60 protein-coding genes and 5 tRNA genes (2 of these 65 running past the window's edge) are annotated in these 56,814 nt (G+C 38.2%); 30 read left to right on the top strand and 35 right to left on the bottom strand.

Going from position 1 to position 56,814, the window contains the following annotated elements; all coding sequences use genetic code 11:
• The 20 genes from secE to HCU67_RS15735 all read right to left on the bottom strand — a co-directional run.
• On the bottom strand, positions 1–152 hold the 5' portion of the coding sequence (gene secE, locus HCU67_RS15830) for a preprotein translocase subunit SecE (protein WP_168553743.1). 37 nt of this gene lie to the left of the window's left edge; only the first 152 of its 189 coding nucleotides appear in the window; the start codon lies at positions 150–152; the stop codon falls past the left edge of the window.
• A gap of 15 nt (positions 153–167) precedes the next feature.
• Positions 168–243, bottom strand: a tRNA-Trp gene (locus HCU67_RS15825).
• Positions 244–306: 63 nt separating this feature from the next.
• On the bottom strand, positions 307–1,494 hold the full coding sequence (tuf, locus tag HCU67_RS15820; RefSeq protein WP_168553640.1) for an elongation factor Tu: 1,188 nt from the start codon (positions 1,492–1,494) through the stop codon (positions 307–309).
• A 50-nt stretch (positions 1,495–1,544) separates the two neighbouring features.
• Positions 1,545–1,616: transfer RNA gene (locus HCU67_RS15815), tRNA-Thr, on the bottom strand.
• Between the two features lie 70 nt (positions 1,617–1,686).
• Positions 1,687–1,759: transfer RNA gene (locus HCU67_RS15810), tRNA-Gly, on the bottom strand.
• A gap of 70 nt (positions 1,760–1,829) precedes the next feature.
• A tRNA-Tyr gene (locus HCU67_RS15805) sits at positions 1,830–1,912 on the bottom strand.
• A 24-nt stretch (positions 1,913–1,936) separates the two neighbouring features.
• A tRNA-Thr gene (locus HCU67_RS15800) sits at positions 1,937–2,010 on the bottom strand.
• Between the two features lie 101 nt (positions 2,011–2,111).
• Positions 2,112–2,414 (bottom strand): ribosome hibernation-promoting factor, HPF/YfiA family, encoded by a 303-nt coding sequence (gene hpf / locus HCU67_RS15795; protein ID WP_168553639.1) that lies wholly within the window; start codon positions 2,412–2,414, stop codon positions 2,112–2,114.
• A gap of 52 nt (positions 2,415–2,466) precedes the next feature.
• Positions 2,467–3,357 carry a tyrosine-type recombinase/integrase gene (locus HCU67_RS15790; RefSeq protein ID WP_168553638.1) on the bottom strand — a complete coding sequence of 297 codons (891 nt, stop codon included), beginning with the start codon at positions 3,355–3,357 and terminating at the stop codon, positions 2,467–2,469.
• 74 nt (positions 3,358–3,431) lie between these two features.
• Positions 3,432–3,626 carry a 30S ribosomal protein S21 gene (gene rpsU, locus HCU67_RS15785; RefSeq protein WP_168553637.1) on the bottom strand — a complete coding sequence of 65 codons (195 nt, stop codon included), beginning with the start codon at positions 3,624–3,626 and terminating at the stop codon, positions 3,432–3,434.
• Positions 3,627–3,700: 74 nt separating this feature from the next.
• Positions 3,701–4,906 carry an acyl-CoA dehydrogenase family protein gene (locus tag HCU67_RS15780; protein ID WP_168553636.1) on the bottom strand — a complete coding sequence of 402 codons (1,206 nt, stop codon included), beginning with the start codon at positions 4,904–4,906 and terminating at the stop codon, positions 3,701–3,703.
• A gap of 9 nt (positions 4,907–4,915) precedes the next feature.
• On the bottom strand, positions 4,916–5,773 hold the full coding sequence (locus HCU67_RS15775; RefSeq protein WP_168553635.1) for a ComEA family DNA-binding protein: 858 nt from the start codon (positions 5,771–5,773) through the stop codon (positions 4,916–4,918).
• Positions 5,774–5,789: 16 nt separating this feature from the next.
• Complete coding sequence (locus HCU67_RS15770; protein WP_168553634.1) at positions 5,790–7,403, bottom strand: alanine/glycine:cation symporter family protein; 1,614 nt, start codon at positions 7,401–7,403, stop codon at positions 5,790–5,792.
• Positions 7,404–7,473: 70 nt separating this feature from the next.
• Positions 7,474–8,499, bottom strand: coding sequence for a potassium channel family protein (locus HCU67_RS15765; RefSeq protein ID WP_168553633.1), 1,026 nt, complete (start codon positions 8,497–8,499; stop codon positions 7,474–7,476).
• A 2-nt stretch (positions 8,500–8,501) separates the two neighbouring features.
• The gene (locus HCU67_RS16685) at positions 8,502–8,729 is read right to left on the bottom strand and encodes a PspC domain-containing protein (RefSeq protein ID WP_168553632.1); all 228 of its coding nucleotides are present in this window, start codon (positions 8,727–8,729) and stop codon (positions 8,502–8,504) included.
• An 8-nt stretch (positions 8,730–8,737) separates the two neighbouring features.
• Positions 8,738–10,012, bottom strand: a complete 1,275-nt coding sequence (locus tag HCU67_RS15755) for a DUF2851 family protein (RefSeq protein WP_168553631.1) — start codon at positions 10,010–10,012, stop codon at positions 8,738–8,740.
• Between the two features lie 20 nt (positions 10,013–10,032).
• Positions 10,033–10,542 carry a DinB family protein gene (locus HCU67_RS15750; protein WP_168553630.1) on the bottom strand — a complete coding sequence of 170 codons (510 nt, stop codon included), beginning with the start codon at positions 10,540–10,542 and terminating at the stop codon, positions 10,033–10,035.
• The gene (locus tag HCU67_RS15745; protein WP_168553629.1) at positions 10,539–10,850 is read right to left on the bottom strand and encodes a rhodanese-like domain-containing protein; all 312 of its coding nucleotides are present in this window, start codon (positions 10,848–10,850) and stop codon (positions 10,539–10,541) included. The genes HCU67_RS15750 and HCU67_RS15745 overlap by 4 nt, the downstream gene beginning before the upstream one ends.
• Before the next feature lie 83 nt (positions 10,851–10,933).
• On the bottom strand, positions 10,934–11,542 hold the full coding sequence (locus tag HCU67_RS15740) for a thioredoxin family protein (protein WP_168553628.1): 609 nt from the start codon (positions 11,540–11,542) through the stop codon (positions 10,934–10,936).
• A gap of 1 nt (position 11,543) precedes the next feature.
• On the bottom strand, positions 11,544–12,083 hold the full coding sequence (locus tag HCU67_RS15735) for a TlpA family protein disulfide reductase (RefSeq protein WP_168553627.1): 540 nt from the start codon (positions 12,081–12,083) through the stop codon (positions 11,544–11,546).
• A 134-nt stretch (positions 12,084–12,217) separates the two neighbouring features.
• Between HCU67_RS15735 and HCU67_RS15730 the strand changes: the two genes are divergently transcribed.
• The 11 genes from HCU67_RS15730 to trpA all read left to right on the top strand — a co-directional run bounded on the left by HCU67_RS15730 (position 12,218) and on the right by trpA (position 21,122).
• On the top strand, positions 12,218–12,664 hold the full coding sequence (locus HCU67_RS15730) for a MarR family winged helix-turn-helix transcriptional regulator (protein ID WP_168553626.1): 447 nt from the start codon (positions 12,218–12,220) through the stop codon (positions 12,662–12,664).
• Between the two features lie 9 nt (positions 12,665–12,673).
• Positions 12,674–13,318 carry an NAD(P)H-dependent oxidoreductase gene (locus HCU67_RS15725; RefSeq protein WP_168553625.1) on the top strand — a complete coding sequence of 215 codons (645 nt, stop codon included), beginning with the start codon at positions 12,674–12,676 and terminating at the stop codon, positions 13,316–13,318.
• Between the two features lie 29 nt (positions 13,319–13,347).
• Entirely contained in the window at positions 13,348–13,923 is a 576-nt protein-coding gene (locus HCU67_RS15720; RefSeq protein WP_168553624.1) for a YceI family protein, read from the top strand.
• Positions 13,924–14,093: 170 nt separating this feature from the next.
• The gene (locus HCU67_RS15715) at positions 14,094–14,591 is read left to right on the top strand and encodes a hypothetical protein (RefSeq protein ID WP_168553623.1); all 498 of its coding nucleotides are present in this window, start codon (positions 14,094–14,096) and stop codon (positions 14,589–14,591) included.
• A 162-nt stretch (positions 14,592–14,753) separates the two neighbouring features.
• Positions 14,754–16,151 carry an anthranilate synthase component I family protein gene (locus HCU67_RS15710; RefSeq protein WP_168553622.1) on the top strand — a complete coding sequence of 466 codons (1,398 nt, stop codon included), beginning with the start codon at positions 14,754–14,756 and terminating at the stop codon, positions 16,149–16,151.
• Between the two features lies 1 nt (position 16,152).
• Complete coding sequence (locus HCU67_RS15705; RefSeq protein WP_168553621.1) at positions 16,153–16,716, top strand: anthranilate synthase component II; 564 nt, start codon at positions 16,153–16,155, stop codon at positions 16,714–16,716.
• Complete coding sequence (gene trpD / locus HCU67_RS15700; RefSeq protein ID WP_168553620.1) at positions 16,713–17,705, top strand: anthranilate phosphoribosyltransferase; 993 nt, start codon at positions 16,713–16,715, stop codon at positions 17,703–17,705. The genes HCU67_RS15705 and trpD overlap by 4 nt, the downstream gene beginning before the upstream one ends.
• A gap of 82 nt (positions 17,706–17,787) precedes the next feature.
• Entirely contained in the window at positions 17,788–18,573 is a 786-nt protein-coding gene (gene trpC, locus HCU67_RS15695) for an indole-3-glycerol phosphate synthase TrpC (RefSeq protein WP_168553619.1), read from the top strand.
• Positions 18,570–19,196, top strand: a complete 627-nt coding sequence (locus HCU67_RS15690; RefSeq protein ID WP_168553618.1) for a phosphoribosylanthranilate isomerase — start codon at positions 18,570–18,572, stop codon at positions 19,194–19,196. Before trpC ends, HCU67_RS15690 begins: the two co-directional genes overlap by 4 nt.
• Complete coding sequence (gene trpB / locus HCU67_RS15685) at positions 19,180–20,361, top strand: tryptophan synthase subunit beta (protein ID WP_168553617.1); 1,182 nt, start codon at positions 19,180–19,182, stop codon at positions 20,359–20,361. The genes HCU67_RS15690 and trpB overlap by 17 nt, the downstream gene beginning before the upstream one ends.
• Positions 20,358–21,122: a tryptophan synthase subunit alpha gene (gene trpA, locus HCU67_RS15680; protein WP_168553616.1), complete on the top strand. Its 765-nt coding sequence runs from the start codon at positions 20,358–20,360 to the stop codon at positions 21,120–21,122. Before trpB ends, trpA begins: the two co-directional genes overlap by 4 nt.
• On the opposite strand, the gene HCU67_RS15675 is transcribed toward trpA, so the two are convergent.
• Positions 21,119–22,432, bottom strand: a complete 1,314-nt coding sequence (locus HCU67_RS15675) for a sensor histidine kinase (RefSeq protein WP_168553615.1) — start codon at positions 22,430–22,432, stop codon at positions 21,119–21,121. The two genes, trpA and HCU67_RS15675, sit on opposite strands and share 4 nt — an antisense overlap.
• A 68-nt stretch (positions 22,433–22,500) precedes the next feature.
• Here HCU67_RS15675 and HCU67_RS15670 point away from each other — a divergent pair, with 68 nt between their 5' ends.
• From HCU67_RS15670 to HCU67_RS16550, 4 genes are all read left to right on the top strand, one after another.
• Entirely contained in the window at positions 22,501–24,003 is a 1,503-nt protein-coding gene (locus tag HCU67_RS15670; protein WP_168553614.1) for a M20/M25/M40 family metallo-hydrolase, read from the top strand.
• Positions 24,004–24,042: 39 nt separating this feature from the next.
• Positions 24,043–24,393: a hypothetical protein gene (locus HCU67_RS15665; protein ID WP_168553613.1), complete on the top strand. Its 351-nt coding sequence runs from the start codon at positions 24,043–24,045 to the stop codon at positions 24,391–24,393.
• A complete protein-coding gene (locus HCU67_RS15660) occupies positions 24,394–25,263 on the top strand; it encodes a porin family protein (protein ID WP_168553612.1) in 870 nt (289 codons plus the stop codon).
• Between the two features lie 289 nt (positions 25,264–25,552).
• Entirely contained in the window at positions 25,553–28,297 is a 2,745-nt protein-coding gene (locus tag HCU67_RS16550; RefSeq protein ID WP_210423753.1) for a hypothetical protein, read from the top strand.
• 105 nt (positions 28,298–28,402) lie between these two features.
• On the opposite strand, the gene HCU67_RS15650 is transcribed toward HCU67_RS16550, so the two are convergent.
• Both HCU67_RS15650 and HCU67_RS15645 read right to left on the bottom strand, forming a co-directional pair.
• Positions 28,403–30,949: a phosphoenolpyruvate carboxylase gene (locus tag HCU67_RS15650; protein WP_168553742.1), complete on the bottom strand. Its 2,547-nt coding sequence runs from the start codon at positions 30,947–30,949 to the stop codon at positions 28,403–28,405.
• Between the two features lie 113 nt (positions 30,950–31,062).
• Positions 31,063–31,722 (bottom strand): uracil-DNA glycosylase family protein, encoded by a 660-nt coding sequence (locus HCU67_RS15645; RefSeq protein ID WP_168553611.1) that lies wholly within the window; start codon positions 31,720–31,722, stop codon positions 31,063–31,065.
• Positions 31,723–31,840: 118 nt separating this feature from the next.
• Between HCU67_RS15645 and HCU67_RS15640 the strand changes: the two genes are divergently transcribed.
• Positions 31,841–31,969 (top strand): 30S ribosomal protein THX, encoded by a 129-nt coding sequence (locus HCU67_RS15640; protein ID WP_168553610.1) that lies wholly within the window; start codon positions 31,841–31,843, stop codon positions 31,967–31,969.
• Positions 31,970–31,996: 27 nt separating this feature from the next.
• On the opposite strand, the gene HCU67_RS15635 is transcribed toward HCU67_RS15640, so the two are convergent.
• The 5 genes from HCU67_RS15635 to HCU67_RS15615 form a co-directional block, all read right to left on the bottom strand.
• On the bottom strand, positions 31,997–32,734 hold the full coding sequence (locus tag HCU67_RS15635) for a PLDc N-terminal domain-containing protein (RefSeq protein WP_168553609.1): 738 nt from the start codon (positions 32,732–32,734) through the stop codon (positions 31,997–31,999).
• 70 nt (positions 32,735–32,804) lie between these two features.
• Positions 32,805–33,164, bottom strand: coding sequence for a hypothetical protein (locus HCU67_RS15630; RefSeq protein WP_168553608.1), 360 nt, complete (start codon positions 33,162–33,164; stop codon positions 32,805–32,807).
• Between the two features lie 45 nt (positions 33,165–33,209).
• Positions 33,210–33,971, bottom strand: coding sequence for a peroxide stress protein YaaA (gene yaaA, locus HCU67_RS15625; RefSeq protein ID WP_168553607.1), 762 nt, complete (start codon positions 33,969–33,971; stop codon positions 33,210–33,212).
• Positions 33,972–34,067: 96 nt separating this feature from the next.
• Positions 34,068–35,093 (bottom strand): RluA family pseudouridine synthase, encoded by a 1,026-nt coding sequence (locus tag HCU67_RS15620; protein WP_168553606.1) that lies wholly within the window; start codon positions 35,091–35,093, stop codon positions 34,068–34,070.
• The gene (locus tag HCU67_RS15615; RefSeq protein WP_168553605.1) at positions 35,093–35,683 is read right to left on the bottom strand and encodes a PASTA domain-containing protein; all 591 of its coding nucleotides are present in this window, start codon (positions 35,681–35,683) and stop codon (positions 35,093–35,095) included. Before HCU67_RS15615 ends, HCU67_RS15620 begins: the two co-directional genes overlap by 1 nt.
• 73 nt (positions 35,684–35,756) lie before the next feature.
• Between HCU67_RS15615 and HCU67_RS15610 the strand changes: the two genes are divergently transcribed.
• The 5 genes from HCU67_RS15610 to HCU67_RS15590 all read left to right on the top strand — a co-directional run bounded on the left by HCU67_RS15610 (position 35,757) and on the right by HCU67_RS15590 (position 41,435).
• A complete protein-coding gene (locus tag HCU67_RS15610; protein ID WP_168553604.1) occupies positions 35,757–36,731 on the top strand; it encodes a D-alanine--D-alanine ligase in 975 nt (324 codons plus the stop codon).
• Between the two features lie 33 nt (positions 36,732–36,764).
• Positions 36,765–37,229 carry a pantetheine-phosphate adenylyltransferase gene (coaD, locus tag HCU67_RS15605; protein ID WP_168553603.1) on the top strand — a complete coding sequence of 155 codons (465 nt, stop codon included), beginning with the start codon at positions 36,765–36,767 and terminating at the stop codon, positions 37,227–37,229.
• A gap of 145 nt (positions 37,230–37,374) precedes the next feature.
• Complete coding sequence (locus HCU67_RS15600; RefSeq protein ID WP_168553602.1) at positions 37,375–39,207, top strand: PAS domain-containing sensor histidine kinase; 1,833 nt, start codon at positions 37,375–37,377, stop codon at positions 39,205–39,207.
• The gene (locus tag HCU67_RS15595) at positions 39,200–39,610 is read left to right on the top strand and encodes a response regulator (RefSeq protein WP_168553601.1); all 411 of its coding nucleotides are present in this window, start codon (positions 39,200–39,202) and stop codon (positions 39,608–39,610) included. The genes HCU67_RS15600 and HCU67_RS15595 overlap by 8 nt, the downstream gene beginning before the upstream one ends.
• 46 nt (positions 39,611–39,656) lie before the next feature.
• Positions 39,657–41,435, top strand: a complete 1,779-nt coding sequence (locus HCU67_RS15590) for a M14 family metallopeptidase (protein WP_168553600.1) — start codon at positions 39,657–39,659, stop codon at positions 41,433–41,435.
• Here the strand turns inward: HCU67_RS15590 and HCU67_RS15585 are convergent.
• On the bottom strand, positions 41,409–42,029 hold the full coding sequence (locus HCU67_RS15585; protein WP_168553599.1) for an NUDIX hydrolase: 621 nt from the start codon (positions 42,027–42,029) through the stop codon (positions 41,409–41,411). The two genes, HCU67_RS15590 and HCU67_RS15585, sit on opposite strands and share 27 nt — an antisense overlap.
• Before the next feature lie 7 nt (positions 42,030–42,036).
• Between HCU67_RS15585 and pyrE the strand changes: the two genes are divergently transcribed.
• Positions 42,037–42,675 (top strand): orotate phosphoribosyltransferase, encoded by a 639-nt coding sequence (gene pyrE, locus HCU67_RS15580; protein WP_168553598.1) that lies wholly within the window; start codon positions 42,037–42,039, stop codon positions 42,673–42,675.
• 7 nt (positions 42,676–42,682) lie between these two features.
• On the top strand, positions 42,683–43,078 hold the full coding sequence (locus HCU67_RS15575; protein ID WP_168553597.1) for an SRPBCC family protein: 396 nt from the start codon (positions 42,683–42,685) through the stop codon (positions 43,076–43,078).
• On the opposite strand, the gene HCU67_RS15570 is transcribed toward HCU67_RS15575, so the two are convergent.
• Positions 43,075–43,797: a biotin--[acetyl-CoA-carboxylase] ligase gene (locus tag HCU67_RS15570; protein WP_168553596.1), complete on the bottom strand. Its 723-nt coding sequence runs from the start codon at positions 43,795–43,797 to the stop codon at positions 43,075–43,077. The genes HCU67_RS15575 and HCU67_RS15570 overlap by 4 nt on opposite strands.
• 93 nt (positions 43,798–43,890) lie before the next feature.
• Here HCU67_RS15570 and rsfS point away from each other — a divergent pair, with 93 nt between their 5' ends.
• Genes rsfS through HCU67_RS15540 form a run of 6 tightly spaced genes read left to right on the top strand, consistent with a single transcriptional unit; the run spans position 43,891 to position 48,603 of the window.
• Complete coding sequence (gene rsfS / locus HCU67_RS15565) at positions 43,891–44,265, top strand: ribosome silencing factor (RefSeq protein WP_168553595.1); 375 nt, start codon at positions 43,891–43,893, stop codon at positions 44,263–44,265.
• Positions 44,266–44,271: 6 nt separating this feature from the next.
• Positions 44,272–46,263, top strand: coding sequence for an ATP-dependent zinc metalloprotease FtsH (ftsH, locus tag HCU67_RS15560; protein ID WP_168553594.1), 1,992 nt, complete (start codon positions 44,272–44,274; stop codon positions 46,261–46,263).
• A gap of 9 nt (positions 46,264–46,272) precedes the next feature.
• Positions 46,273–46,878 (top strand): LUD domain-containing protein, encoded by a 606-nt coding sequence (locus HCU67_RS15555; protein ID WP_168553593.1) that lies wholly within the window; start codon positions 46,273–46,275, stop codon positions 46,876–46,878.
• Positions 46,879–46,881: 3 nt separating this feature from the next.
• Positions 46,882–47,688, top strand: a complete 807-nt coding sequence (locus tag HCU67_RS15550) for a phosphatidate cytidylyltransferase (RefSeq protein ID WP_168553592.1) — start codon at positions 46,882–46,884, stop codon at positions 47,686–47,688.
• The gene (locus tag HCU67_RS15545) at positions 47,678–48,328 is read left to right on the top strand and encodes a phosphatidylserine decarboxylase family protein (protein WP_168553591.1); all 651 of its coding nucleotides are present in this window, start codon (positions 47,678–47,680) and stop codon (positions 48,326–48,328) included. The genes HCU67_RS15550 and HCU67_RS15545 overlap by 11 nt, the downstream gene beginning before the upstream one ends.
• An 8-nt stretch (positions 48,329–48,336) precedes the next feature.
• Positions 48,337–48,603: an acyl-CoA-binding protein gene (locus HCU67_RS15540; protein ID WP_168553590.1), complete on the top strand. Its 267-nt coding sequence runs from the start codon at positions 48,337–48,339 to the stop codon at positions 48,601–48,603.
• On the opposite strand, the gene HCU67_RS15535 is transcribed toward HCU67_RS15540, so the two are convergent.
• The 5 genes from HCU67_RS15535 to HCU67_RS15515 all read right to left on the bottom strand — a co-directional run bounded on the left by HCU67_RS15535 (position 48,587) and on the right by HCU67_RS15515 (position 55,669).
• Positions 48,587–49,861 carry a sterol desaturase family protein gene (locus tag HCU67_RS15535; RefSeq protein WP_168553589.1) on the bottom strand — a complete coding sequence of 425 codons (1,275 nt, stop codon included), beginning with the start codon at positions 49,859–49,861 and terminating at the stop codon, positions 48,587–48,589. The two genes, HCU67_RS15540 and HCU67_RS15535, sit on opposite strands and share 17 nt — an antisense overlap.
• Positions 49,862–49,865: 4 nt before the next feature.
• On the bottom strand, positions 49,866–50,711 hold the full coding sequence (locus tag HCU67_RS15530) for a sugar phosphate nucleotidyltransferase (RefSeq protein WP_168553588.1): 846 nt from the start codon (positions 50,709–50,711) through the stop codon (positions 49,866–49,868).
• Positions 50,711–51,775, bottom strand: coding sequence for a GHMP family kinase ATP-binding protein (locus HCU67_RS15525; protein WP_168553587.1), 1,065 nt, complete (start codon positions 51,773–51,775; stop codon positions 50,711–50,713). Before HCU67_RS15525 ends, HCU67_RS15530 begins: the two co-directional genes overlap by 1 nt.
• Entirely contained in the window at positions 51,776–53,173 is a 1,398-nt protein-coding gene (locus HCU67_RS15520) for a Gfo/Idh/MocA family protein (RefSeq protein ID WP_168553586.1), read from the bottom strand.
• Between the two features lie 138 nt (positions 53,174–53,311).
• Positions 53,312–55,669 (bottom strand): spondin domain-containing protein, encoded by a 2,358-nt coding sequence (locus HCU67_RS15515; protein ID WP_168553585.1) that lies wholly within the window; start codon positions 55,667–55,669, stop codon positions 53,312–53,314.
• Between the two features lie 267 nt (positions 55,670–55,936).
• Between HCU67_RS15515 and HCU67_RS15510 the strand changes: the two genes are divergently transcribed.
• Positions 55,937–56,814, top strand: partial view of a LytR/AlgR family response regulator transcription factor gene (locus tag HCU67_RS15510; RefSeq protein ID WP_168553584.1) — the 5' portion only. Its footprint extends 232 nt past the window's final position; the window shows 878 of its 1,110 coding nt (coding positions 1–878); the start codon lies at positions 55,937–55,939; its stop codon lies off the right edge, out of view.

Below are 56,814 nucleotides of genomic sequence, written 5' to 3'. Positions count from 1 at the left end.
TCACTGAATGCGGTATCCACACCCCATGTGGCCAGCGCGAAAAGAATTGAGAATACAGCAACAACAACCATAAGATTGGAGGCTTGTTCCCTGTTCAACCAGGTAACGTTATTTTTCAATTCTTCCCAAGATTCCTTAACGTAAGTCAACATATCAATTTCCTTTTCTGGCACGGGAGGAGAGACTCGAACTCCCGACACCTGGTTTTGGAGACCAGTGCTCTACCAACTGAGCTACACCCGTATTTACACTGAAAGGTATTCCACATCGTGGAACACCCTCAGTATAAAATATTTGTAATAAATCTTAATCTAAAATTTCAGTAACCTGACCAGCACCTACAGTTCTACCACCTTCACGGATAGCGAAACGTAGACCAACGCTCAATGCGATAGGCTGAATCAAATCAACAGTAATGGTCAAGTTATCACCTGGCATTACCATTTCAACTCCGTCAGGTAAGTTAATGTTACCTGTTACATCAGTTGTACGAACGTAGAACTGAGGACGGTAGTTGTTGTGGAATGGAGTGTGACGACCACCTTCTTCTTTTTTCAAGATATAAACCTCAGCTTTGAACTTAGCGTGTGGTTTAACAGAACCTGGCTTACAAATAACCATACCTCTTTTGATGTCTGATTTCTCAATACCTCTCAAAAGAATACCTACATTATCACCAGCTTCACCTCTATCCAAAATCTTACGGAACATCTCCACACCAGTAATAGTAGAAGCTAATTTCTCAGCACCCATACCAATGATATCTACAGCATCACCAGTATTGGCAATACCTGTTTCGATACGTCCTGTTGCCACAGTACCACGACCAGTAATAGTGAAAACGTCTTCAACTGGCATCAAAAAGTCTTTGTCAACATCACGCTTTGGAAGCTCAATCCACTCATCAACAGCAGCCATCAATTCCATAACAGTGTCTACCCACTTTTGCTCACCATTCAATGCACCAAGAGCAGAACCTGCGATTACAGGACCGTTGTCACCATCGTATTCGTAGAAAGAAAGTAATTCTCTGATTTCCATCTCAACTAGTTCCAAAAGCTCTTCATCATCAACCATATCCACCTTGTTCATGAAAACAACGATACGCGGAATACCTACCTGACGACCAAGAAGGATGTGCTCTCTAGTTTGTGGCATTGGGCCATCTGTTGCAGCAACAACCAAAATGGCACCGTCCATTTGAGCAGCACCAGTCACCATGTTCTTAACGTAATCGGCGTGACCAGGACAATCAACGTGAGCATAGTGACGGTTTGCCGTCTGATACTCAACGTGAGATGTGTTGATGGTAATACCCCTTTCTTTCTCTTCAGGAGCATTGTCAATAGAGTCAAAGCTTCTTAGCTCTGACAAACCTGCGTTCGCTAATACAGTAGTAATAGCAGCAGTCAATGTAGTTTTACCATGATCTACGTGTCCAATAGTACCAATATTTAAGTGCGGTTTGGAACGATCAAAAGTTTCCTTTGCCATTTTAAAATGATTTTAATCTTAGTATTTAATATTAGTGTCTTAATCTATCGAGCCAACGACGGGAATTGAACCCGTGACCTCTTCCTTACCAAGGAAACGCTCTACCCCTGAGCTACGTCGGCGTAAAGTGTTCAATCTACATCCTTATTAAAGGAAGAGATTAGTTGCATTCACAACTTTGTCACTCTTTTGAGCGGGAGACCGGGTTCGAACCGGCGACATTCAGCTTGGAAGGCTGACGCTCTACCAACTGAGCTACTCCCGCATTATTATTAGTCAATATTTCAAAAAATTCGATGTATTACGTCGAATTACTGTTTTTTGTGAAAATTAAGTGGGGAGAGCAGGATTCGAACCTGCGAAGGTAAAAACCAACAGATTTACAGTCTGTCCTCGTTGGCCGCTTGAGTATCTCCCCTCCCTTGATTTTCAATAAATTACGAGCCGATAGAGGGACTCGAACCCACGACCTGCTGATTACAAATCAGCTGCTCTAGCCAGCTGAGCTATATCGGCATTTCTCAGCATTTTATCACAAAAAAAAGCCCGTTATTTCTAACGGACTGCAAATGTAGCGTTTTATTTGTTTATTCAAAAAAATTAGAAAAAAATTTTGATTAGACGTAAGCCCTTTGTTTTTGCTTTCTTTTGACCAGTTTTCTTTCTAATGAATTACATGCGGAATCAACCGCCTCCTCAAAAGATTTGCATTGCTTTTTTACAATAAAACTATCCTTGGGTACATGCACTTTAATTTCTACAATTTTGTTTTCTTTTTCACTAGTGTTTTCAACCTTTAAATAAACGTCAGCACTAATGACCTTGTCATAGAATAAATCTAGTTTATCCATTCTGTTTTGGATAAAATCCATCAACTTTCTGTCAGCCACAAAATTTACCGATTGCGCATTTACCTTCATAGATTCAGATTTTAGGTCCGCTTTTGGCGGATGGTTAAACATACAAGGAGATTTACTCCTTATTTCTTGGATGGGCCTTTAAATGTATTTTTTTCAGCTCAGCAATATTATTATGGGTGTAAACCTGCGTAGATGCTAAACTTGAATGCCCTAAAAGTTCTTTAACTGCGTTAAGATCAGCCCCATTGTTAAGAAGGTGGGTCGCGAATGAATGTCGAAGAACATGCGGACTCTTCTTAACCTTTGAGGAAACCTTACTAAGATACTTATTTATAATACGATAAACAAGAGTTTCGTAAAGTTGATGACCTGATGTTTTTAATAAAAGAAAATCATTATCAACAATATGTTCAAGTTCTTTTCTTTTGTTCAGGTAAACTCTTATTAAGTTTCGTAATTGTGGTAGAATAGGAATTATCCGTTCTTTGTTACGCTTGCCCAAAACCTTTAAAGTGCCACTCTCTAAACTAATGGCATTTATTTTTAAGCCTATAAGTTCGGCCCTTCTAATACCAGTGGAATACAAAAGTTCTATAATCAGCTTATTTCTAATTCCTTCAAAGCTATCTTCAAAATCAATCTTATTTAATAGATTTTCCATTTCTGGCCTTGAGAGCGGAACCAAAACTTTTTTATCAACCCTTAGGCTTTTGTGTTTGGCCAAAGGAGAATTTTTAATTTTTTCAACTTTTAAAAGAAAATTGTAAAAGGCCTTTAGTGAAGAAACCTTTCTGTTGATGCTCCGGTTTGAAATTCCGGCATTTGATAAGTTGATAATCCAACTTCTTATAGATTGATATTCAATAATTTCAATTTCATTCTCCCTCAATTCTTCTTGACAAAAAGCTTGAAATACTTCAATATCCTCGGTATACGCCTTAACGGTGTGCAGGGAATAGTTCTTTTCTTGAAGGAGATATTCTTTGAAAGCACTTAAATGCATACCCAAATGTATGGAAATAAAAAACCCGTCCTGAGGCTATCAAAACGGGAGATCTATTCTTTTAGGACCTGTGCCTATTGTTCTTCGTTGTCACGAAGCCTCTGAATGTATTGGGCCTTTTGAATTTCTGCCCTTCTTTTCACAGAAGGCTTAGTAAATTGTTGTCTTGAACGAAGTGCACGCATTTTTCCTGTTCTATCGAACTTTCGCTTAAAACGCTTTAGTGCCCTATCGATATTTTCTCCTTCTTTTACTGGTATTATTAACATTGGCTACAACCTCCTTTCTTTAAAATTTTTTTCCGATTGTGTAATCGGGCTGCAAATATACAAATGAATCCGATTTAGGAAACACTTATTTTCAAATCTTTTTCTGGGGCATTCTTTAGCGGTGCTCGATATTCTTTTTTGTCAATAACAATTTTGGCTATTATTTCTTTTAGAATTTCTGAAGTTCCACCACCAATTGGACCTAATCTGCTATCTCGAAGCATTCGAGCCATTGGATAGTCTTCTATATAACCATAACCTCCCAAAAATTGTAAACAGCCGTAAATTACTTCATCTGCGACCTTGGTAGATTTCAATTTTGATATTGTTGCCTCTTTAACCGCATATTCTCCCCTATCTAGTTTGCCAACTACAGCATAATTATACTCTTTGCAAACCTCTACCTCTGCAAATAATTCAACATATTTATGTCTTAAAGCTTGAAATTGATTTATTGACTTACCAAAAGCTTCTCGTTCTGCCATGTATTGCAGTGCATATTCCAAGGCAAATTCCGCTCTTGCATGGGCATTAATTCCCATAACCAATCGTTCAAGGGCAAATGCTTCCATAATAAAGGTGAAGCCTTGACCTTCTAAACCGATTAAGTTCTCTTCAGGAACTTGAACATTGTCAAAAGCTAATTCTGCGGTATCTGAAGCTCGCCACCCCAATTTGTTAAGTTTATTCGCCGAAACACCTTCTGCATCGCGGTCAACTATAAATAATGAAATTCCTTTATTACCGGCAGAAACATCTGTTTTTGCAGCCAAAATTATGTAATCACCGTAAACTCCATTAGTGATGAAAGTTTTCGAACCATTGATAACGTAAACGTCCTCTTTTTTTACTGCCGTAGTGCGCATTCCAGCAACATCACTCCCACCAAAAGGTTCTGTGACACCCAGACAACCTATTTTTCTTCCATGAACGCTTGGCACAAGGTATTTTAGCTTCTGTTGGTGATTTGCATTCTTATTGAGGTGAGTCATTGCCAAGTATGCATGTGCCCACATCGCCGCAGCAAATCCACCAGAATTGATACGCTGCATTTCTTCCAAAAAGATTGTTGTGTAAAATAAATCCAATCCTAACCCATCATATTCTTCAGGCGTAGCAAGACCAAAATAACCCATTTCACCAATCTTCGTCCATATGGCAGATTCTATTTTGCCTTCTTCCTCCCACTTATCTACGTTTGGGGCTACTTCTTTTTGTAAGAAATCCCTAAGGCTTTCACGAAACAACTGATGTTCTTCAGTAAAATAACTGCTACTCATCGCAACTTTTTAGATACTCAAATATAACTTAATTCGCTCATTTTTGTTTTGCGGATATCCGGAAATGTTCAACAAATCATCCAAATTTGTGAAGTTTCCCTGACGATTTCGGTAGCTCACTATATTTTGTGCAAGCTCTCGTGAAATGTAGACTAAACTTGATAATTCTTCAACAGATGCAGTATTGATATTTATTCTTTTAATCTTCGGTGGATTAAGGACTTTATAATTATTTAAAACCTTATTTTCGACCCCTCGTTCCAAACCATAAACATCATAGAGTTGTTCGTTAACCAAAAAGCCACCAAGTCGATTTCTAAATTTTACGATGCGTGCTGAAAGGACATCTCCAATACCGTTAATTTCTTTTAAGTCTTTTATAGTCGCTGAATTTAAATCACTGACGCCCACGCTTATTTCAGAGTCTTTTTCCACCCTTTTTATTGTTCTCTCATCCTTGGAATTAACCCAATCAGGAAACTTGAAATATGGCGAAATGGTACCTAAAAGAGAATCAGAAACCCTTGTGACCTCTTGAAACTCTTGGGCTGAGTTCACAAACTTTTTTTGTACTCTAAAACTATGGAGCCGGTCGATTTCATCTGGGGACAAGCCTAAGGTATACCCTTTGTAATCTGATATGTAATTGGGGTTAAAAGGAAAAATTCTTGTTGAATCCTTTTCATTAATAGCGCTTTTAAGACTATCAATTTTCAATTGCGTCTTTTCGTCAAATCGGAAACTACTTTCTCGATTGTGCGCAAAAAATTTCAAACCGAAGTATGCCCCAATTAACATAATAATTAAAAGAAGCAAAAAGAAAATCCCACTTCGTTCTTGGTTGTCGAACTTTAAGTGGGGTTTCATGAGTTAATTAAAATATCTATTTTTCTGAACCAGCCTTAATTGCCCCTAAGTAGCGTTTCAGTTGCTCTTTAACTATTGGGAACAAAAAGTAAAGTCCTACCATATTAGGGAATACCATTGCAAATATCATCGCATCTGAAAAAGCCCAAATGGAATCCATGCTGGCTGCTGCACCTATTATAACAAAAACACAGAAAAGTAACTTATAGGTTAAATCGGTTTTCTTGCCTCTTCCGAATAAATACTTCCATGATTGAAGACCATAATAAGACCAAGAAATCATAGTTGAGACCGCAAATAATACTACTGCTATCGTTAAGAAAACATTCGAAAAGGGTATGTATTCTCCAAAGGCCTTAGATGTTATTCCAGCCCCTTCGTAAGCAATACCTTCAATCAAAACAGCTCCACTGCCATCACCACCATACTCGAAATATCCACCGAAATTGAATATAATGATTACCAAAGCGGTCATTGTACAAATTACCACGGTATCGATAAAGGGCTCCAATAAAGCTACCAAACCTTCGGAAGCTGAGTATTTTGTTTTCACAGCTGAGTGCGCGATTGATGCCGAACCAGCTCCTGCTTCATTCGAAAAAGCAGCCCTTCTAAATCCGACAAGTAATACACCAATAACACCACCCACCCCTATTGCAGTAGGATTAAAGGCCTCTTTAACTATTAAGCCAATGGCATCATCAATTAATGGAAAATTGCTAAAAATGATGTACAGGCAACAAATAATATACATCAACGCCATAAAGGGCACTACTTTTTCTGTGACCGAAGCAATTCTTTTAATACCACCAATAATTATTATAGCGACCAATACGGCCAACACAAAGCCAATAATTGTTCCGGCCATGGTGCTTTCCCATCCAAAAAGCTCTTTAACAACAATTGTTGCTTGGTTCGATTGTGCAGCATTACCACCACCAAATGAACCGCCAATGCAAAAAACAGCAAACAGTGCTGCAGCAATCTTTCCGAGAACCTTAAATCCTTTATCTTTTAAACCTTTACTTATATAATACATTGGTCCACCATAGACCGTTCCATTCTCATCAACATCTCTATATTGAACTCCTAGCGTACATTCAACAAATTTTGTCGACATACCCAAAAGACCACATACGATCATCCAAAAAGTAGCTCCTGGACCTCCTAAGGCAATTGCCAAAGCTACACCTGCGATATTACCGTTACCTACGGTTCCTGAAACTGCAGTGGCCAAAGCTTGAAAATGGCTTACTTCACCTTCCTGACTCTCATCACGGATTGTATCTGGCAAATCCCCTTCAACTACATTTACTTCAGCTTTTTCAACGCCATGACCCTCAGGTGATTCCAAATCGTCATATTTTCCCCTAACCACATTTATGGCAGTCCAGAAGTGTCTTATATTAGGAAAACCAAAGTATAAGGTGAAGAATAATGCACTACCAACAAGCAGTATTAATACAAATGGAGTACCAGCAATTTCAAAAAAGATTACATTATTAAAAAAGTCTGATATAGGTTGAAAGGCTTGGTCAATTTTTTGGTCCAACCCTACTTCTTCAGTCTCTTGAGCAAAAGAAAATAAGGGTAACAAAAAACTTAAAACTGCTAAACGCCAGTACTTCATAACTCGTTAATTTGGTTTGTTAATTTATCGTTAGCGGACAATATCCTAAAAAAATATCGGGCTATCAAATTTAATCGGCATTTAACTGTTGCTCAATTCGGAACATTTGGTTGAGACGCTGTATCTGTTCCGGCCTACCCAAAACGATAACCTTACCACTCGCTTCTAAATTTAACTCTGGTTCTGGATTAATGATATATTCGCCGTTCGGGTTAACATAACCAATGATAGTGCAACCCGTTTTTCTTCTTAGGTCTAAATCACGAATTGATTGACAGTCGATTTGGTCTTTGAAATCTTTTATCTCAACCTCCTCCAAGTTTGTTGTATCCCCGCCTTCAGTGCTAAGTTGATTAATAAAGGTTATCAAATCTGGCATTACTACAAGTGCAGCCATATGGTCGCCGCCTATTTTATCTGGCATTATTACTTTATTGGCACCGGCAAACTGTAGCTTCTTAACGGAAGTAGCTTGTGATGCTCTGCTTATGATAAACAATTTAGAATTCAATTGTCTCGCGGAAAGTACCACGTATAAATTCAGGGCGTCGTCAGGTAAGGCAGCAATTAAGTACTGTGCATTTTCGATACCAGCTTCTATCAATACCTCGTCTTCATTAACATCACCTTCGACAAATAAAATTTCGTCTTCATGATTCTCTATTATTTCCCTATCCTTTTCAATTACAACAAAGGGGCGATCATAGGCATTCAGTTTCTCAGCTGCCTGTCTCCCATTGCGGCCATAACCACAAACGATAATATGCTTTTCCAAAGCAGCGATTTTTTGTTTCACCCTTTTCTTTTTTAAAGTTTGTAATGAATTTCTACTTAAAAGGTATTCCGTTACTACGGAAATGGCAAAACCAAAGATAAAAACACTACATACAATTAAAAATATGGTGAAAACCTGTGCATTTTGATCCAAGGGTCGAACCTCAGAAAAGCCAACTGTGGTAACCGTAATAATGGTCATGTAAAAAGCCTCTACCCATGAAAAGTCGGCAATGAAACGATACCCCACCACACCCAGCAACAATACCAGAATCATCAATGAGATGGCCCAAGCAATTCGTGAACGGAAAAGTCTAATCATGCTTACAGGTCAAAAACAGAAGTTCTTTTAGTGTAAATTAAGTCTTTTATACCTAACCAAAAGGCGATAAATAAATAAAGGGCGAAGCCAAAACCGAGGGTTGCAAACGTGAGGTATATGAATGTCGAACGAACCACACGAGCTCTTATTCCCCATGCTTCGGCAATTCGACGACAAACTTCGAAACCACGTTTTTGAAAAAAATAAAGTAGATTATAGGACCAACCCATGTTCAAAATTAACTATTATCTAGCAACAGTTTATTGCCAATAGAACATTTTAAACATTTGTTTTCCTTGCAATACGAGTTAAACAATTGAATCTTTGATTGGGTATCAAATGCACTCATTGATTTTGAACCAATATTTTCTAATTTTGAAATTATTGAATTTGTCTCCGGCTTTAATGACCTCGCTATATTGATAATATGTTCGGGTACCGATTCTCCAATATTCTTAGCATATGAAAACTTAATTGGCAATATGGTGTTTACAATCAATAATTCTATAAATGTTGAAGTAAGCTTCTTTCTGCTTTTTCTTGAATTTTTACCGAAAACAAAGTGAGTGTCCCAGTAATAACTGGCGGCAGCCTCGAAAATTGATTTGATTTCATTGAGCTCATTTGTTTCTATAACTTTAAGAAAAAGGTTTTCGCTTTTTTTATAAACGTTGGCCAATTGGGAGAGTCTTATTGTTGGGAAATTATTTGGTCGAAGACCATAAAAATTAGGCTTTTGAAGTGAATTGTTTTGAAGTCTAAATTTCTTGCTTAGAAATGCAAACTCTTCTTGAAGATTTTTATGATAAGAATCTTCGGCTTCACCGTTCAAAAGATTACTCATACCGAATAAAAGGCTTTCAGATTTAATTACATCATACTTTACCTTTCTAAATACAGTAAAATCAATAGTCTTGGCAACATCAAAAAAAAGTGGACCGTTTATATTCAGTCCGAAATTCTTCATAAGTACACAAAAAAGCACTTTTTCCCAATCATTTTTTGAAGCTTTGAGAAGTTCAAAAATTAGCTTTGATTTCTGTTCAAGACGTTCGACAAAGAGCCTTTCCAACCAATGTTCTCTTGTAAAATTATCTATTGATGTAAAGTCTTTCTCACAGTTAATGAACTTCTTTGATTTCATTAAACTGGCATGGTTATCCAACAAATCAAGAGGGACAATATCTTTTAATTCCAAACAAGGAATTGTGGTGTTATCAGGTCGAAATACATTAGCATCATCTTCCCAAACTACATGAAGTATAACATTGTTATAGTTGGTGTCGTTTTCATGGTTATGTGCATACCAATCTGAAGATTTTAAATGTATTTCTACATTGCCGGCCCAAAGCTGGCCAGCAATTTCAATTTTAGCATTGAAAAAATCAGGGCCAGCTAAATAATTAATTTGTCCGAGGGAAACAATGGAAATTATGTCTCCTGATACGGTGTATAAATCTTTGGTCTTGAATTTTTTATTCTTCCAAACAAAATGCAAAAATTCTTCTCGCATTTTGCTAAAATAACAAAGGGTTACCAGTTGCCTGCGTAAGAGAGGTCTTCGTCTGAATGTTCCTTCAAAAATTTGTATTTCAATGCATTCAATTGCCGAATATGCAGGTAATCATGCGCCAACCAATTATGTAAAAACTGCTTAGCAGACATTTTTCCCAAATCTGGGTGAAGAAGTTCTTTGTTCCAATTAACCCCTTCTAGGGAATTTAGCCAATTCAAAGAATTTTCGCGTTCCTTGATAAATTCGGAGACTTTAATACCGAAGTCCTGTGCTAGATATTTTCTTTCTATGGGCCAAGTCTTGGGGCTAATAGATTTAAATGGTTTTTCGAAGGAGGCCAACGAAAAAGAAATTCGAGCGCGAAAATCTTCAACTTCTTCGTCAATAAGATGACATACAACCTCTAGAAAGCACCAGGCCTTGGCATCTGTTTTAAAGAGAATCAAATCTTTATGTGGAAGTTCAAAAAGTGATTCAAAAATCTTTTTGTTATTGCTTAGGCCATCAATTACATCGGTAATGGTCATTCGGCCACCTCACCATCCCAATTCATAAAACCACCTTCAAGATTGTAGGTGTTTTCAAAGCCTGCGTGATTCATTAAAGCGCAAGCTTGTCCACTTCTATTACCAGAACGACAATACACATAGTAGTTTTTTGATTTATCCAACTTCTCTAACTCATCTAAAAATTCTTGACCTAGATAAATATCGATATTGGTTGAATTCTCTATGTAGCCTTCTTCAACTTCTTCAGGTGTTCTAACATCCAATATAAAAGCATTATCGTCTGCTTGTAATTGTTCGGCCCATTCTTGTTGTGATAAATCTGCCATTGCAAAAATTATTTCTTGATTTAAATGTATAGTATAAAAAAATCCGAAGTAATACTTCGGATTATGTCAAAATTAGAAATTTTCTAAACCTTAATAGAGCATCCAATTGCTTTTGTTGTGGTAACTTGAATTGGTTCGCCTGCAAGCATTGCATCTACTGCATTCTCAACAAACTTAATTTCTACTTGTGCTTCGTCTTGGTAATTGTCATCAATGGCCCCAATGTATCTCACAAAATTACCCTCATTGGTTTTCTGCAATAAATAAACATGTGGCGTTCTGGTAGCTCCATATTCAGGGAAAACTTCTTGTTTTTCATCAATTAAATATGGGAAGGTAAAACCCTTCTCCTCAGCCCTTTTTTTCATATTATCAAAACTATCACCAGGTTTAATTGAGGTATCATTTGGCATTATTGCAACAACAGGAACTCCTTTGTTCTTATATTTCTCATCCAATGCAATTATGCGGTCTTCATACTTCACAGCATATGGACAGGTGTTGCAAGTAAAAATGACCAGAAAACCTTTTGCATCCTCAAAATCAGACAACGAAACCATTTTGCCATCGATGTTCTTTAAGTTGAAATCAGCGGCCTTATCACCAATTTGATAACCAGCTACCGGCTGTGTTGTAAATGCGCTTGCCAGTGTAAAAATAGCTATGAGTACTATTGACTTAATCCTATTCATTTTATAAAAATTTATCTAATTCGCTTTTTAATTCTTCGTAAGTAAACCCTTGGGCGTAAAATTGCCTTTTTTCGTTGTTGTAAATCAATGAAGCCGGAATACCACCATCCCATTCAGCATCAATCTTTGGAATCCAATCGTTCATTTTAGGATCATCTAGAATAATAACTTCTCCCTTTAGGCCATGTTCTTCAACATACGGCTCTAATTTTGATTTCCACATTGAAGGCATATCCAAACTGACAAGAATAAGCCTAACGTTTTTATCCTCGTATTCAGCAAAGGTCCTTTCAAAATCCGGTAATTCTTCGATACAAGGTTTGCACCATGTGGCCCAAAAATTTACGATGTACGTTTTATCATCATCATAGTTCAGAATAGGTTCCAGACCATCATAGTCATAAACTGGAAATTTTACTGGAGTTTCCTCTGTCGTTAGGTTTGTAGCAACTTCTTCGGCTTGATTAGCATCTTTTTTGCTTTTTTCCTTACAGCCTAATACTGCAAGAAGCAACATTAATATCACAGGTAGACCTTTCATAACCATTGTCTTCAAGTGATAAAATTAAGTATCGCCCTAGCTATCAAAATTCATTTAACAAAAATTTATCGCTCGTTACCTTTGTGGTGAGAGAAGAATGATTTTATATTTGTATATACAAATGTTGTAATTGCATGAATGTAGAAGAAGTCATTAAAACCACAAAGGTAATACCTGTAGAAACGCGGACAATAATTCATTTACAACTTGTTGCAAATAAAGTAAATGAAATCCTGTCACAGGCTTTAAAACCTCACGGAGTGTCATTACAACAATTTAATGTACTACGCATACTGAGAGGAAGAAAAGGAGAAGCGGCAAACTTATCTACACTGAATGAGCGGATGGTTACGAAAATGAGTAATACAACTCGATTGGTAGATAAACTTATACTGAAAGGCTATGTAAAGCGCAATGTTTGCGAACACAACAGACGAAAAGTTGAAATATTTATAACCAGTGAAGGAACAAAAGTTTTAACGGGAATGGATGAGAGCATAAAAAATGCCCAACATAAAATTCTCAAGGACTTTGAAATAGAAGAATTACAACAGTTAAATACACTTTTTGACAAATTTTAAAAAGAACTAATGACAGAAACAGCTCAAGATATTCTTGAATCGAGAAAATGGCGTTACGCCACAAAAAAATACGATGTAAACAAAAAGGTTTCCAATGAAGATTTGGATGCAATCTTAGAGGCAATTCGGTTGAGTGCCTCCTCCTACGGATTACAACCTTATCACATTTTAGTGGTTTCAGATGCTGAAGTTCGGGAGAAGTTACGCCCAGCCTCTTGGGGTCAATCCCAAATAACCGATTCGTCACATCTTATTGTCTTCGCAAGTCAATCAGATTTTGAAGGAAAGTTGGTAGACGACTATTTGAAAAACCTATCTGACACCAGAAGCATTCCTTTAGAAAGTTTACAAGGGTATGGAGATTTTGCAAAATCAAAGTTGCTTGATTTACCTCAAGATACCAAGGCTAATTGGACAGCAAAACAGTCGTACATAGCCTTAGGTAACGCTCTACAAGCCGTAGCAGAACTTAATATTGATAGTACGCCAATGGAGGGCATAGAGCCTGAAAAGTATGATGAAATCTTAGGTTTAAAAGAAACGGGATTTACCACAACGGTTGTTTTGGCCATTGGCTATCGAGCTGAAGAAGATGACACGCAGCATTTGGCCAAAGTGAGAAAATCAAAAGAAGAATTATTCACATTTATATAAATCTAGAACACAATTAATTTTTAAAACCCATGAAAAAAACAGTTTTGAGTTTAGTTATGACCGCGATTTTCGGTTTTGCAGCAAATGCAGGCCCTATCGATGGTGAAAAAAAAGAAGTAAATGCAGAAACCAGTAAGGTTACATGGAAGGCCTACAAGGTTACAGGATCGCATACAGGAACCGTTTCTTTAGAATCTGGAGCACTTATGTTTGATGGCGATAAGTTAACTGGTGGGGAATTCACCGTTGACATGACCACAATCAACACAACTGACCTGGAAGGTGATTACAAAAACAAGTTGGATGGTCATTTGAAATCTGCCGATTTCTTTGGAGTGGAAACGCACACCACCTCCAAATTGGTTTTTACCAATGTTGAAGCCAATGGGAAGAATTCGTACAAGGTTACAGGAGACTTGACTATCAAGAATATCACTAAACCAGTAACTTTTGATGTTTCAATTTATGGAAGCAAAGCCACGGCTACATTAAAAGTGGACCGCGCAGAATACGATGTGCGTTACGGTTCAGGTAGTTTCTTTGACAATCTTGGTGACAAAACCATCTACGACGAATTTGATTTGGTTGTAGACCTAGAGTTCTAATGAACTGATAGAATTTAAAATTTATAAAAGTCCTGCTCAATGAGCAGGGCTTTTTTTTGTGCTTCATCGACACTTTATCGGCATTAGTCCATAGGAATACCTATTTAAGACTCAACTAAGAATCAATTGAAAAGCAGCTATGCAATTTTGTCTCAATCAAAACTCAAAACATGCTAGACATAACTACAAAAACAACAGAAACCCTTCTAAATTTTGGAGCCGAAAGTAAACATCAAGTGCCCGTTTTTTTCTCAATTGGTGAAGATGCACAAAGCAAAGCAAGGCAAACCCATTCATGGCATTTAAAAACTACGATTGGAACAGGGGGATTCATTGCAGAAAGTCACAATCTTCAAGAAGAATTTGAAATTCAAGAATTAATCGAAACATTTTTAACCAACAAGTTTGACCAGCACACTTCCATAAAGAAGATTTGCTCCATATTCAATGAATTTGGTGAGATTGAATACCATTGGTACTTAAAAGATCCATTTATAAATATCGATTTTGAAGAAATACAAAATGTTAGAACCATTAGCTTCAATCTAGAAAAAGATATAGAATGGAAAAATACCGAGCACTTAATAAGTTACCTGACCAATTCTGATAAAGCAAGGAAGGCTCAAAGTGGTAAAATACAAGAGATGATCTCTTATGCACTAAATTAAATTTGTATTCATAAATTTCATTTCTATATTTACACCAATGAAAGAAATGAATAACAACTGGTGGTGGATGAACTTACGTCGAACGTCGTGAGCTAGTCCCTATCGTAATCATATTTGAGGCTTGTCATCACGACAAGCCTTTTTTAATTGATAAAACTCAAGATGAAGTTTAAACTGAAAAGTAGTTACAAAAAAATACTTGCAGACACCATAACACCCGTCAGTGTGTATTTGAAGATTCGGGATAAATACCCGAACAGCATATTGTTAGAGAGTAGTGACTATCATGCCAACGACAATAGTTTCTCTTATATCTGTAGTAATCCAATTGCGTCGGTCAAGGTGGAAAACGAAAATATGGTTACTACTTTCCCTGATGGTTCAAAGAACAGCAAGAAGCTTACCGGCGAAGATGATGTTACACATTTGTTGGATGATTTTGCCAATTCGTTTGAAGTAGAAGACCTTGATTTCAAATTTGCCACTAATGGCCTTTTTGGTTACATGGCCTATGACGCGGTACGTTATTTTGAAGATGTCTCGATTTCAAAAAAGGAAAATTCCGTTGCTATTCCTGATATCTTCTATGCAGTATATCAAAATGTTATTGCCATTAACCACTTTAAAAACGAAGCTTATATTTTTTGTCATTCTATTGGGGAGGCAAATAACATTGAAGAAATCGCCCAATTACTTCAAGTTCGAAATTTTGCTACCTACAATTTTGGTCGAGAAGGTGTAGTAACCTCAAATCTCGAAGACAAGGAATATAAAGAGCACGTAGCCTTGGCTAAAAAGCACTGCCAACGGGGCGATGTTTTTCAATTGGTATTGTCGCGACGATTTTCGCAAGAATTTAAAGGGGATGAATTCAACGTGTATCGGGCGCTTCGTTCCATTAATCCTTCACCCTATCTATTTTTCTTTGACTACGGAGACTTTAAAATCTTCGGCAGTTCACCTGAAGCACAATTGGTGGTAAAAGAAGGTAAAGCTGAAATTCACCCAATTGCCGGCACTTATAAACGCACAGGAAATGATGAGAAAGATGCAGAACTGGCGAAGAAACTAGCGGCCGATGACAAAGAGAACAGTGAGCATGTAATGTTGGTTGATTTAGCCAGAAATGATTTGAGCAGAAATGGAAATTTGGTCAATGTTGAAACATACCGAGAGGTTCAGTACTTCTCTCATGTAATTCACTTAGTTTCGAAAGTTACTGGTATTAAAAAGCCTGAAATTTCCACTTTGAAAATTGTAGGCGACACCTTTCCGGCAGGCACATTGAGTGGTGCTCCAAAACATATGGCCATGCAACTCATAGAAAAGTATGAGAAAACCAGTCGTGGATATTATGGTGGGGCCATTGGTTTTATGGATTTTAATGGAAACTTCAATCATGCCATCATGATTCGAACTTTCCTCAGTAAAAACCACCAATTACATTTTCAAGCCGGAGCGGGCTTAGTGGCCGCCTCTGACCCAGAAGACGAACTGCAAGAAACGTTTAATAAACTAGGAGCTTTAAACAAAGCTTTAGAAATCGCTGAAACTATCTAAAATGAAAAAAGTTTTAATGCTTGATAATTACGATAGTTTCACTTATAACCTGGTGCATTACTTAGAAGAATTGGGAGCGGAAGTTATCGTTAAACGTAATGACCAATTACGGCTTGAAGATATTGAACCTTTCGAATATATAATATTATCTCCCGGTCCTGGAATTCCAGATGAGGCTGGTTTGCTCAAACCCATCATTTCAACATATGGTCCTTCTAAAAAAATCTTTGGTGTATGCCTTGGGCAACAAGCGATTGGTGAAGTTTATGGAGGCAAATTAATCAATCTTGATACGGTATATCATGGTATTGCGACCCCAATAACCATCACAGGTGAGGATTACATTTTCAATGATATTCCAAAAGAAATACAGGTTGGCCGTTATCATTCCTGGGTGGTTGATGCCAATTTACCTGATGAATTGGAGGCAACTTCCTTTGATGAAAACGGACAATTGATGTCACTAAAACATAAAACATTTGATGTGAGAGGGGTCCAATTTCATCCTGAATCCGTATTGACACCTCAAGGGAAAAAAATGCTAAAAAACTGGTTGGAAAAATGAAAGAAACTTTAAACAGGTTAATCAACCACGAAATCCTTGAAAAGGAAGACGCCAAGAAAATCTTGGTCAATATTGCAAAAGGGGAATACAACACCAGTCAAATTGCGGCTTTCCTAACAGTTTACATGATGCGTAGCATCACAATCGATGAATTGGAAGGTTTTCGTGATGCCTTATTGGAGCTTTGTTTGGCGGTTGACCTAAGTGATTACAATCCTATTGATTTATGTGGAACCGGTGGAGACGGAAAGGACACCTTCAACATTTCCACCTTGGCTTCTTTTGTCACGGCCGGGGCCGGAATCAGAGTAACCAAACATGGTAATTACGGGGTATCCTCTAAATGTGGAAGTAGTAATGTCATGGAATTTCTTGGTATTAAATTCAGTAACGAAGCTGATTTTTTAAAAAAATCAATTGAAGAAGCTGGTATATGTGTATTGCATGCACCACTGTTCCATCCTGCTATGAAAAATGTTGCACCAATTCGCAGGGAACTGGCCGTGAAGACCTTTTTCAATATGTTGGGACCAATGGTGAATCCTGCCTTTCCAAAAAATCAAATGGTAGGTGTTTTTAATTTGGAATTGGCTCGTATGTACGGCTATCTATATCAAAACACCGATAAGAACTTTACCGTGCTTCATGCATTGGATGGTTATGATGAAATCAGTTTAACAGGAGCTACCAAAACAATTTCCAGAAACGCTGAGGCAATGCTATTGCCAAAAGATTTTGGTGTTTCAACCATTGAATCCTCGGCAATTGTTGGCGGGGACGATGTGGCGGATTCTGCTAAAATTTTCACAGATATTTTAAACGGTAAGGGTACGGAAGCCCAAAACAGTGTTGTTTGCGCAAACGCGGGTGTGGCCATAGCTACTGTTGAAGGTATTTCAGTAAAAGAAGGTTTTGAAAAAGCAAAGGAGTCATTGTTAGGTGGCAAAGGACGGGAGAAACTAAAAAAATTACAGGAGTTAAGTAATTAAACGCCCATCTTGAAACAGAGGAATGAGGGGTGAGTAATAACACCTCCCTTAACCCTCCTTTTTTGGAGGGAAAATTATTGAAATGAACATACTAGAAAAAATAATCGCTGATAAAAGAAAAGAAGTGGCTTTAAAGAAGGCTATAATTCCCATTGTTCAATTAGAGCAATCGGTTCTTTTTGAGCGAAATGGAAAATCTTTGGCCGAAGCCCTGCAAAACAGTGAATCCGGAATCATTGCAGAGCACAAAAGACGCTCCCCTTCAAAATCAACAATAAATCAAAACACCAATGTCGCCCAAGTAGCCAAAGGCTATGAAAATGCTGGAGTATGCGGTATGAGCGTTCTTACGGACATCAAGTATTTCGGAGGTTCGCTTGAAGATTTGGTATTGGCTCGATCTGTAGTGGATTTTCCATTACTACGTAAGGAGTTCATCATTGATGAATATCAGGTATTGGAAGCAAAAGCCTATGGTGCGGATGTTATCTTGTTGATAGCCGCTGTATTAAATAAAACCGAAATAAAAGAACTATCGGAATTGGCAAAGCGATTGGGTATGGATGTGCTACTTGAAGTCCATAATCAAGAAGAGCTTGAGAAATCGATAATGCCGAGTCTAGATATGTTGGGGGTAAACAACCGTAATCTAAAAACCTTTGAAGTTAGCTTAGAAACAAGCAAACAGCTATCAGCACAAATACCTGACGATTTTGTCAAGGTATCTGAAAGTGGAATTAGTACAATCGAAGCAATCAAAGATTTAAGGCAATATGGTTATCAGGGATTTCTAATTGGTGAGAATTTTATGAAGACCGAAAATCCCGGTAATAGTGCTGCAGAATTCATCAAAGAATTAACAAAATGAAATTAAAAGTCTGTGGTATGAAATTCAATCCGGTTGAAGTGGAAGCTTTGCAACCCGATTATATGGGCTTTATTTTTTGGGAAAAATCACCTCGCTATTTAAATGGTGTTCTTCCTTCAATTTCAAGAAAAATCAAAAGGGTCGGTGTCTTTGTAAATGCTTCAGTTGAAGAAATTCTACAAAAAGTAACGGCATACGGTCTTCAATTGGTACAACTTCACGGGCAAGAGCCACCAGAAGTTTGTAAAAAATTGAAAGATTTGGGAATCGGTGTCATAAAGGTTTTCGGAGTTGAAGAGACCTTTGATTTTAGCATATTGAAACCGTATCAAGACGTCTGCGATTTCTATCTTTTTGATACAAAAGGAAAATTACCCGGTGGAAATGGCTATGCCTTCGATTGGGAAGTTTTGGAAAATTATCCTTCGACAAAACCCTTTTTTCTTTCGGGTGGTATCGGAATGGAGAATATCGATGACATACTGATTTTTCTTTACCGACCGGAATCTAAATATTGTCATGCCATTGACGTAAACAGTCGGTTTGAAACCAAACCCGGTTTGAAAGACATTGAGAAACTAAAAGAATTTAAAAAAAGATTGGAAAATGAGTTATCACGCTAACGAAAAAGGATATTACGGAGAATTTGGTGGTGCCTTCATTCCTGAAATGTTGTACCCCAATTGTGAGGAGTTACGCCAGAACTACGTTCAAATCATGGAAACCGATGAATTCAAAAATGAATTCCATCAGTTGTTGAAAGATTATGTAGGTCGCCCTACCCCACTCTATTTTGCGGAGCGCTTATCAGAAAAACACCAAACCAAGATTTATTTAAAGCGGGAAGACCTTTGCCATACCGGAGCCCACAAGGTAAATAATACCATTGGTCAGATATTAATGGCCAAGAAATTGGGTAAAAACCGAATCATTGCTGAAACGGGGGCAGGTCAACATGGCGTGGCCACAGCCACGGTTTGTGCTTTAATGGGTATTCAATGTGTAGTCTATATGGGCGAAATTGATATTGCCCGGCAATCACCAAATGTAGCCCGTATGAAGATGCTTGGGGCAGAGGTACGGGCCGCAAAATCAGGTAGCCGTACTTTAAAAGATGCCACTAACGAAGCGATTCGCGATTGGATAAACAATCCTGTCGATACACATTACATCATTGGTTCGGTGGTAGGACCGCATCCTTACCCTGATATGGTAGCCCGATTTCAATCGGTGATTTCAGAAGAGGTCAAATGGCAATTGAAAGAAAAAGAAGGTCGTGAAAACCCAGATTATGTCGTTGCCTGTGTAGGTGGTGGCAGTAATGCAGCCGGTTTATACTATCATTATTTGGATACCCCAGAGGTTGGAATAATTGCGGTTGAAGCGGCCGGTAAAGGGGTCAATTCAGGGGAAAGTGCCGCAACTTCTGCATTAGGCAAAGTAGGAATAATTCATGGTAGCAAAACATTATTGATGCAAACCGATGACGGTCAAATTACCGAGCCCTATTCCATTTCAGCGGGGTTGGATTATCCTGGTGTTGGTCCTATGCATGCCCATTTATTCAAAAGTGGCCGCGGGGAGTTTATTTCAATCACTGATGATGAGGCGATGACCTCAGGCTTGGAATTATCACAATTGGAAGGAATTATTCCAGCCATTGAAACAAGTCATGCCTTTGCCATCTTTGATTATAAAAAATTCGAGAAAGATGACATCGTGGTGTTCAACTTATCCGGTCGTGGCGACAAAGATCTAAATACCTATATCGATTATTTTAAATTATGAATCGAATCAACAAAAAACTCCAGGAAGACAAAAAACTACTTTCCATATATTTCACGGCGGGCTACCCCAATTTGGAGGATACCGTTCCAATAATCCATGAACTTGAAAAAGCGGGTGTGGATATGATTGAAATTGGATTGCCTTTTAGTGATCCCTTGGCAGACGGGCCCACGATTCAAGAAAGTTCTACGGCAGCCTTACAAAATGGGATGACCACCGAAAAACTATTCGAGCAGCTTGCCGGTATTCGTAATACCATTTCAATTCCGTTGATTATCATGGGATATTTTAATCCTGTATTGCAATATGGCGTTGAAGCATTTTGTGCCAAATGTCAAGAAATTGGCATTGACGGTCTCATATTACCCGATTTGCCTTTTGATGTGTATGAAGCAGATTACAAGTCGATGTTTGAAAAATATGGCTTGAAAATGGCTTTTTTAATTACCCCTCAAACAAGCGACGAGCGCATAAACCAAATTGATTCGGCCTCAGATGGTTTTATTTACATGGTGAGCTCCGCGAGTACCACGGGTGCCAAAAGTGGATTTGGTCAAGAACAGCAAGATTATTTTGAACGAATTGCTTCGCTTTCGCTGGCAAACCCACAAATAGTCGGTTTTGGAATTAGCAATTCGGAAACTTTTCAAGCGGCGACTCCAAAAGCGAAAGGGGCCATTATTGGATCGGCATTTATTAAACACCTTACCTTAAATGGTACTAAGATGATTGATAAGTTTATTAATGGAATAAGAACTTAGGCAACTACCTTCTCTCCATTAATGGCAATACTTTTGTGCACAAGAATTGTGGCAACTACACCATCTTCAACTGCTTTGAGTTTTAAGGTAGCGTTGTTTTTCTCCAACATGCGTTTACAAATAAACAGGCCTTTTCCTGAACCCTTTTCGTTATCTGTACCACGAGAGCTTTCTATGGCTTGGCCATTGTTTATGCGTTCTAATTTTGATGGGTCCAAGCCGGGTGCTTTATTATGAATGCTCAAACTATAACTGTCTTCACTTTCTTGACCTTTAATTACGATCGCTTCATTCTGAGGTGAGAATTTAATGGCATTGGTCAATAGATTTCGTATAACGGTTTCAAAAACCTCTTTTGAATAAAACATTTGGAGATCAATGTCGACTTCATTTATCAGGTTAATTTTCTTATGTGACAGATTTTCGGTGTATTGTTTTCGAATGTCATCAACCAGTACATGAATATTCAAATCCATATAACTTTTTAAGGCCTCATCATTCTGCATCGACCACTCCAACAAATTTTCGAGCATGCCGTAGGTCTTATCAATCGATTGTTTTAATAATACCAAACAATTGTCTTTGTCAGCAGGAGCTTCGGAACTTTTTGCTACTTCTGCCAAAATTGACAATTGGTGAATGGGCGTTTTAAGGTCATGAGCAATAATCCGCATGATGTCTTTACGAAAATTGGTCAGTTCTTTTAATTCTCGGTTCTGTTTTGAAACCAAAGTGTTCTGATCGTTCAAATCATTTTGCAACAAAATAACCTTGCTGAATACAAAGTAACTGATGGCCGCAACTGAAGAAATAATGATGAATGCAAGAATATACCTGCCCACTGAAAGCTCAGGAACTAACATTGCACAAGCCACGATAAAAAGGGTATTGTAGCCAATAACTACAAATTGGTGCCAAGGTTTTTCAAAAACAGCCAATAAAAGTCCCATAATAAAGACAATCATTTCTACCCTTAAAAAGTAGCTTTCAAAGTTTTGAAGTGAGTCTTCAATTCGAAAGGGTAGATAAACAGTTGATGAGAGTATGTTTATGTATACAATGACCATAAACACAAAACTGGTTCTTACAATGCTAAGTTTCCATAGCACTGCTGTGACAAAAACAGTACAAAAAACTACGAAATGCTTGATAGCGTATTTGTTGAAACCGCCAAGTTGGTATTCCGTAAAAAAATTGGTGGCTAGTCCTGCAAGAACAAGTAAAATCAGGACATGAAAAATAATACTGTTTCCGTTGATGGAAACCAGCGCTTTTTTATCTTTATTTGCCAAGGTTAGTGTGGCATTCATTTCAATAAGATTTGGTAGTTAGCTAACGATTGTTGATGTATTTTCTTACTTTTTTAAACGAATTTTAGATGAAATACACCTTTTTAATTCTCTTTTTTACTTCAATTCTTAGTGTTTTTGGTCAAAAAATTGACTCCGTAGCCCTAAAGACCCAGGTATCACAATCCATTAAAGATTTAAGGGAATTTGTAGAGATTCCTTCTGACGCATTGAATCCTGATGATATTGATGACAATATATTTTGGTTAAAAAAGCAATTTGAGAAGCGGGGCTTCAACACTGCGGAACTCGAGACCGAAAACCTGCCACTTTTTTTCGCTACCATGCCCATGGAAGATGGTAAACCAACAGTGTTGCTTTACATGCATTTTGATGGACAATCGGTTGACCCCAGCAAATGGGATCAACCAAATCCATATCAAGTAGTTCTGAAAAAACCAAGTGAAGAAGGCTATGAAACCGTTGATTTTGCAATGCTTGATGAAAAAATCAACTATGATTGGCGACTTTTTGGTAGAGCTACTGCAGATGACAAAGGCCCAATAATAATGTTTCTTAACGCAATTGACCTCTTACAAGAAAAAGGTAAAAAATTAGCGTTCAACATCAAAGTGATTCTTGATGGTGAAGAAGAAAAAGGAAGCAAACCCATAGCATCTGCTGTAAAGCAGTATAAAGAGCTATTGAACGCTGATTTTTTAATGATTTCGGATGGCCCGATGCACTCTTCTGGACTTCCGACTTTGGTTTACGGGTGTCGCGGTATTACTACAATGAGCCTTACCACATATGGTCCCATAAAACATCAACATAGTGGGCACTATGGAAACTTTGCACCTAATCCTGGATTTCAATTGGCCAAACTCTTGGCAAGTATGAAAGATGAAGAAGGCCGAGTTACCATTCCAGGTTATTATGACGGAATTGCGTTAAGTGAATCAGTTACAGAAATTTTAAAGAAAGTTCCTGATGACGACAGGGTTATCGCTGAAAAACTCCAATTCAAAGAAGCTGAAAAAGTTGGTTCATTTTATCAGGAAGCTTTGCAATATCCCAGTTTAAACGTCCGTGGCTTAGGTTCAGGTTGGATAGGTGACCAAGCACGAACAATAGTACCTGAAAGTGCAACCGCAGAACTCGATTTACGATTGGTACCTGAAACCGATGGTAATCGCTTAAAAAAATTGGTTAGGGACCATATCGCTAAACAAGGATTTCAAATACTTGACCATGAACCGACAAAAAAGGAACGCATGCAATACAACAAAATCATTTCAATAAAGGAACGTGGGGTAACCGATGCTTTTAGAACTGATTTGGATAACGAATACGGAAATTTTTTGGTGAATACACTTTCTGAAACCTTTGGTGAATCACCGATTCAAATTCGAATCATGGGCGGTACGGTTCCGATTTCGCCTTTTGTAAATGAATTGCAGATTCCAGCCTTTGTAGTACCCTTGGTGAATGCTGATAACAATCAACACAGTCCTAATGAAAACCTCAAAATTGGGCAGTTGGAATATGGAATCCGTGCCTTTTACAACATTCTTTCTAGCCCTTTGAAGTAAGAATCATTTTTTTGATAAATAGTTGAAATTTTAACTTCTATGAAATCTAGTATTTATTATCTACTTCTATTTTTTTGTGTATTCTTTTATTCATGTGGCCCGGCAATTCTATCATCCATAAAAAAAGAAAACGAATCATTACGTTACGATTCGGATATCACTATCCTTGAATTAGATGAAAAAATCCCAGAAGATGCAGAAGTTTTAGGAGAGGCTAAATTACGTGGAGGTTTTGATTCAAGATGTTCCAAGATGGCACTCATTGATTTAGCAAAAGTAGAAGCCCGAAGGGTTGGTGGAAATTTTATTAAAATAACCAAAGATAAAAGTCCTGATTTCTGGGATTCTTGTCATCGTTTGAATATTACAATAATTAGAAAAACGGATTAAATGATAAAAAAACTAGTTGTCTTTTTTTCCCTTCTTTTTATAGGTTCTATTCAAAGTCAAGACCTGATAACAACAAAAGAATCTGATACGATACTTTGCAAAATTCAAAGGGTAAAAAAAGAACATATTTATTTTATGTTCAAAAAAGATGGTGTTTATCAAAGTTCGATAATTGAAAAATCTAAAGTTATTGATTATACAATTCAGCAAAATCCTTCATTCAAAATATCGAGCGATAGTTTACCAGGTTATGAAAAATCTCCTAAACATCTTTTTGCAATTAATTTTGGTATCAGTTATGACCCTGTAGATGCATATCCAAACTTAGATGATTACCAGAAAGAACTAAGCACTGGGGTTAGGTTCGAAGGAAACTATACGTATTACTTCAAAAATTCAATCGGAATAGGATTAGCAATCAGTTATTTCTCAACAAATGCACAAGAAAACAACGTAATAAATACTGATGTTAACGGAAATCAAGTGGTCGCAGATTTATCAAATGATGTTTCTACTTTTTTTATTGGACCAATGTACGCCGTGCGATATCTAAGTCCGAATAAACGAAATATGTTTATTTGGAATACCGCGATAGGTTATTTGTCTTTTAAAGATGTTCAAGTTTTCAATTCAGAGATAGAAACCACGGGAAAAGGGTTTGGTGGATTCTTTTCTCTGGGATATAACTACGGCATCAACGATAAACTTTCAATTGGTCTTCAAGTCGGAGTTACCTCCTTACTTACAGATAAGTTTACCATTGATGATGGCAACGACAAAATTAAAATTGAACTACCTGATGACGAAAGGTTCTTTGGGAGTGCACATATGGATTTTTCAATTGGTCTGAGGTATTCCATAATTGAATAATCCTACGTTTTTGTCAAGCCCGTTATTGTACACTAATTGACACACGTAATCTACATTTTTGAATAGATAAAAATGATTACTCAAAAAGATTGTTCATTAGCTGGATGAATACTTTTCTTCACACAAAAAACGGATTTTACCATTTTTGGTAAATCAGGTTAACACCAAATCCTAAATCTTAAAGTATCACAGAACTGTGATTCTTTTGGGACTGCGATGTTACATTTTCGGGACTTGGTTGTTACACTTTAACTATTCTTTTGGAGGGAACAATTAAATACCCTTCAAAATGAGAAAAAACACTATTCTAGCAAGCTTGCTTGTATTCTTTTTACTCATTGGTTGTGAATCTGAAACCGATGAGAATGTAAATCCTGCAATTACCATGGCAGGTACCATATCTGGTGGCCCATTTGTCTTCTGTGTTGACGGCGAACCAGATATGGTTGACGGTATAACCCTTGATAGTTCCGACTCAGAAGGGTCGCTGAGCACATGGATTGTAACCGATGATGAAAACAATATTTTGGGTTTGCCACCGACCTTAGAAGCATTGGGCAATGTTGATTTCGACGAAGCCGGTGGCGGTACCTGTTTCATTTGGTACATTAGGTATGAGGAAGGACTCTCTGGTCTAGAATCTGGAATGAACGTTGACGACCTTGAAGGTGATTTCGACCTTTCAAACAGTATTGAAGTAGTTCGAAATGAAACCCGTGCAGGCACCATATCCGGTGGGCCATATGAATTTACAGTTGATGGCCAACCCGATTTTGTTACTGAATTGGAGTTGGATAGTTCTGAAGCCCTTGGTACCAACAGCACTTGGGTAATTACTGATGATGCTTTGAATATTCTAGGTCTACCTCCAACATTGGATGATGTGAAAAACGTTGACTTTGATGGTGCCGGTGCTGGGGTCTGCCTAATCTGGTATTTACGATTTGAAGATGGCCTAGTGGGCGCAGAAATGGGCGCCAATGCAGCTGATTTAGAAGGATGTTTCAGTCTATCAAATTCCATTGAAGTTACCCGTTTGAATGCGGCCAATGCCGGTGAAATTTCTGGAGGCCCTTTCAGTTTTTGTGTGGATGGAGAAGCTGATTTTGTCTCAGACATCAACTTAAATGCTGACAACGCTTCTGGCAGTAACAGTTCTTGGGTAGTCACCGATGACCAAGGGGTCATTTTAGGCCTTCCACCAAATCTGGATGCCTTATACGGTGTGAATTTTGATGATGCAGGTCCAGGACTTTGTCTTATCTGGTATTTACGCTACGAAGACGGGATAACTGGACTTGAACCTGGAATGAATGCAAACGAGCTACAGGGTAATTTTGCACTTTCGAATGCCCTTGAGGTACAGCGAAACCAACCTGAAGCTGGAGAAATTACCGGTGGACCCTATACATTTTATGTAGATGGCACTCCAGATTTCGTTACGGACATTAGCTTAAAAAATGAAAGTGCTTCTGGCACCAACAGTACTTGGGTCATCACCGATGACCAGTTGAACATTTTAGGGCTACCACCAACCTTAGATGCTGTTAAAGGAGTCGATTTTGATTCGGCTGGAGCAGGTGTATGCCTTATTTGGTATTTACGATATGAAGATGGACTTACTGGACTTGAAGCTGGACAAAACGCTGGTAATCTTGAAGGATGTTTTGACCTTTCAAATTCCATTGAAGTCACTCGAAAGCAAGGTGCGAATGCAGGCACAATTTCAGGTGGCCCATTTGATTTCTGTGTTGATGGTGAAGCTGATCATGTAAGCGGAATTACATTGGACGCTACAAACGCCGCTGGTAGCAATAGTACTTGGGTCATTACCGATGACCAAGGTATAATTTTAGGACTACCTCCTACTCTTGAAGCGGTCGAGGGCGTAAATTTCGATGCTGCCGGACCTGGTGTCTGTCTAATTTGGTACTTACGCTATGAAGATGGTCTTAGCGGATTGGAAGCTGGTATGAATGCTAATGAACTGGAAGGTAATTTTGATTTATCAAATGCAATAGAAGTAACCAGAAATGAGCCCAATGCAGGAGAAATTATTGGTGGCCCTTACACCTTCTACGTAGATGGCGAAGCAGATTTTGTTATGGACATTTCGTTGAATAGTGAAAACGCCTCAGGTACAAATAGTACTTGGGTAATTACAGATGACCAATTGAACATTCTTGGCCTACCCCCTACCTTAGATGCCGTGAAAGGTGTGGATTTTGACGCAGCGGGACCAGGTGTTTGCCTCATTTGGTATTTACGCTATGAAGACGGTCTAACCGGTCTCGAACCCGGCATGAATGCAGGTCATTTAGAGGGATGTTTCAATTTATCAAATTCAATTCAAGTAACACGCAACCAAGGTGCCAATGCAGGCGTTATCTCTGGTGGACCATTTGAATTCTGTGTTGACGGGTATCCTGATCATGTTAGCGGCATTCATTTAGATGCTTCGAATGCAAGTGGTAGCAATAGCACTTGGGTCATTACTGACGATCAAGGAAATATTCTAGGTTTGCCTCCAACATTGGATGCTGTTCAAGGGGTTGATTTCGATGGTGCCGGAGGTGGTGTTTGCCTTATCTGGTATATGCGATTTAACGGTGAACTACAAGGCGCTGAAGTTGGAATGAACGCGGCTAATATTCAAGGTAACTTCGACCTCTCAAATTCAATTGAAGTGGTACGCAATGCACCGAATGCAGGTGCGATAACTGGCGGTCCATATACCTTCAATGTGGACGGGAATCCTGATTTTGTCATGGATGTGGCACTGGATGGTTCTGAAGTATCCGGCACCAATAGTTCATGGATAATCACCGACGACAGAGGTGTTATTCTAGGTGCGCCACCGACATTGGATGCCTTAAAAGCTGTTGACTTTGATGCTGCCGGACCAGGTACTTGCTTCATTTATTATATTCGATATGAAGACGGTTTCCGAGGATTGGAACCTGGATGGACATTTGATGAATTTGTTGGATGTTTTGACATCTCAAATTCCATTGAAGTGAATAGAATTCACTAGAAAAGAATTTAAATAATTTGTAACTAAAAGGAAAGCGGGGCAAAATGCCCCGCTTTTTTTGTTTAAATCCAATAACCAAATTGGCTTTAGGAATCAAGTCAATACTTAAGCAGAATTTCGACTCGCATTAATATTACCATATAAAGAACGGGTTACGATTTTTTCATAAAGTTCTTTATGCTTCGAATCTTGTGTTATATGGAACAAGGCGTTCTGTTGAATAACCAAAAGTGGTAGTACTATTTTCTCCCTTATTTTAACCGATTCACGGGATACTGCCTCATCTTCCATCAAAATCTTATGCCCAGAAACCTCTAAAAGCATTTTTTTGGAAAGTTTGAATTCGTCAAACAGAATATTCCAAAATTCAGAGAATTCCGCATCATCTTTAAGGTAGCTGGTCAACTTGAAATTCGTCTTGGCCAGTGCCATCATACTGTTATGCATAAGCGCCCTAAAAAATGGAACGTCCTTATACAATCGCTTGACTTCTTTTAGTCGCCCGTCATTCTTTAGTTTTTGAATAGCGGTACCCAAACCAAAATAACCGGGTACATTTTGCTTGAGCTGACTCCAAGAACCCACAAACGAAATCGCCCTTAAATCAGACAATGTCAATTGTTTTTTGTTTCCTCGTTTTCCAGGTCTACTCCCGATATTGGCCTTTCCATAATACTTTAGGGTACTACGGTTTTCCAAATAAGGGATAAACTTTTCGTGCTGTTTCAAAGATTCATACTTAGCAAAACTAAGTTCAGATAGCTCCTCAATTAACTTGCGTTCCGCATTTGAGATGGTATGTTCTTTACCAAAAATATTATTGGTCAGACCTGCAGTTAACATTTGTTCAGCATTATGCACAAATTGTTCTTTTGTACCATAGGTACTTGTAATGGTCTGCCCTTGAATGGTCAGTTGAATTTCATGGTTTGCAACGTCCTTAGTCTGTGCAGCATAGAATCGATGGGTTTTACCCCCGCCCCTTGCTGGTGGTCCTCCCCTACCATCAAAGAACAATGCTTTTACACCATTCTTTTTACAAACTTTGCTTAAGGTTTCTTTGGTCTTTAGAATACTCCAATTCGCTTTTAAATACCCACCGTCTTTGGTACCATCAGAAAAACCTAGCATTATGGTATGGGTGTCTTTACGCCTTTCTAGATGTGCACGATAAATTGGATTATCGAACAATTGCTGCATAACCGATTCTGAAGCCTCCATACCCTTCATGGTTTCAAACAAGGGCACAACATCGAAGGTTATATCTTCCGTCTTCCAGCCGCACCATCTAAACAAACCAATGACAAACAATACTGAAAAAATGTCTTCAGAATTACTGATGATGTAACGATTGCAACCATCAATCCCGTTTCTACGTTGAATTTCTTTTAGATTACCGATATTTTTCAGCGTTTCTTTCGCAACCTCATCAGTAATAGATTCCAAATCAAATTTCACATCCTTCTCTAGCAATAATGAAACCAATTCTTCTTCAGAGAGTTCTGATAAGGAATCTTGTATACTTCCATTTTGTTTTAAAATATCTTCGACTGCAGCGTAGTGTTTGCTATGGTCTTGACGAATATCCAAAACTGCAAAATGGGTTTTAAAAATATGGACCTTGTTGATCAATGCATTCAAATCCTTTAGGTAAAGTGAATGGTAATCAGTAACCAAAATACTCCTGATTTCTTCTAGTTTACCAATGATTTCCGGATAGGTCAAGAGAAAGTTCTTTTGGAACATTGCTCGGTAAAGGCTTTCATTTAAGGCATTGATGGGTTCCTGCAAGCCCTTGAAAGTGAGCTTTTTACGAAGTTCTTTTAACTCATTATAATAGCATTTCATCAAGGTAATCCTTAGCTCGTCTGCTACTTGCTCCGTAATTTGTGCGGTCACAAAAGGGTTTCCATCACGATCCCCACCTGGCCAAAAACCAAGTTTAATGATATCGTAATTATCGAAATCACTCATTCGAATATTGCTCTTCACATATTCGAACAATTCCCCAATGGCATCATAATAGGTGTTTCGAAGAATATGGATAATGTTCTTGGCTTCATCAAGCGGCGTTGGCTTTTTGGTGTTTATCAAAGAAGTCAGGCCCAGTTGCTGCAAAGTGATATCAATGTCATCTACCCTATTCTCATCTATTAAAGACCTTAATTCTTTAATAATATCAAGAACTGCAGGAGTATAGAACTGAGTTGGGTGGGCAGTTAGAACAATCCGTGCACTGAAAGTAGATAGTTTTTTTGCAATCTTGTCCCAGTTCTTACTTTGGTCCACCAACTCGAAGTAATCGTTGATTGAAAGTGAATTTGTATGCTCCTGAAGTTTCGGAAAGGCAGAATCTTCGACGCTATCAAAGAGTACTACTTGTCTTTCGACATACTGAATTATTCTGAACATGAAATCAATTCGAGCTTCTTCAGTTTCGAAATCGGTGAAATTTGCAAAGAAGTGTTGAAGAATGTCTTCGGGTTTTTTGCCTTCTGACAAACCCTGTTCACATTGCTCAAAGAGCAATGGTACCAACATACCGACGTTTTCCATATCAGCATACGGCAAGCTTAAAAAAAGACTGTTGTAAATATTGAATTTATTGGTGACCGATTTCTTGAATTCATCAAGTCTTTCGTTCTGCTGCATTCGGTTCATTGTCATATTGTTTTCATAAGCGAAAGGCAAATGTCGTTATCGCAAACTTAGATGCCAAAGAAGTGACACCCTTTTCACAATTTCATAAAATAGCGTGGTTTTCTTTAAAAATACTTCCGATACTGTAAGACTCGAAAATCCAACGTATTGAAATCCGGATTTTTATCTTTCATCAATTTGTATTCCTGTAAACTCCCCACGGCCCTATTCGCAGAACCTGAAGGCGCAATCAATGATATGGTTTTAATCTCTTTCTTAGTTGAGGGATGCACGAAAGAATGCGCTCTTGGCACTATATCTGAAACAACTTTTAGTATTATATCATTGGCCTTCAAATGTTTTCGGAAAAAGTATTCAGGACCATTTTTACTATTACCTCCCGTAAACAATAAGGTATGAACAGTTGTATATTCCGCTAAAAAACTTAGGATATTTCGAAGCTTTACATTTTGCATGCCCAAATCAGTAGCATCAATTTTCTCCCGCTCTGCACTGGCAACGATATCACAAATGCCAATCTTTCGATTTACAAGAAAGTTTTTACGTTGTTGAATGGCCTCATTCGTAGTTTCAAATTTTAGATTTAATTCAAAAATCCGGTCCAAAATTGGCCATAATTGACCGTCTCTACTACCGTAACAAAAGTCAACATCTTTTATCCTTAATTCACCTGTGGAAAATCGTGGTGGCGGCAAGGTACCTACAATCAACTTCTCTACACCTTCGAACAGAAATGGAGGATACGGGTGTTTGTGTATAAACATGGCTTTAAAGGTAAAGAACCCAAATTTTGAATTCTGTCAATTTTTTTTAAATTATTCTAGTGTTCGAGTACAATTCTACAAGCTCAGTGTGACACGGGGATAATTAAATTTACGAGTTATGGGAAAAGGAGACATTAAAAGCAGACGAGGTAAAATTGCCAACAAATCATTTGGTGCCAGGAGGCCAAGAAAAATTAAAAAAAGAACATCAGTTGAAGAAAAACTCAATACTGCGAAGACAAAATAACCCGATCCTTTAATTTAAAATTTCAGTCTAGCTTTTACCGGTATTAATCGAAGTAAGAATTTCTCTGGCCGCCTTTATGGTCTGTTTATTGTTCCTGTAATTTTCTCGAGACATATTTTGTGCTTCAGTCTCAATTTCTTGAAGAACTTGTTCCGCATCTTCTTTTTTATCCCTTCTTAGCAAAAACTGAGCTAGTTCCAAACGTTGTGCGTAGTAGTTATATGGAGCATCAAACAGCCGAAACTGTTCCTCTGCTTCTGAATAAGCACCTTCTTTCTCCAAAATTTTTGCATAAATCAGATTTGCACTTGACTTTTTGAATGATGGATTTGTTTTTATTTGCTCAGAAATTTCAAGTACTTTTTCAAAATTCGATACCTTAAAATAAGCCTCTTGCAAACGGGACAAAACATAATAATCATTGGCGAACATATCTTTTAAAGCTTCAGAATATAGCGCAATGGCCTCGTCATAATTTGCATTTTCCATGTAGGCATCAGCCAGTGCCACCCTGTTTTCAAAAGTCTCTGAAAAACTTAATTTCTTCTGAAGGTCTTTGATTTTTTTTGTGGGATTCAAGGTTTTGACCAGCTCATCTTGCGCTTTTTCCAAATCCCTTCTCTTGAATACGTTCATAAAGAGGTATAGCAACGATCCGATTACCGGAAGGAAAATGATGGCAAAAATCCAGTAATAATTATTTCGATTCGTGTAGCAATGGTAAACACAAAAGCCTTGAAGCGCAATTATTAAGTAGTAGTGCATTAATGGGGTGGTAACGGTTAGTTGGTCAGATAAAAATAGAAAAAATACCTAATCTCTATTTCTATTTTTATTAATCCAGCTTAAAGTTAAACGTTAAGCTATCGCCCTCAATAATATTCAACTGGTAAGTATATAATCCGATTGGTAATGGTTCACCAATAGAATCTGGAATAAAGGTGAATTGGGTAGAATCGGCTTCAATTCGTAAGGTATCTTGAAAATATGCAGTTTCTAGCTCCAAATAAGGTGAGAAACCTTCGGGGGCAATGTTTTCAAACAAAATACTATCGTTCCGGACCTCAACAAGAATAAAATTTTGAGAACTCAGATTTTGAATTCTGATGTTTGGAGCCAACAAGTTATCATCTCTATCATCACAGGCCCAAACTAAAAATAGTACGACCAAAACTATGCCAATCCACTTTTTCATAACCAATGGTGTTTTTAAGAAAAACGGATTTCGAACAAGAATATTCTATCGGATGAACGCTGGTTGGTTTTCTTTTAGGGTATGTTCCGCACTGAATTGATATCCATCGTAATCAAAACCTTTGATATCGTCTAAAGATTGCGCATTTGTATCTAGAATATAACGCACCATCGAGCCTCTGGCCTTTTTGGCAAAAAAGCTAATTACCTTCAATTTATCGTTCTTCCAATCTTTGAAAACAGGACTTATTACAGGAACTTTCAATTTTTTACCATCAACAGCGCTAAAATATTCGTTACTGGCTAAATTGATAAACAATTCGTTATCCTCAAGTTCCGAATTAAGATGGTCGGTCAATGTCTTTTTCCAAAACTCATATAGGTTCTTTTTGCGTCCAATTTTTAGTTGTGTGCCCATTTCTAAACGATAAGGCTGAATTAAATCGAATGGCTTTAAAATTCCATATAATCCAGAAAGAATCCTTAAAGTGTCTTGCAATTTTTCAAATTTCGATTCCTTGATGGAATATGCATCCAAACCTTGATAAACATCCCCATTGAAGGCATAAACCGCAGGCCGAGCATTCTCAGGGGTAAATGGTGTCGAAAATTGTTGGTTTCGCTCCCAGTTCAATTCAGCCAGATTCGCAGATATTGACATCAATTTTGAAAGTGCGTTTGGTTTTTTCTTGGCTAATACCTTGTTCAATTTTTCTGCATTTTCAAGAAATTCTGGCTGCGTACTTTTTGATGTTGGTAATTGGGTTTCAAAATCCAAAGACTTCGCAGGAGAAATTACAATTTTCATATGCTTCGCTTTTTGGTTGCAAAAATAAGGTCTAAAATCATAGCCGTACAACGGTAATGTTTGAGGTTTTCAATACCACAATCAACATTAATTATATTACTGGGAATGCTTGGAATAATTTCGCCACTTTTCAATGCATTGCAACATGTCATTTGGAATTTCAGAATTAAATCGTAGAAATTCCCCTGTCTTCGGGTGTTCAAAACCAAGGGTTTTTGCATGCAAAGCCTGGCGAGGTAGAAGCTTAAAGCAATTCTCAACAAATTGTTTGTACTTCGTGAATGTAGTTCCTTTTAAAATTTTATGTCCACCATATCGCTCATCATTGAAAAGTGTATGGCCAATAAATTTCATGTGAGCCCTGATTTGGTGTGTTCTCCCGGTCTCCAACTTGCATGAAACCAAAGTAACATAACCCAAACGCTCCAATACCTTATAATGGGTCACCGCATCTTTACCTTGTTCACCTTCAAGAAAAACCATCATTTGCAACCTGTTTTTAGGATTACGACCCAAATGCCCTTCTATGGTACCCTCTTCTTCGGTAACATTTCCCCAAACCAGTGCTACATATTCCCGTTCACTCGTTTTGTCAAAAAATTGCTGTGCCAAATGAGCCATGGCATGCTCTGTTTTGGCAACAACAAGTAGACCGGATGTATCCTTGTCGATACGATGAACAAGACCTGGTCGTTCATTACTATTTTTAGGAAGGTTTTGAAAATGATGTACCAGTGCATTGATCAAGGTGCCTGAATAATTTCCATGACCTGGATGCACGACCATACCTGCTGGCTTGTTGACAACCAATAATTCATCATCTTCAAAAACGATATCAAGTGGAATATCTTCAGGTGTCAATAAAAACTCGTAAGGTGGGTGTTCAAAAAGTACCTTAACCTTGTCTCCAGACTTTACCCTATAGTTCTGTTTTACTTGAGTATCATTGACCCAAATATGGCCATTCTTGGCTGCTTGCTGAATTTTATTACGCGTAGCATTTTCAATGAAATTCATCAAAAACTTATCTACTCTTAAAGGTTCTTGGCCTTTTGAGGCCTCGAAGCTATAATGTTCAAAGAGGTCTTCTTGTGAAAGTTCAGATGAATCAGAATCTGACATTAGTTTTGAGATTCTGCCTTGATTATGGCACTGTTGGGAATATTACCATTACCACAGACCAATTCAACTTTAGAAGTTCTCGGAATTCGGTCTCCAGGGCTTATTTCTTTACCCTTGAACTTTATGTAATACACCATGTCTTTTCCTAGTTCATCTTGATAGGTTACCCTTTGTACATCAAGACCAACAGCCCTTAGCATTGCTGTTGCATTTCTACGGGTTACTTGGATTATCCTTGGTACGGTAACCTTTTTGTAACCAGAAGGATTTACAGTAAAGTAAATCTTGCGATTGGTTTTCACCTTACTACCTGCTGGCGGGTTCTGCTCCAATATTGAAAATCTTGGATAATCCGGATTGTAATTCGTAGAATCCAATATTTCATATCGTAATCCGGAATCTTCAGCTTTTTTGCGCATCTCCATTACCGACATTTTAGAGAAGTCGGGCACTTCGACAAATTCACCGTGGTGGGTGTAGCTCTTCAACCACCCTAACACCAGAAATACCAAAAGCACAAAAAGTAGTGATGCAATTAGCAATTGTATCCAAAAAACCTTGCTTTTTAAAAATTTGAAGAATTTTACCATTCCATAAGCTTAGCCCGACAAATATAGAAAAAGCGACCTTTTTTAATTATTTTGCTCGCATATTTAAGATGAAATGGGAAAGAATATTGCCATTATTATGGGCGGTTTTAGCAGTGAACATGATATCTCAGTAAAAAGTGCCAGGGTTGTAAAAAAACACTTGAATGCTAAAAAATTCAATTCATTCCTAATTCACATTACAAAAGAAAAATGGGTTCATCTTGAAGAAAATGGTGCGGAATCACCTGTTGACCGAAATGATTTTTCAATTCAACACAAGAATCAAAAAATAATATTTGATTGTGTATTTAATGCCATACACGGCACACCCGGTGAAGATGGAATTTTGGCAGCTTATTTTGAATTGTTGGGCATTCCCCATACATCGTGTAATGCGTATCAAGCTGGATTAACATTTAACAAACGTGATTTATTAAGTGTTCTAAAACCCTATGGTATTCATTGTGCCAATTCTTTTTATCTCAATAAGGGAGATAACATTAAGCCCGAAGAAATCATTGCAAAGGTCGGATTACCCTGTTTTGTAAAAGCCAATCGCGCTGGGAGCAGTTTTGGAATTTCAAAAGTTTATAAAATTTCAGAACTTTCTTCTGCGATAGAGAATTCATTCAAAGAAGATGATGAAATTTTAATCGAGTCCTTTCTAGATGGTACTGAAGTATCAGTAGGAGTAATACAAATGAAAGGACAGACTAAAGTATTGCCCATAACGGAAATTGTAAGTGAAAATGACTTTTTTGACTATGAAGCAAAATATCTTGGACAATCACAAGAGATAACACCTGCTAGGATTTCAGAAGAAAGAAGAATAAATGTCTCAACGCTCGCAAAAAAAATTTACGAAACACTTCAATTAAAAGGTTATTCGAGAAGCGAATTCATCTTTGTTGGGAATGTTCCTTACTTGTTAGAGGTAAATACTACTCCTGGATTAACCGAAGAAAGTATACTACCGCAGCAAGCTGCGGAGGCCGGTATTTCACTATCGGAATTATTTGAAAGTGCAATTGAAGCAGCAATACCCTAGAATTTGGTTATTTTTAAAATCATAAATTAAACTATGCGACGTGCAATTTTTCCCGGTTCTTTCGACCCATTGACCCTTGGTCATTTTGATATAATAAAAAGGGGCGTCACCTTGTTTGATGAATTGTACATCGCTATCGGAATCAACGCGGATAAAAAATACATGTTCACGCTAGAAGAACGTAAAAAATTCATCGAAGATGCATTTGCAGATGAACCAAAAATCAAAGTAGTAACCTATAAAGGGCTGACAGTTGACTTTTGCAAAAGCATTGATGCTGATTTCATTTTGAGGGGATTAAGAAATCCAGCTGATTTTGAATTTGAAAAAGCGATTGCACATACCAATAGAAAATTATCTGAAATTGAAACCGTATTTCTATTAACGTCTTCGGGCAAATCCTATATAAGTTCTTCGATTGTTAGGGACGTTATAAGAAATGGAGGCGATTATACTGGGTTGGTACCACCTACGGTTGTAGTTTCAACTTCGAATTAATTGCATTTCACAACCGTTTTTCGACATTTCAACTTCTCTTGGAAGCATTTAATCGATTTTAACCACAAATTCAGATGCCTTCACAACAATTTAAAGGCCTTGACCGTAATTACATATACTTTTATATGAAATTTCCTACAATTATATGCAAGGCGCCCATCAATCCACTACGAGCAACCTAATTCGTCAGCTACCTACGGCAATAGGATTCATTGCAAGTAATTTCGAAATTGTAGATGCTTCCAACCATTGGCTACGACACTTTAATGTGGAATACAGCCAAGTAATTGGTGCCAATATCATTGAACTATTTCCAGAAGAGAAACAAAACTGGGTCAAGGCCATGTCCTTTTGCTTAGACGGCCATCAAGAATTTAGACACCAACAATTAAAAAATCTTTCTGACGAAAAAGTCTTTGAATTTCATATGAGTCCCTGGTATGACGAAAACCAGTTGACCATCGGCATGATTGTTCAAATAGAAGATATCTCTGAACTACTTGAGCAAGAACTCCGATATGAAAAGATGGAGTCTTTATTAAAAGCCCAATCAACGATAGCAAAAATCGGGACATGGGAGCTTGATTTAAAAAGTAACAAACCGACATGGTCCGAAATGACCAGAAAGATTCATGAAGTTGATGAAAACTACGAACCTACCTTGGAGGAAGGAATCAACTTTTATAAAATAGGATACAGTAGAAACAAAATGGCAATGTTGGTTCACCGTGCCATTGAAAAGAACATTCCCTACAGTGAAAAACTACAAATAGTCACGGCCAAAGGAAATGAGAAATGGGTTCTGGCTTCAGGAAAAGCCTTTTTTACTAGAGGTAAACCAACCAAACTAATTGGCACATTTCAAGACATCACCGCTCAGGTAAAAGCAGAAAAAAAGACCAAACAGAGCGAGGAACTACTAAACACATTAGTAAATAACCTTCCTATAAATGTCTATATAAAAGACACCATGTCCCGCAAATTATTGGTGAATAAAGCTGAGTGCAATTATCTAGGTTATAAACCGGAAAATCTTATCGGTAAAAATGATTTTGATGTTTACGATTCAAGAACAGCCGAAATATCAAGAAATGAGGATCTGGAAGTTTTAAGAACCAAGTCGCCGATTTTAGGTAGAGAGACCATTAGTGTTAGAAAAGATGGCTCAGTAACAACTTTCCTGACTTCAAAAATTCCTCTCGCAGATGAAACTGATGAAGTTTGGGGACTGTTAGGGATAAGTATTGACATTTCAAACCTTAAGCGAAAAGAAGATCAGTTAAAAGACTTGATCAACATTACAGCAATACAGAATAAAAAGCTATTAAGCTTCACCCATATAATTTCTCACAACCTACGCTCACACACGGCAAACTTTACCATGCTTTTGAATTTTCTTACCCAAGAAAAAGATGAAGAGGAAAAAGAGAAAATTATTGAAATGTTGTTGGATGCCTCTGATGGGCTTACCGAAGCATTGTCAAACTTAAATCAGGTTCTCAGCGTAAAAGACAAGGTTAGCCTGAAAAAAACTACGATTAATTTGGGTAGCCAAATAAATCAAGTACAACGAATATTAGGTAGTTTTTTAAAAACCAATAACGCCACTATTAAAAACTTTGTTCCCAAAAATTTCGAAATAAAAGGTGTTACGGAGTATGTAGAAAACATTCTTATCAATTTTATTACCAATTCCGTTAAATACCAACATCCTGACAGAAGCCCTGTTATTGTAATTGAGGTGGAAAAAAGTAAAGGAATTACGTTAATTCATGTAAGAGATAATGGCATGGGTATAGACTTGACCAGGCATAAAAAGAAATTGTTTGGCATGTATAAAACCTTTCATAATAATGTTGATGCCAGAGGAATAGGTTTATATATATGTAAGAACCAGGCAGAGGCCATGGATTGTGACATTTTTGTGGAGAGCGAGGTCAATGTAGGAAGCACCTTTACACTTTGTTTTAATGAATGAAACCCTCAACATATTTATAGTCGATGACGACCCCATTACCACATTTGGACTAAAAAAAATTCTAAATCGTGACGTGGATTGCCAATTACATAGTTTTAAAAATGGTGAAACGGCATTCGCAAAAGTTGAGCAACTTCAATTCGCCAAAGAACCATTGCCAGATTGCATTTTCTTGGATATCAACATGCCTGTAATGGACGGATGGGAATTTCTAGAGCAGTACATAAAAATTCCCTCTGAAAAAAGGACGGTAGTTAATATTCTCACCTCATCAATAGACCCGGCAGATAGCGACCGGTTCCAATATTTTAAGGCGAAAACGAAGCACATCCTCAATTTTATGAGTAAGCCTATTTTAAAATTAAAATATGAAGATCTGGTCAATGAACATCGAATGATCTAAAGGTCTAATTCGTTACTTTTGAGCGGTCAATCACAAAATCGCTCTCATGTCAAATAATCTAGGCTTTAGTCTACTTGCATGTTTACTACTACTATCCTCTTGTGAAACCAAAGAGGAAAAAACGTTTCCTTCATTCACCACCAAATTCGAAATTACTGAAGGCAAGGAAACCGGAATTTATGAAGAGGTTATTGCCTTTTATGTGAATTTAGCAAAAGATTATCCTGAAATCAATATTCAGAGCATGGGCGAAACCGATAGCGGTTTCCCATTACATGTAGTTACTTTCAATAAGGATGGCGATTTTAACTTTCAAAATATCAGGGAGAATAAGGGTATAATTTTGGTGAACAATGGTATACACCCTGGTGAAAGCGATGGCATAGATGCAACAATGATGCTGTTTAGGGATTTTGCCAAAGGCGCTATTGACAATGCGCAAAACGTCGTTATTGCTACGATTCCCGCATACAATATTGGGGGTATGCTCAACCGAAATACCACATCAAGAGTAAATCAAAATGGACCCGAAGCCTACGGTTTTCGGGGCAATGCCCAAAACTATGATCTAAATCGGGATTTCATCAAAGCTGATACCAAAAATGCCAGAAGTTTTGCCGAAATCTTTCATCTTATTAAGCCAGACGTTTTCATTGATAATCATGTGAGTAATGGTGCAGATTATCAATACACCTTGACCCATCTTTTTACGCAACACAATAAGTTGGGTGGAGAATTAGGTACGTATCTAGAAACGGTACTTCGCCCATCTTTAGAGCAAAAATTGGACGCTTCAGGATGGTCTATTACGCCATATGTAAATGTTTTCAATAGGTCGCCCGAATTCGGTTTTTCACAATTTTTGGACAACCCGAGATATTCAACTGGCTACACAACCCTATGGAATACCTTGGGTTTAATGGTGGAAACCCATATGTTGAAACCTTACAAACAAAGGGTAGAGGGAAATTATCAGCTAATGAAGGATTTAGTGGATATTGTTGACAAAGATTATAAACGAATCACTGAACTAAGAACCAATTCGTTTGAAGAACAGCTAGAAGCAAAAGAGTATTATTTTAATTTTCAAATCGATACCACGAAATCAAGCTATTTGAACTTTGAAGGTTATGAGTTGGATACCTTGACCAGTGAGGTCACAGGATTATCAAGAATAAAATATAATCGTGATATGCCCTATGAAAAAGAGGTTGTTTTTCAGAATTATTTCAACCCAAAGGACACTGTTGACATACCTGCAGCCTATATTATTAAAAAAGGATGGCATGCGGTAATGGAACGATTAAAAGAAAATAAAATAGAATATGAAGAATTGGAATCAGACACCATTCTCTCGGTAGAATCGTATACAATCGAGTCTTACAAAACATATTCCAATCCTTATGAGGGGCATTATCCGCATTATCAAACAAAAGTAACATCCAACCTTAAAGAGGTTAAATTTTCTGCAGGTGATTATTTGGTAAAAACCAATCAACAGGGCTTACGCTATCTCCTTGAAACGCTAGAACCTATTGCCCCTGATTCCTTTTTTAACTGGAATTTTTTCGATACCATATTGCAACAAAAAGAGGGCTTCTCCCCCTATGTGTTCGAAGATTTAGCGCTCGAAATTCTGATGCAAGACGAGGAACTTAAAATTGAGTTTTTGCAAAAAAAAGAAGTGGAACCGGATTTCGCTTCAAATTGGTTTACCCAACTCCAATGGATTCGAAATAATTCCAAATACAAGGAAAACGCCTATAAGGCCTATCCGGTCTTTCGCATTCTCAAGGGCTCAGAAGCTGAGGCTATTTTGAACTGATGCGCTTTCAATTTCAAATAAGCTTTTAATAGTCACGTAAGAATTCTGTAGCGCTTTCTGGGTCTTTTTTGGTCCTTTCCATTTTACCTTGGTAATTCCTTCATTCAATTGGGGTACGAGTTTGTTCGAATAATCGCTAGTCATATCAAACCAATGCACTTCTTTCAGTCGGTATTGACCAGATCTTTTAAAAATGTGATACGTAGTTGCCAAGAAACATTCAATTTTAAGGCCTTCAACACCGGTTTCTTCTTCAACCTCACGGATAGCCGCTTTTTTAATACCTTCCCCTTTATCTAGCTTTCCCTTTGGAAGGTCCCATTTATCGTTCCTATAAATGAATAAATACTTTCCCTTTGAATTTTTAACCCTACCACCAGCAGCAACAACCTTGGGAATTATACCGGAAAAATTTTTAAGCAATGATTCTCCGTCGGAATCATAAATGATTGCACTTGATATTTTTTTGGTTATCAAGCCATCAATTGCTTTTAGAACCGAATCTTTATTTAATGAGTAAATTTTGCCATCGAATTTTTCAGGTAATTTATCCGTCAAAAGCAACGGCAACTCATTAACAAAAACTTTATACATTTACGCAATGATTTTGGACAACGAGAGTGCCAAAAAAACGGCAGAGCTACTTCTACAAATTAATGCAATAAAACTGGAACCCGAAAATCCATTTACTTGGGCATCGGGATGGAAATCACCTATCTATTGTGATAATAGAATTTCTTTATCCTATCCTTCAATACGCAACTATTTACGCGAAGAAATCGCCAAACAGGTCGAGCAATTGTATGGAAAACCTGATGTGATTGCAGGAGTGGCTACTGGGGCAATAGGTATTGGTATTTTGGTAGCTGAAGCTCTTGGATTACCATTTATATACGTACGGCCACAACCTAAATCACATGGCAGACAAAATCAAATTGAAGGTCATCTTGAAAAGGGTCAAACCGTTGTTGTGATTGAAGATTTAATAAGTACCGGAAAGAGCAGCTTAAATGCCGTTAATGCCCTCACGGATTCTGGGGCCAAGGTAAAAGGTATGATTGCGATCTTTAGTTATGGATTCGAAATTGCGGAAGCAAACTTTGAAGAAAAAAATGTAGAATTGCATACCCTTAGTAATTATGAAACTTTACTCGATATTGCTTCAGAGTCAGGGTATATAAAAGAAAGTATGGTACAAACATTGCTTGAATGGAAGGTTAATCCGCAAGCTTGGAAATAATATCAATATGCATATAGAAGTAGAACGAAAAATTGTAGACCAAAGTCCTGAAACTGTTTTCAATTTCCTAACCGACGTAAACAATTTCGAAGTATTGATGCCGGAGAACAAATCGGTATTCGAAGTTTACGACGAAAAAACCTTTCGATTTGGACTCTCAGGTATGCCAGAAATCGTATTGCGTAAAGAAGAAGAGATTCCGCATTCCAAAATTGTACTTGGGGCTGCCAGTAGTAAACTTAATTTCAATTTGACTATTGACATTGAGGAGCTCGAAGCCTCAAAAAGTGAAGTTGGGCTTTCTTTTCAAGGCAAATTCAATGCTATGATGGGAATGATGATAAAGGGTCCAATCACTAAATTCATGGAAACGCTTACCGAGAATATGGACAAAATTGGTTAGAAGGTCATTTTTACTTCCTTAAAATTGAACTGTCTTATACCGTCGCTTTCAGTCTTAATACGAAGTTTTCCGTCAATTTCAATACCTGTGATTTTTCCTAAAAATTCGTTTCCCTCTTGATCAATAAATGACGAAGGAAGATTGAATCTATAGAGAACACTTAAATATTGTTCGTATAAGTCATTCGCGAGAAGGGTTTCAAACTGAATCTGGAGTTGTGTTATGATTTGAGCTAAAATTTGTTCCAAATCAAATTCCCTCCCATCTTGTAGACTCATCGAAGTCGCATTTTCCAAACCTTCAAAAACCTTCTGATTGATATTAAGGCCCACACCAATAACCGACTTGGATATACGGCTGCCATTTAGAATATTTTCAATTAAAATGCCACATATTTTCTTGTCGTCTGCCATTATGTCGTTTGGCCATTTTACAAAAATTTTCTGAAGCCCATTTTGGGCTAAAACATGATAAATCGCTAATGAAACGGCAATGTTTATTTTAAATTGATTTATGGGCTGTAAGCCGGAATGGTGTTTTAAAACACTGAAGGTTAAGTTTTTACCTGGTTCAGTTACCCAATGTGATCCTCTTTGTCCTCTTCCGTTGGTTTGGTCATAGCAACTGACAACCGTAAAATCAGGAAGGTCGTTGGTACCAGCCAATTCTTTTAAAAACAGATTGGTGGAGGCAGTGGCATCAAGTTTGATTATGTTCAATTCAGTACGGTTTTCGTTCGAAAAATGTAATGTTAAATGCAAAAGCTCGCAAACCAAAAAAGTAATAAATTTGTAGAAACCTAAAATTGTTGAATGCAGAGACAAAAAGCTAGCGCAGATGAATTGATTTCTCTTATAATTCACGGAATAGAAGAAGTTAAAGGTTTAGATATTAACCTGCTCGATTTAAGGGAAATAGAAAATACGGTTTGCGACTACTTCATAATCTGCAACGGTACTTCAAATACTCACGTGAATGCCATCGTCTCTTCAGTGCAAAAAACAGTGAGCAAAGCAATCAAAGACAAACCATGGCATATTGAAGGGTCTGACAACGCAGAATGGGTTTTAATGGATTATGTGAATGTAGTAGTGCATGTTTTTCAAAAACAAGCCAGGGATTTCTATGATATTGAAGGCCTTTGGGGTGATGCCAAGGTGACAATGGTAGAGAGCAGTTATAATTAAATCAGAATGTCAAAAGAAAACAATCAAAATACGACTCCAAAAAAACCACGTTTTAGCTCATGGTGGGTTTACGGGGTAATTCTAGTACTTATCATCGGTTTTCAAATTTTTGGAAGCTCAGCTTTTTCAAGTACCCAAGAAATAACCACCTCAGAACTTTACGAATTTTTGAGAAATGGTGATATTGATAAAATCAACATCATAAAAAACAGGGGGCAAGCGAAAATTTTCCTTACTGAATCAGCAAAGGGCAAAGATGTGCACAAGGGGGTGAGCGACAAGCCTATTATACCCTCAACAGGTGCTAACCCGCAGTATATTTTGACATATGGGGAGCTCGAAATTTTTGAAAACAACATAAATGAGATAAAGACCAACAACAGTCTTGATACCGATGTAAAATTCGATACTGAATCAAGTCTGTTTACAGACTTATTGGTCTCTTTGTTGCCTTTCGCATTGATTATAGGAATATGGATTTATCTAATGCGACGAATGTCTGGCGGTGCTGGAGGCGGTGCTGGTGGTCAAATTTTTAACATCGGTAAGTCAAGAGCTAAACTTTTTGATGAAAAGACTGATACGCGCACATCCTTTAAAGATGTTGCTGGTCTTGAAGGGGCAAAAGAAGAGGTTCAAGAGATTGTTGAATTTCTTAAAAATCCAGATAAATACACTTCGTTAGGGGGTAAAATTCCAAAAGGAGCATTATTGGTTGGCCCTCCTGGTACAGGTAAGACCCTTCTAGCCAAAGCTGTTGCGGGTGAGGCCAAGGTACCTTTCTTCTCCTTGTCAGGTTCTGATTTTGTAGAAATGTTTGTTGGGGTTGGTGCCTCAAGGGTAAGAGACCTTTTCAAACAAGCGAAAGATAAATCTCCAGCTATAATATTTATTGATGAGATAGATGCAATCGGTCGTGCCAGGGGAAAAAATAATTTTACAGGCTCAAATGATGAGCGCGAAAACACCTTAAACCAGCTTTTAACCGAGATGGATGGTTTTGGAACCAATACCAACGTTATTGTTTTGGCTGCTACTAACCGAGCAGATGTGTTGGATAAAGCCTTGATGCGTGCAGGTCGATTTGACCGTCAGATTTACGTCGACCTACCTGACATTCGAGAACGTAAAGAAATATTTGAGGTTCATCTACGCCCTATCAAAACAGCTGAGACCCTTGATTTGGATTTCCTGGCGAGACAAACACCAGGATTTTCAGGTGCCGACATTGCAAATGTTTGTAATGAAGCAGCACTGATAGCCGCAAGGAAAGAGAAAAAAGCTGTTTCGAAACAAGATTTCTTAGATGCAGTTGATAGAATCGTTGGAGGTTTAGAGAAGAAAAACAAGATCATTACTCCAGAAGAGAAGAAGACCATTGCGTTTCACGAAGCGGGTCATGCAACTGTAAGTTGGATGCTGGAACATGCCGCACCATTGGTAAAGGTGACCATCGTTCCAAGGGGTCAGTCGTTAGGTGCAGCTTGGTATTTACCTGAAGAACGTTTGATTGTTAGACCGGAACAGATGTTGGACGAGATGTGTGCAACAATGGGCGGTCGAGCTGCTGAAAAGGTAATTTTCAATAAGATTTCAACCGGCGCTTTAAGCGACCTTGAAAAGGTAACCAAACAAGCCAGGGCCATGGTGACCATTTATGGCCTGAATGATGAACTTGGAAATGTCACTTATTACGATTCATCAGGTCAAGGTGAATACGGTTTTACCAAGCCCTACAGTGAAGAAACTGCTCAGAAAATTGACGAGGAGATTTCTAAAATAATCGAACAACAATATCAAAGGGCGATAAAGCTTCTTGATAAAAATAAGGACAAGCTTTCCGAATTAGCTGAACGCCTACTAGAGAAAGAGGTTATCTTCAAAGATGACCTAGAGAAAATATTTGGCAAAAGGCCTTTCGAGAAAGACAATGAACCCACCCAAGTCAACGGGGCAGAGACAAAAACAGAAGCACAAGTAGAGGAAGATAAAGCCTAAATTTTGGTCATGGGTGTTTTTGGAAAACTTTTTGGTGGAGGCAAAAAAATTCCAAAAGAAACGCTTGAAACCAATGGGGAACACCTGCCAGAATTAAAGCTCCCCGTTGATGAAAAGTTCACCGTTAATTTCAAAAGAAACGGTGGTAAATTCATTTACTGCGAAAACTTTAATGAGATATTGGCCACACTCGATAATATTATCGAAGAAAATGATTGGCAAAACCAGCCCTTTAGTACGCTAGACACTAACCTTCAGCAGCGATTCGAAAAAGAAAATCTGAGCTTTGCAGACTTAAAACAGAGCAAGGTTTTTTTTACCACCTGTGAGAACCTAATTGCACATGATGGCTCAATCCTGGTCTGTTCAAATCAAATCAAAGAAAAAAAGCTATCGGAATTACCCTTAAACGTTATTGTTTATGCCACCACAAGTCAGTTAATGGAATCGATTAGTGATGCGCTAAAAGCAATTAAAACAAAATATCTCAAAAAACTACCAGACAACATTACCTCTTTAAAACACTTTCAACTTACCGAAGAAAACAAAAATGATTTTCTTTCTTATGGCAGCGCGTCTAAAAATATCTATCTTTTGCTGCTCGAAGATTATTGATTAATGCGTGAACTATTACGAAGATCTCTTACTGGGATAATCTATGTTATTTTACTGCTTTCAGCTGTGTTCCTGAGCACGGATGCCTATGACTTTCTTTTTATGGCTTTTGGCCTAGGCTGTCTCTATGAATTTAAGAGAATCGTCAAATTAAAAGGGTATTACATTTTCATGGTATACTTGTTATTATGGTGGCTATTTATCTATTTCTTGGAGGATACCACAATGTTGGTTACCATTTTAATGGTTCTTACCCTTACTATTAACTTGGCGCTATTAGCCTATCTATTTTCTCCAAAACAGAAGACATTTAATTCAGTCCAAAAATTCATTATTGCACTTTTCTACATCGGCGGAGGTTGTATTTTCCTTACCAAAATACCGTATAGCAATGATGTATTTGCTAAATATTTAATAACCGGAATTTTCATTTTGATTTGGGTTAATGATACTTTTGCATATGTTGTAGGTAGGTTGATTGGAAAAAATAAACTCTATCCATCCGTATCTCCTAAAAAGACAATTGAAGGCTTTTTAGGTGGTTTTGTTTTTGCATTGGTTGCCTCTTATCTAATTTCAAAATATGTAGCCGTATTGGATACTATGCAATGGCTGATTTTAGCGAGTGTTGTGGTTTTTATGGGCACTTTGGGCGACCTATTGGAATCAAAGTTTAAACGAGTTGCTAAGGTGAAGGATAGTGGAGCAATCTTACCAGGTCACGGTGGTATTCTTGATAGGTTGGATAGTTTGGTTTTCGCAGCTCCATTTGCCTATTTCACATTAAAAATATTTGCAAATGTTTCATAAAGAAGGGCAGAAAATAATCCTGTTCACATTTATTATAACCGTCGCATTGATTATTGCGGCACAGTACTTAATTGGATTAGTTTGGTTGCGGTATGCAGTTCAGTTACTCGTGTTGGTTGTTTTGATTCTAATTTTACAATTTTTTAGAAATCCAAAACGTCCTGTAACACCCGATTTTGACAAAATATTGGCTCCTGTTGATGGCAAGGTTGTGGTTATTGAAGAGGTTGAAGAAACCGAATATTTCAATGAAAAAAGAAGGCAGGTATCCATATTTATGTCCCCTTTGAATGTGCACGTAACGCGATACGCGGCTAGCGGAACAGTAAAATTTTCAAAGTACCATCCTGGTAAATATTTAGTGGCATGGCACCCTAAATCTAGCACCGAAAATGAACGAACAACAGTGGTCCTGAATACTCCTAAGTTTGGTGATATTTTATACCGCCAAATTGCTGGTGCCTTGGCTCGTAGAATAGTTAATTATGCTAAAGAAGGGGAAAATGTTACTCAGGGCACTGATGCAGGTTTCATTAAATTTGGCTCTAGGGTAGATGTGTTTTTACCATTGGAAAGTAAGATTACTGTAGAGATAGGTCAAAAAGTTATTGGTGCCAAGACTACTATAGCAGAAGTTTAACTTAGTAAATGATTGACGAAAAACTACATAAGAAATTTAATAAAGCTGTAGACTTTGTCAACGATTATACCGAACCGCTACCCGCAGACCTCTTATTGAAATTATATGCATACTATAAAATAGCCAATAAGAACTTTGACCATCCTGGTAGTAAAACCCCTTTGATTAATGCCTTTAAGGCAAACGCTTTAATTCAAGCAAAGAACATTAGCATTGAAGAAGCTATGCAGAGCTATATAAAACTGGTTGATATTGAAATCAGGATGAAAGAATAGATTCCGATCTTGAAAAACCAGTATCGGAAGTATGGAAGTATACCCCTCCAAATATGGTTACCATAAAATAAAGACCAACAAGATATCCTCCCCAGGATAGATAGGCATTCAACCCAAACCAATCACCCATAAAGTAAAGGAATACCAACCCAACAACACCTCGAAATACTTCAATAAAAGAGGCATAGGATTTACGGTCCATAAGCGTGGTGTACCCGTAAATTCCAACAAAAACGAAACTTGCAAAGATCAAAAGGTTATTGAATCCTATTTCAGAATAGTTATAGAACATAAACAACATCAATGCAGTGTTAGCCAATAATTGGAAGATTGAATACCCTTTCAGTGCTAATGAAGTCGAAGGTTGATAGCGCTCAAAATTGTAAACGTCTTCAATCTTAGATATGGGGTATTTTTCAATAACATCCTTTGGCCGCCAACCTGTCGGCATAAACCAAATTCTAAATTTGTCCCACCAATTAGAAGTTCTCCAAGCGTCTAGGAATAAGCGCCAAACATGTTGAAAATTAATTAAAATCGGATTCCAGGTTGCAGCTGGTTTCAAGACACCATACTGCGGTGGAACCTCATCCAATTCTTCCTGAAAAGTACCGAACATACGGTCCCAAATACACAATATTTGGCCCAGGTTTTTGTCTATATATTCAGGATTTATTGCATGGTGTACACGATGCTGGGAAGGTGTTACTATTACATATTCTAGCCAACCCATCTTACCTATATGCTGTGTATGATACCAAAACTGTGCGAATAAGTGAATAGGTGCTAAAATTGCTATTACCTCGCTCGGGACACCCAGCAAGGCCGCAGGAATCATTAATAAGGCAAAATAACCTACGAGATTCGAAATTGATTGACGCAATGCACAGGCTAAATTAAACTCTTCACTGCTGTGGTGAATCACATGTTGGTTCCAAAAAATATTGATGTGATGGCTAAGTCTATGGTTCCAGTAACCAGCAAAGTCAATTGCAATGAAAGCGACAAACCAAACTACCCAGGTATTCTCTAGCTTTATGAGCGCCACATTATCCACCAAAAAAGGATAGCTAACCAAGACCAAGACAAGACCCAATGAATCCTTTACAATATTGGTCAAACCTGAACTTAGGCTACTGACCGTATCCATGACGTTGTGTTTTTGGTCTTTTATAAAATAACCATAGAGTATTTCCAACAGCACCAAACCAACAAAAAATGGGATTGCATATAACAATGCATTCGCGTACGTTTCCATAGCATTAAAGGTACAAATTCATCTTTTTTATATCGTCAGAAGTTGTCAAATCAGGCAATAATTCCGAAACAGGAATGCACGAAAAGGCAGAAGGATTTTCACGAACTGCCATTCGTACAGCATCTGGTAATTCCTTTTCATTGCGTATTGAATGAAGAGGACAGTTCATTAAAAATGAATATATATGTTCACCTGAAAAATTAAAAATATTCATGCTAATTGCAAGTTCTCCATGTTCATCGCGAAATTGATTTAGTTCTGTCACATCAGGTTTTTCGATGATTTGCAATAGGTTACCATTGGGGTCAATATCCATTACGGCAAACTTGGATAATCGTTCATCATCAAATCCCAAACCTGAACCACTATAAGCCATAATGGCATGTGGCGCAGTACGCTCCATTCGCAATTTGCCCATCACGTTTGAAGAGTATAAGTTATCACCATTACAAACCGTAAAATATTGTTGCTTTAACTCAGGATACTGGTCCATGCATTGCTGAACTGCATCAGCCGTACCCAAAGGTTTGTCCCGGTCTTCGGGAACTTTTTGTATAGCAATCTCTATTTGAAGCTTGGTTAAAAGCTCCTCGCTACCATGGGAGTCCAAGAATTTATAGAATGGTTGATTTTCAGCAGATGTGATGATATACACCTTTTGAATGCGTGCGTTCACTGCATTTCGCAATAGATAAAATAATAAGGGTCTTTTGTGGTCATCGATTGGAATAAGGCTTTTATGCCAATTCTGGGCAGCATAAATAACGTCTGCATCCAAGTTGGCACCTTCCAAACTTCGTTTCATTCTAGAGGAAGCTCCTCCTGCCATTATAACCAGACTATTGTTCATCAGCGCTCTGGATAAGTTAATTGTACTTCGTAAGCGTCTTTTGCACCAGTTTTGATAAAAGCGTTTTTGACGTCTTCTATTTTACTAAGGTCTACTAAGGCCACTATCGAACCGCCCCCGCCGGAACCGATAGTTTTCGTGGCAAGGGCGCCCGCATTTCTAGCGTTAAACATCATTTCTTGCATTGCAATAGGAGTGTTGCCAATCTGATTTTCCAAAATCGCTTGATGTTGGTTCATCAAATAAGACAGTTCCCTAATATCCGAATTGGGTTTGTTAAGATAATCCTTGGCTCTTTTAGTGATGTGCAAATTAAAAATTGCTGCATGCCAATAAGGTTGGTATTTTTCTGATATCAGATTCCTGTACCTTTCATATTCTACTGGAGTAGCTTTTTGAATCTCAAAATCAGGATGGTTGTTCCATACCTCTTGAATAGCATTTTCCTGAAAAATCCTGGCATTTTTTAATACATCCTGCGTTTGCTTTTCAATTCCAGACTCTGCAACCACCAAATTTCCTAGAGTACCCTTAAGTTGTTCTGTTTTTCCAGTTGTGGTATCAATAAATAACAAACCTTGTTGGGCAATTGCGTATTGATCCATTAAACCGCCAGGCTGCTTAAAAAAACCAACCTCGGCTTCATAGGCCAAATGACCGATCTCTGCATCGGTAAACGAAATTTCGGTTTGGGTAGAAATCAAAAAACGAATCCAGGCGACGACCAACGCAGATGAACTCGATAGCCCAGCGTTTAAAGGGATATTTCCTGAAATTTCAATATGATATCCTCGGGTAAATGTCAATCCTTTATCCCTCAATATGGTCATTCCGGAGCGGAAGTAATCGTCTTTGGGAACTTCATTAAAAGAAGAATCCAAATCAATGGTTTCCATTCGATTTAAATCCTTTAACCCAATAAGGTATTGGTTTTCATTGATAGGATTTGCCCTCAGTTCTATGAAACGATTTATAGAACCCGCAATAACGGGTAAACCAAGATAGTCTTGGTGGTCTCCATAAAAACAGATTCTGGCAGGAACCTTAATTAAAATTTCATCCACTTATGAAATAATTTGAAGTGGTTTGGTATCCGACCAATTCCCCCTAGTAAAATCCGGAAAAGGCTGCGGTGAACCTCCACTGGCAACTGAACGTTCGCTCAAGGGCGCCACTGCACTCCAAAAGCAACCTTCATAAACATTTTGGTCCAAAGGAAGTCCCTTTTGCAAACACTCTACGATTCGATAGACCATAATACCATCCATGCCGCCGTGACCACTGCCCTTCGCAGCTTGATTCAGTCTTTTGTACAAAGGGTGGTCGTATTTTTCATAAAGAACCTCAAGATTATCTCCCCGCACCCAGCTGTGATGGTCTTTGGTTACACCCTCAACCCCACCTTCCAAAGCCACACGTGTTGGAAATCCTGCCAAAGTGCCTTTGGTTCCTTGAATCAAATTCAAACGGGAGTAAGGCCTAGGGCTTGTTTCATCCCACTGCACCATTATGGTTCGGCCCAAATTGGTCTTTAATATTGAGGTGTTTAAATCACCACCTTTAAAGTCGAGTTTATTCCATTTATGATCGGTAGCGTAGTTTGCTTCCGCGTATGATTTTCGCCCCATGGCAGGTGTAGAAAAGGAAACTAAACTTGCGAAAGTATCATCTCCCCTACCTAAATTCATGTATTGTGCAACCGGACCGAGCCCATGTGTTGGATATAAATTTCCATTTCGATTGGCATAATGATGGGTTCGCCATGAACCGGTACCTCGGTCCTGCTCTTCCATTTGCCAACGCAGTTCATGAATGTAGGCAGCTTCTGCATGTAAAAGCTCGCCCACAACCCCTTTTCTGCACATGTTGAGGAACATAAGTTCATCACGGGAGTAGTTCACATTTTCAAGCATCATGCAATGCTTTTGAGTGGATTCTGAAGTATCAACAATATCCCACATTTCTTGCAAGGTCAATGCAATTGGCACCTCAACCATGGCATGGGCACCCTTTTTCATTGATTCAATGGCCATCGGTGCATGATTGGCCCAGTTGGTAGCAATAAAGACCACATCAGGACGGACTTCTTCCAACATGGTTTTCCACTTGTCTTCACTCCCCCAATACAGCTTGATATCTTGATGCCTATCCGACTCGGAAACCTCTCGTACCCAACCCAATTTTTCTTTTACCAAATCTTCATATAAATCAGAAATGGCCACTACCTCTGTACCTGGCAAGGCAGCTAAGAACTTTAAATGATATCCACCGCGGGCACCAACGCCAATAAATGCAGCTCTTAAATTCTCAATTTTTGGGGCAGCAAAATCACCCATATAAGTTGAAGTGTATGGCCTGGTTGTTTGCCCTCGTAAAAACTCAGGATAAATGGTTGCAGCACCAAAAGCTGCGGAAGCCAGTGTAGTCTTCTTTAGAAACTCCCTTCTGTTCGCTTTCTTCAATTGTTTTGGTTTTGTGATTACAGTGAAGATAACAAAAGGCACTGGAAGTACCCTTGTTTCCAATTGTATAAAAAAAGCCGGGAGTCTCCCCCCGGCCAACAATTAACCAAAACAACTATGACTACACTAAAATGAATTCTATTGTGGTTGTATTTCTACAAGAACCAAATTGTAACCTCCTCTTGGGTCACCTAACCAAACTACACCTGGGCCGCTTGATATCAAACCTTTACCAAATTGTACATCGTTTAGTTCGCTTACACGACGAACGGTGGTATTCTCATCTGCAGGACCTTCATCAGCTCCCGATTGTCTTGGGGCTTGATAGATTCCGAAGCCTACTGGCTCATCAATTTCGGTACCTGAATCGTACATGTACGATTTTTCACTGGCACCTGTACCCGATACCGGTACTCCGTTTTCGTCGAACAATGGGTAACCAGCATTGTTATAAGCCAAGAACCAATCATTGGAGTTCACGAACATTGTTGAATAACCGAATTTGAAGTTTTGACCTTCAGGAACGGTCAATGTAAAGGTCAAAGCACCACCAGGACCAACAGGGGCAGTCTCGTTACTTGCAGCCACTGGAATTCCAAGACCTTCTAAATAAGATACTGCAACACTGTTATTTCCATCTTCTGCAATTTCTTCCAATCCGTTGTTGGGATTATTGGTTTCACCTTGCAGTACAAATGGGTCTCTATCACCATTAAAGGCATAAACAATACCAGGTGAGAACACACTTATTGAGGATGCCAAACGCAGTGGCGCTCCTTGCTCACCTTCTTCATGAAACCAGTTGTACAATGGCATTGGGTTACCATCTTCGGCAATCGCCTCTAGACCTACACCCCTATCTTCTTCACCCAAAGTGAACAATGGATTCTCCAAGGCATGCAATACGACGATACCAGGAGTCACAACAAAATCAGTGGCTTTTTTGGTAATGGTAAGGGTAAATGTACCTGCAGAAGAACCGTCACCTGCTTCGTAATCCAAAATTGCGGAAAGGTAAAAGTCACCGCGGTTACCATTACGGTCCACCAATCGAGTTGCTGGGTTAGGATCTTCAGGACCAACATTAGCACCAGCAGGAGGGAAAGAAGCAGGGTCATTATCAGCCTCAGTACCCAAATCGTACAATACCAACTCACTCGCGATATCTACTCCATTAAGGGCAGCGCCGTTTTCCCAAAGGTCTATACCCCCAAAATCTTCTGGAGCTAAGAACCAATCGTTACTGTTGCCCATCATGGTCACCGGTGAAATTTTTGCACCAGGTACGGCATTAAATTCAAGCACATATTGGCCACCTTCTGTAGTTAAAGGACCAGGCTCTGAAGCACCTACCGGTGTATTAAAAACATGGGCATTAAAATAGTTGGCAACATTACTGATAGTAATATTGAATGTAGTGGTACGAGCTTCAGTCGCATTACCCGCTCCCAAAGAAGGAATGGCCTCTTCTGACCAATCAGAAGCTGAATCACCTTCGCCGTCATATTCTATACTAGCTGAAAGACCTACCGTAGGTACAAACTCACCAGCTGTCCAAATACCTGCCTCAACTGCTACATTTTCGCGAGCAGCACCAGGAGCTCCCCATTGTACGAAATCCACAATTGCTTCAGCATTTGTAAACTCATTGGTAGAGTAAAAACCTAGACCACCTTGCTCATCGGGCATATCATATGGCAATACCAAAAATTCACCTGCTTCCAACGTTATTGAACCAGAAACAGGCTCCAAGGTTCCGATTCTTGAATATTGACCTGGGCCAAGACACAACCAAAAATCACTGAGGTCGATGGCGTTTGAGCCATTGTTCCAAATTTCCACTTGATTCAAGTTCCCGTATTGAACCTCATTGATAACGATCATGGCCTTAGCCTCTGCAGGCATGGTCAATTCGTTTTCAGCACCAAAAGTCTCTGTACCGGTTTCTGACCAGTTGGCCACACCGTTACCATCGCCATCATAAATAATGGTATTCTCTGCATTACCGGTTACCGCAACAAATTCACCAGCCGTCCAAAGACCTGCTTCTACAGCAACGTTCTCACGTGCATTACCGCCTTCGCCCCATTGCACAAAATCAACCATGGCATCGGCACTTGTAAATTCATTTGAGGAATAAAGCCCCATTCCGCCAGTTTCCCTTGGCATCTCATAGAATACAGTTAGGTATTCACCAGCACCAAGGTTCACATTACCTTCAGTAGTAAGGTTAGCGATTTGGGCATAGGCACCAGGGCCTAAACAAAGAAAATAACTACTTAAATCAGCAGCTGCATCACCGTTGTTCAAAATCTCAACACGGTCTCCCAAGTATTCTACTTCATTCAAAACAAATGAAGCTTGACCTGTTGGTTGGGGTGCCGGCTCTTCCGGGGTTCCATCATCAGGTGGAAGTGTTACCACTTCGTTGTCGTCTTCAGAACAGGCCATGATCAACAAGGACAGGGCAGCCATTCTTAAAAAATTCTTTTTCATAACAATTATATTTTTTGGATTAAAATTCGTTTACGGTGCAAATGAAGTCACAACAAGTGCCTGTATACTATTAATTGTGTGTGAAACGGAATTTTGAGCTTTAAAACGGAATAATCCCTTTCTTTGGGAAGCACTGTGTTTATTGGGTTTTTTATAAAAACCACTTTAATACAATTTGGAATTGAAAGTTTTGGGCTTTCTTTAAGAACTAATGTAGATTACTATATTTATTGGCCTAAAAATTGAGCCAGAACAACTTTTTCAATTATGCGTAAAGACCGATTATACCTATATACCTTTTTGGCCATAGCCATCATATTTGTAATTATAGGTGGTATCGCTACACAATATTTTGTCAGGGCAAGCGCGAATGAAATGTTGAGTTCGCAATTGGAATTCAGTAAAAGGGAAGCTCGTGCAATTTCAATATTGATTGGGAACCAACTTGAAAATGGTATTGATAAAATGGACTTTGTTGATACCTTTCAAAATACCATAAAGGATTCCAACAAAGAATCTTTGGGTTTTGTAAGCATCATTGATTGGTCTGGAAAGGTAATCTGTCACCCAAATCGCCCACAAATCGGCACAACTATTGACCAAAATAACTCAGCCAATACTGCAGTGGATGGCGAATTTACAGCCGACCAATTGTTCGATTTGATACAAAACGGTAGTTCTTCGCAAGACGCTTCAGAAATTATTCATCTGAACGCAGTTCCAAATTCAGATTGGTTGGTCGCATCACATGCCAACATCGGTTTGATTTCGCAACGATTGCAAAGCCTTCGTAACCGTTTTTACTTGCTGTTCAGCGTTATGGGCTTTATCATGATTCTTTCTTCGGTATTTATGGTGCGATTGATTGGGAGTGTCTATGAAAAAAGGTTGGAAACCAAGAACCAAGAATTGGAGAGCGAGGTCATCAATCTGGCAAAACTCAATAGTGACTTGGGCAAATACCAAAAACGGGTAATTGAAGAAAAACCCAAAGAGGAAGAGGTTAATAGCGAAGAAGACCAAGAAATAAAAGAAACGAACAAAAAACGGATTCTCACCTATTTGCGTAACGAACTCCTAACGGTTTCCGTTGAAGACATCGCCTTCATTTATACTGAAAACACCATTACCTACGTAGTCGATAT

It is taken from the genome of Croceivirga thetidis, assembly GCF_012272815.1.
Lineage (GTDB): Bacteria > Bacteroidota > Bacteroidia > Flavobacteriales > Flavobacteriaceae > Croceivirga > Croceivirga thetidis.
The sequence above is the reverse complement of the archived record's forward strand: the minus strand, read 5'-3'. Positions and strand labels throughout refer to the sequence as shown.

What these genes read in the sequence shown, in the direction of transcription:
- tuf (WP_168553640.1), bottom strand. Translation starts at nt 1,494, where the DNA reads ATGGCAAAGGAAACTTTTGATCGTTCCAAACCGCACTTAAATATTGGT.
- hpf (WP_168553639.1), bottom strand. Translation starts at nt 2,414, where the DNA reads ATGAAGGTAAATGCGCAATCGGTAAATTTTGTGGCTGACAGAAAGTTG.
- HCU67_RS15790 (WP_168553638.1), bottom strand. Translation starts at nt 3,357, where the DNA reads ATGCATTTAAGTGCTTTCAAAGAATATCTCCTTCAAGAAAAGAACTAT.
- rpsU (WP_168553637.1), bottom strand. Translation starts at nt 3,626, where the DNA reads ATGTTAATAATACCAGTAAAAGAAGGAGAAAATATCGATAGGGCACTA.
- HCU67_RS15780 (WP_168553636.1), bottom strand. Translation starts at nt 4,906, where the DNA reads ATGAGTAGCAGTTATTTTACTGAAGAACATCAGTTGTTTCGTGAAAGC.
- HCU67_RS15775 (WP_168553635.1), bottom strand. Translation starts at nt 5,773, where the DNA reads ATGAAACCCCACTTAAAGTTCGACAACCAAGAACGAAGTGGGATTTTC.
- HCU67_RS15770 (WP_168553634.1), bottom strand. Translation starts at nt 7,403, where the DNA reads ATGAAGTACTGGCGTTTAGCAGTTTTAAGTTTTTTGTTACCCTTATTT.
- HCU67_RS15765 (WP_168553633.1), bottom strand. Translation starts at nt 8,499, where the DNA reads ATGATTAGACTTTTCCGTTCACGAATTGCTTGGGCCATCTCATTGATG.
- HCU67_RS16685 (WP_168553632.1), bottom strand. Translation starts at nt 8,729, where the DNA reads ATGGGTTGGTCCTATAATCTACTTTATTTTTTTCAAAAACGTGGTTTC.
- HCU67_RS15755 (WP_168553631.1), bottom strand. Translation starts at nt 10,012, where the DNA reads ATGCGAGAAGAATTTTTGCATTTTGTTTGGAAGAATAAAAAATTCAAG.
- HCU67_RS15750 (WP_168553630.1), bottom strand. Translation starts at nt 10,542, where the DNA reads ATGACCATTACCGATGTAATTGATGGCCTAAGCAATAACAAAAAGATT.
- HCU67_RS15745 (WP_168553629.1), bottom strand. Translation starts at nt 10,850, where the DNA reads ATGGCAGATTTATCACAACAAGAATGGGCCGAACAATTACAAGCAGAC.
- HCU67_RS15740 (WP_168553628.1), bottom strand. Translation starts at nt 11,542, where the DNA reads ATGAATAGGATTAAGTCAATAGTACTCATAGCTATTTTTACACTGGCA.
- HCU67_RS15735 (WP_168553627.1), bottom strand. Translation starts at nt 12,083, where the DNA reads ATGAAAGGTCTACCTGTGATATTAATGTTGCTTCTTGCAGTATTAGGC.
- HCU67_RS15730 (WP_168553626.1), top strand. Translation starts at nt 12,218, where the DNA reads ATGAATGTAGAAGAAGTCATTAAAACCACAAAGGTAATACCTGTAGAA.
- HCU67_RS15725 (WP_168553625.1), top strand. Translation starts at nt 12,674, where the DNA reads ATGACAGAAACAGCTCAAGATATTCTTGAATCGAGAAAATGGCGTTAC.
- HCU67_RS15720 (WP_168553624.1), top strand. Translation starts at nt 13,348, where the DNA reads ATGAAAAAAACAGTTTTGAGTTTAGTTATGACCGCGATTTTCGGTTTT.
- HCU67_RS15715 (WP_168553623.1), top strand. Translation starts at nt 14,094, where the DNA reads ATGCTAGACATAACTACAAAAACAACAGAAACCCTTCTAAATTTTGGA.
- HCU67_RS15710 (WP_168553622.1), top strand. Translation starts at nt 14,754, where the DNA reads ATGAAGTTTAAACTGAAAAGTAGTTACAAAAAAATACTTGCAGACACC.
- HCU67_RS15705 (WP_168553621.1), top strand. Translation starts at nt 16,153, where the DNA reads ATGAAAAAAGTTTTAATGCTTGATAATTACGATAGTTTCACTTATAAC.
- trpD (WP_168553620.1), top strand. Translation starts at nt 16,713, where the DNA reads ATGAAAGAAACTTTAAACAGGTTAATCAACCACGAAATCCTTGAAAAG.
- trpC (WP_168553619.1), top strand. Translation starts at nt 17,788, where the DNA reads ATGAACATACTAGAAAAAATAATCGCTGATAAAAGAAAAGAAGTGGCT.
- HCU67_RS15690 (WP_168553618.1), top strand. Translation starts at nt 18,570, where the DNA reads ATGAAATTAAAAGTCTGTGGTATGAAATTCAATCCGGTTGAAGTGGAA.
- trpB (WP_168553617.1), top strand. Translation starts at nt 19,180, where the DNA reads ATGAGTTATCACGCTAACGAAAAAGGATATTACGGAGAATTTGGTGGT.
- trpA (WP_168553616.1), top strand. Translation starts at nt 20,358, where the DNA reads ATGAATCGAATCAACAAAAAACTCCAGGAAGACAAAAAACTACTTTCC.
- HCU67_RS15675 (WP_168553615.1), bottom strand. Translation starts at nt 22,432, where the DNA reads ATGAATGCCACACTAACCTTGGCAAATAAAGATAAAAAAGCGCTGGTT.
- HCU67_RS15670 (WP_168553614.1), top strand. Translation starts at nt 22,501, where the DNA reads ATGAAATACACCTTTTTAATTCTCTTTTTTACTTCAATTCTTAGTGTT.
- HCU67_RS15665 (WP_168553613.1), top strand. Translation starts at nt 24,043, where the DNA reads ATGAAATCTAGTATTTATTATCTACTTCTATTTTTTTGTGTATTCTTT.
- HCU67_RS15660 (WP_168553612.1), top strand. Translation starts at nt 24,394, where the DNA reads ATGATAAAAAAACTAGTTGTCTTTTTTTCCCTTCTTTTTATAGGTTCT.
- HCU67_RS16550 (WP_210423753.1), top strand. Translation starts at nt 25,553, where the DNA reads ATGAGAAAAAACACTATTCTAGCAAGCTTGCTTGTATTCTTTTTACTC.
- HCU67_RS15650 (WP_168553742.1), bottom strand. Translation starts at nt 30,949, where the DNA reads ATGCAGCAGAACGAAAGACTTGATGAATTCAAGAAATCGGTCACCAAT.
- HCU67_RS15645 (WP_168553611.1), bottom strand. Translation starts at nt 31,722, where the DNA reads ATGTTTATACACAAACACCCGTATCCTCCATTTCTGTTCGAAGGTGTA.
- HCU67_RS15640 (WP_168553610.1), top strand. Translation starts at nt 31,841, where the DNA reads ATGGGAAAAGGAGACATTAAAAGCAGACGAGGTAAAATTGCCAACAAA.
- HCU67_RS15635 (WP_168553609.1), bottom strand. Translation starts at nt 32,734, where the DNA reads ATGCACTACTACTTAATAATTGCGCTTCAAGGCTTTTGTGTTTACCAT.
- HCU67_RS15630 (WP_168553608.1), bottom strand. Translation starts at nt 33,164, where the DNA reads ATGAAAAAGTGGATTGGCATAGTTTTGGTCGTACTATTTTTAGTTTGG.
- yaaA (WP_168553607.1), bottom strand. Translation starts at nt 33,971, where the DNA reads ATGAAAATTGTAATTTCTCCTGCGAAGTCTTTGGATTTTGAAACCCAA.
- HCU67_RS15620 (WP_168553606.1), bottom strand. Translation starts at nt 35,093, where the DNA reads ATGTCAGATTCTGATTCATCTGAACTTTCACAAGAAGACCTCTTTGAA.
- HCU67_RS15615 (WP_168553605.1), bottom strand. Translation starts at nt 35,683, where the DNA reads ATGGTAAAATTCTTCAAATTTTTAAAAAGCAAGGTTTTTTGGATACAA.
- HCU67_RS15610 (WP_168553604.1), top strand. Translation starts at nt 35,757, where the DNA reads ATGGGAAAGAATATTGCCATTATTATGGGCGGTTTTAGCAGTGAACAT.
- coaD (WP_168553603.1), top strand. Translation starts at nt 36,765, where the DNA reads ATGCGACGTGCAATTTTTCCCGGTTCTTTCGACCCATTGACCCTTGGT.
- HCU67_RS15600 (WP_168553602.1), top strand. Translation starts at nt 37,375, where the DNA reads ATGCAAGGCGCCCATCAATCCACTACGAGCAACCTAATTCGTCAGCTA.
- HCU67_RS15595 (WP_168553601.1), top strand. Translation starts at nt 39,200, where the DNA reads ATGAATGAAACCCTCAACATATTTATAGTCGATGACGACCCCATTACC.
- HCU67_RS15590 (WP_168553600.1), top strand. Translation starts at nt 39,657, where the DNA reads ATGTCAAATAATCTAGGCTTTAGTCTACTTGCATGTTTACTACTACTA.
- HCU67_RS15585 (WP_168553599.1), bottom strand. Translation starts at nt 42,029, where the DNA reads ATGTATAAAGTTTTTGTTAATGAGTTGCCGTTGCTTTTGACGGATAAA.
- pyrE (WP_168553598.1), top strand. Translation starts at nt 42,037, where the DNA reads ATGATTTTGGACAACGAGAGTGCCAAAAAAACGGCAGAGCTACTTCTA.
- HCU67_RS15575 (WP_168553597.1), top strand. Translation starts at nt 42,683, where the DNA reads ATGCATATAGAAGTAGAACGAAAAATTGTAGACCAAAGTCCTGAAACT.
- rsfS (WP_168553595.1), top strand. Translation starts at nt 43,891, where the DNA reads ATGCAGAGACAAAAAGCTAGCGCAGATGAATTGATTTCTCTTATAATT.
- ftsH (WP_168553594.1), top strand. Translation starts at nt 44,272, where the DNA reads ATGTCAAAAGAAAACAATCAAAATACGACTCCAAAAAAACCACGTTTT.
- HCU67_RS15555 (WP_168553593.1), top strand. Translation starts at nt 46,273, where the DNA reads ATGGGTGTTTTTGGAAAACTTTTTGGTGGAGGCAAAAAAATTCCAAAA.
- HCU67_RS15550 (WP_168553592.1), top strand. Translation starts at nt 46,882, where the DNA reads ATGCGTGAACTATTACGAAGATCTCTTACTGGGATAATCTATGTTATT.
- HCU67_RS15545 (WP_168553591.1), top strand. Translation starts at nt 47,678, where the DNA reads ATGTTTCATAAAGAAGGGCAGAAAATAATCCTGTTCACATTTATTATA.
- HCU67_RS15540 (WP_168553590.1), top strand. Translation starts at nt 48,337, where the DNA reads ATGATTGACGAAAAACTACATAAGAAATTTAATAAAGCTGTAGACTTT.
- HCU67_RS15535 (WP_168553589.1), bottom strand. Translation starts at nt 49,861, where the DNA reads ATGGAAACGTACGCGAATGCATTGTTATATGCAATCCCATTTTTTGTT.
- HCU67_RS15530 (WP_168553588.1), bottom strand. Translation starts at nt 50,711, where the DNA reads ATGAACAATAGTCTGGTTATAATGGCAGGAGGAGCTTCCTCTAGAATG.
- HCU67_RS15515 (WP_168553585.1), bottom strand. Translation starts at nt 55,669, where the DNA reads ATGAAAAAGAATTTTTTAAGAATGGCTGCCCTGTCCTTGTTGATCATG.